At 60.7% G+C, this 56,336-nt stretch carries 53 protein-coding genes, 2 tRNA genes and 1 pseudogene (2 of these 56 only partly in view); 38 read left to right on the forward strand and 18 right to left on the reverse strand.

The genetic code is table 11. From position 1 onward, the window contains the following. On the reverse strand, positions 1-502 hold the 5' portion of the coding sequence (locus tag ACSAMW_RS00965) for a response regulator transcription factor (protein ID WP_168080611.1). The gene continues 182 nt to the left of window position 1, outside the view; 502 of the gene's 684 nt are visible here — the first part of the coding sequence; its start codon is at positions 500-502; the stop codon falls past the left edge of the window. A 189-nt stretch (positions 503-691) separates the two neighbouring features. Here ACSAMW_RS00965 and ACSAMW_RS00970 point away from each other — a divergent pair, with 189 nt between their 5' ends. Continuing rightward, on the forward strand, positions 692-1,147 hold the full coding sequence (locus ACSAMW_RS00970) for a hypothetical protein (RefSeq protein ID WP_500592250.1): 456 nt from the start codon (positions 692-694) through the stop codon (positions 1,145-1,147). A gap of 37 nt (positions 1,148-1,184) precedes the next feature. Here the strand turns inward: ACSAMW_RS00970 and pbpG are convergent, their stop codons facing one another. The 3 genes from pbpG to ACSAMW_RS00985 form a co-directional block, all read right to left on the reverse strand. Beyond that, positions 1,185-2,096 carry a D-alanyl-D-alanine endopeptidase gene (gene pbpG, locus ACSAMW_RS00975; protein ID WP_500592251.1) on the reverse strand — a complete coding sequence of 304 codons (912 nt, stop codon included), beginning with the start codon at positions 2,094-2,096 and terminating at the stop codon, positions 1,185-1,187. Positions 2,097-2,282: 186 nt separating this feature from the next. Beyond that, positions 2,283-2,462 (reverse strand): hypothetical protein, encoded by a 180-nt coding sequence (locus ACSAMW_RS00980; protein WP_500592252.1) that lies wholly within the window; start codon positions 2,460-2,462, stop codon positions 2,283-2,285. Between the two features lie 108 nt (positions 2,463-2,570). Continuing rightward, on the reverse strand, positions 2,571-2,915 hold the full coding sequence (locus ACSAMW_RS00985) for a hypothetical protein (RefSeq protein ID WP_168080619.1): 345 nt from the start codon (positions 2,913-2,915) through the stop codon (positions 2,571-2,573). Between the two features lie 309 nt (positions 2,916-3,224). Here ACSAMW_RS00985 and ACSAMW_RS00990 point away from each other — a divergent pair, with 309 nt between their 5' ends. Then, positions 3,225-4,046, forward strand: a complete 822-nt coding sequence (locus tag ACSAMW_RS00990) for a shikimate 5-dehydrogenase (protein WP_500592253.1) — start codon at positions 3,225-3,227, stop codon at positions 4,044-4,046. Here the strand turns inward: ACSAMW_RS00990 and ACSAMW_RS00995 are convergent. Together ACSAMW_RS00995 and nhaR are read right to left on the reverse strand one after the other, a co-directional pair. Next, on the reverse strand, positions 4,043-4,687 hold the full coding sequence (locus ACSAMW_RS00995) for a YceH family protein (RefSeq protein ID WP_500592254.1): 645 nt from the start codon (positions 4,685-4,687) through the stop codon (positions 4,043-4,045). The two genes, ACSAMW_RS00990 and ACSAMW_RS00995, sit on opposite strands and share 4 nt — an antisense overlap. Before the next feature lie 58 nt (positions 4,688-4,745). Continuing rightward, entirely contained in the window at positions 4,746-5,645 is a 900-nt protein-coding gene (gene nhaR / locus ACSAMW_RS01000) for a transcriptional activator NhaR (protein WP_500592255.1), read from the reverse strand. Positions 5,646-5,751: 106 nt separating this feature from the next. On the opposite strand from nhaR, the gene ACSAMW_RS01005 reads away from it, so the two are divergent. Beyond that, entirely contained in the window at positions 5,752-6,498 is a 747-nt protein-coding gene (locus ACSAMW_RS01005; RefSeq protein ID WP_500592256.1) for a TerC family protein, read from the forward strand. 34 nt (positions 6,499-6,532) lie between these two features. Here the strand turns inward: ACSAMW_RS01005 and ACSAMW_RS01010 are convergent, their stop codons facing one another. Continuing rightward, positions 6,533-6,721 carry a hypothetical protein gene (locus tag ACSAMW_RS01010; RefSeq protein WP_168080629.1) on the reverse strand — a complete coding sequence of 63 codons (189 nt, stop codon included), beginning with the start codon at positions 6,719-6,721 and terminating at the stop codon, positions 6,533-6,535. 199 nt (positions 6,722-6,920) lie between these two features. Between ACSAMW_RS01010 and ACSAMW_RS01015 the strand changes: the two genes are divergently transcribed. Further along, entirely contained in the window at positions 6,921-7,601 is a 681-nt protein-coding gene (locus tag ACSAMW_RS01015; protein ID WP_500592257.1) for a peptidase C39 family protein, read from the forward strand. Here the strand turns inward: ACSAMW_RS01015 and ACSAMW_RS01020 are convergent. Then, positions 7,598-8,881: an NAD(P)/FAD-dependent oxidoreductase gene (locus tag ACSAMW_RS01020; RefSeq protein WP_500592258.1), complete on the reverse strand. Its 1,284-nt coding sequence runs from the start codon at positions 8,879-8,881 to the stop codon at positions 7,598-7,600. The genes ACSAMW_RS01015 and ACSAMW_RS01020 overlap by 4 nt on opposite strands. 184 nt (positions 8,882-9,065) lie before the next feature. Here ACSAMW_RS01020 and ACSAMW_RS01025 point away from each other — a divergent pair. Then, positions 9,066-9,142, forward strand: a tRNA-Val gene (locus ACSAMW_RS01025). A 72-nt stretch (positions 9,143-9,214) separates the two neighbouring features. Here the strand turns inward: ACSAMW_RS01025 and ACSAMW_RS01030 are convergent. Next, positions 9,215-9,505: a DUF6388 family protein gene (locus ACSAMW_RS01030; protein ID WP_168080633.1), complete on the reverse strand. Its 291-nt coding sequence runs from the start codon at positions 9,503-9,505 to the stop codon at positions 9,215-9,217. Between the two features lie 141 nt (positions 9,506-9,646). On the opposite strand from ACSAMW_RS01030, the gene ACSAMW_RS01035 reads away from it, so the two are divergent. Then, positions 9,647-10,210: an SPOR domain-containing protein gene (locus ACSAMW_RS01035; protein ID WP_500592259.1), complete on the forward strand. Its 564-nt coding sequence runs from the start codon at positions 9,647-9,649 to the stop codon at positions 10,208-10,210. Here the strand turns inward: ACSAMW_RS01035 and ACSAMW_RS01040 are convergent, their stop codons facing one another. Together ACSAMW_RS01040 and ACSAMW_RS01045 are read right to left on the reverse strand one after the other, a co-directional pair. After that, complete coding sequence (locus tag ACSAMW_RS01040; protein WP_500592260.1) at positions 10,211-10,912, reverse strand: endonuclease; 702 nt, start codon at positions 10,910-10,912, stop codon at positions 10,211-10,213. It abuts the gene before it with no gap. Next, a complete protein-coding gene (locus tag ACSAMW_RS01045; RefSeq protein WP_500593931.1) occupies positions 10,905-11,105 on the reverse strand; it encodes a DUF1654 domain-containing protein in 201 nt (66 codons plus the stop codon). Before ACSAMW_RS01045 ends, ACSAMW_RS01040 begins: the two co-directional genes overlap by 8 nt. 273 nt (positions 11,106-11,378) lie before the next feature. Here ACSAMW_RS01045 and ACSAMW_RS01050 point away from each other — a divergent pair, with 273 nt between their 5' ends. The 7 genes from ACSAMW_RS01050 to ACSAMW_RS01080 all read left to right on the forward strand — a co-directional run bounded on the left by ACSAMW_RS01050 (position 11,379) and on the right by ACSAMW_RS01080 (position 18,252). Beyond that, a complete protein-coding gene (locus tag ACSAMW_RS01050; protein WP_168080639.1) occupies positions 11,379-12,326 on the forward strand; it encodes a sugar ABC transporter substrate-binding protein in 948 nt (315 codons plus the stop codon). After that, positions 12,323-13,861, forward strand: a complete 1,539-nt coding sequence (locus ACSAMW_RS01055) for a sugar ABC transporter ATP-binding protein (RefSeq protein ID WP_500592261.1) — start codon at positions 12,323-12,325, stop codon at positions 13,859-13,861. The genes ACSAMW_RS01050 and ACSAMW_RS01055 overlap by 4 nt, the downstream gene beginning before the upstream one ends. Then, entirely contained in the window at positions 13,858-14,847 is a 990-nt protein-coding gene (locus ACSAMW_RS01060; RefSeq protein ID WP_500592262.1) for an ABC transporter permease, read from the forward strand. Before ACSAMW_RS01055 ends, ACSAMW_RS01060 begins: the two co-directional genes overlap by 4 nt. Position 14,848: 1 nt before the next feature. Next, positions 14,849-15,880, forward strand: a complete 1,032-nt coding sequence (locus ACSAMW_RS01065; protein ID WP_500592263.1) for a LacI family DNA-binding transcriptional regulator — start codon at positions 14,849-14,851, stop codon at positions 15,878-15,880. Beyond that, positions 15,877-16,818, forward strand: a complete 942-nt coding sequence (gene rbsK, locus ACSAMW_RS01070; RefSeq protein ID WP_500592264.1) for a ribokinase — start codon at positions 15,877-15,879, stop codon at positions 16,816-16,818. Before ACSAMW_RS01065 ends, rbsK begins: the two co-directional genes overlap by 4 nt. A gap of 4 nt (positions 16,819-16,822) precedes the next feature. Beyond that, positions 16,823-17,758: a nucleoside hydrolase gene (locus ACSAMW_RS01075; RefSeq protein ID WP_500592265.1), complete on the forward strand. Its 936-nt coding sequence runs from the start codon at positions 16,823-16,825 to the stop codon at positions 17,756-17,758. A gap of 167 nt (positions 17,759-17,925) precedes the next feature. Continuing rightward, on the forward strand, positions 17,926-18,252 hold the full coding sequence (locus ACSAMW_RS01080) for an I78 family peptidase inhibitor (RefSeq protein ID WP_500592266.1): 327 nt from the start codon (positions 17,926-17,928) through the stop codon (positions 18,250-18,252). A gap of 97 nt (positions 18,253-18,349) precedes the next feature. Here the strand turns inward: ACSAMW_RS01080 and ACSAMW_RS01085 are convergent, their stop codons facing one another. After that, positions 18,350-18,562 (reverse strand): cold-shock protein, encoded by a 213-nt coding sequence (locus ACSAMW_RS01085; RefSeq protein WP_003234260.1) that lies wholly within the window; start codon positions 18,560-18,562, stop codon positions 18,350-18,352. A gap of 187 nt (positions 18,563-18,749) precedes the next feature. Beyond that, positions 18,750-19,049: a hypothetical protein gene (locus ACSAMW_RS01090; RefSeq protein ID WP_500592267.1), complete on the reverse strand. Its 300-nt coding sequence runs from the start codon at positions 19,047-19,049 to the stop codon at positions 18,750-18,752. Between the two features lie 341 nt (positions 19,050-19,390). On the opposite strand from ACSAMW_RS01090, the gene thrS reads away from it, so the two are divergent. From thrS to ACSAMW_RS01135, 9 genes are all read left to right on the forward strand, one after another. Continuing rightward, positions 19,391-21,313, forward strand: coding sequence for a threonine--tRNA ligase (gene thrS, locus ACSAMW_RS01095; protein WP_500592268.1), 1,923 nt, complete (start codon positions 19,391-19,393; stop codon positions 21,311-21,313). After that, the gene (infC, locus tag ACSAMW_RS01100; protein ID WP_500593932.1) at positions 21,313-21,864 is read left to right on the forward strand and encodes a translation initiation factor IF-3; all 552 of its coding nucleotides are present in this window, start codon (positions 21,313-21,315) and stop codon (positions 21,862-21,864) included. The genes thrS and infC overlap by 1 nt, the downstream gene beginning before the upstream one ends. A gap of 59 nt (positions 21,865-21,923) precedes the next feature. Continuing rightward, positions 21,924-22,118 (forward strand): 50S ribosomal protein L35, encoded by a 195-nt coding sequence (gene rpmI, locus ACSAMW_RS01105; protein ID WP_009394045.1) that lies wholly within the window; start codon positions 21,924-21,926, stop codon positions 22,116-22,118. A 33-nt stretch (positions 22,119-22,151) separates the two neighbouring features. Next, positions 22,152-22,508, forward strand: coding sequence for a 50S ribosomal protein L20 (gene rplT / locus ACSAMW_RS01110; RefSeq protein WP_040262863.1), 357 nt, complete (start codon positions 22,152-22,154; stop codon positions 22,506-22,508). Positions 22,509-22,616: 108 nt separating this feature from the next. Further along, the gene (pheS, locus tag ACSAMW_RS01115) at positions 22,617-23,633 is read left to right on the forward strand and encodes a phenylalanine--tRNA ligase subunit alpha (RefSeq protein WP_500592269.1); all 1,017 of its coding nucleotides are present in this window, start codon (positions 22,617-22,619) and stop codon (positions 23,631-23,633) included. A 27-nt stretch (positions 23,634-23,660) separates the two neighbouring features. After that, positions 23,661-26,042, forward strand: coding sequence for a phenylalanine--tRNA ligase subunit beta (gene pheT / locus ACSAMW_RS01120; RefSeq protein WP_500592270.1), 2,382 nt, complete (start codon positions 23,661-23,663; stop codon positions 26,040-26,042). 3 nt (positions 26,043-26,045) lie between these two features. After that, positions 26,046-26,348 carry an integration host factor subunit alpha gene (gene ihfA, locus ACSAMW_RS01125; RefSeq protein ID WP_002553164.1) on the forward strand — a complete coding sequence of 101 codons (303 nt, stop codon included), beginning with the start codon at positions 26,046-26,048 and terminating at the stop codon, positions 26,346-26,348. Next, positions 26,329-26,685, forward strand: coding sequence for a MerR family transcriptional regulator (locus tag ACSAMW_RS01130; protein ID WP_168080663.1), 357 nt, complete (start codon positions 26,329-26,331; stop codon positions 26,683-26,685). The genes ihfA and ACSAMW_RS01130 overlap by 20 nt, the downstream gene beginning before the upstream one ends. Positions 26,686-26,783: 98 nt before the next feature. Continuing rightward, positions 26,784-26,860: transfer RNA gene (locus tag ACSAMW_RS01135), tRNA-Pro, on the forward strand. Positions 26,861-27,029: 169 nt separating this feature from the next. Here the strand turns inward: ACSAMW_RS01135 and ACSAMW_RS01140 are convergent. Both ACSAMW_RS01140 and ACSAMW_RS01145 read right to left on the reverse strand, forming a co-directional pair. Further along, complete coding sequence (locus tag ACSAMW_RS01140; RefSeq protein WP_500592271.1) at positions 27,030-27,179, reverse strand: hypothetical protein; 150 nt, start codon at positions 27,177-27,179, stop codon at positions 27,030-27,032. Positions 27,180-27,632: 453 nt separating this feature from the next. Beyond that, on the reverse strand, positions 27,633-27,761 hold the full coding sequence (locus ACSAMW_RS01145) for a hypothetical protein (RefSeq protein ID WP_500592272.1): 129 nt from the start codon (positions 27,759-27,761) through the stop codon (positions 27,633-27,635). A gap of 399 nt (positions 27,762-28,160) precedes the next feature. On the opposite strand from ACSAMW_RS01145, the pseudogene ACSAMW_RS01150 reads away from it, so the two are divergent. Beyond that, positions 28,161-28,505, forward strand: a pseudogene (locus tag ACSAMW_RS01150) (SGNH/GDSL hydrolase family protein); the annotation flags it as partial. A gap of 118 nt (positions 28,506-28,623) precedes the next feature. Beyond that, positions 28,624-29,016, forward strand: coding sequence for a response regulator (locus tag ACSAMW_RS01155; RefSeq protein WP_500592273.1), 393 nt, complete (start codon positions 28,624-28,626; stop codon positions 29,014-29,016). A 946-nt stretch (positions 29,017-29,962) separates the two neighbouring features. Here the strand turns inward: ACSAMW_RS01155 and ACSAMW_RS01160 are convergent. The 3 genes from ACSAMW_RS01160 to ACSAMW_RS01170 all read right to left on the reverse strand — a co-directional run bounded on the left by ACSAMW_RS01160 (position 29,963) and on the right by ACSAMW_RS01170 (position 31,634). After that, a complete protein-coding gene (locus ACSAMW_RS01160; protein ID WP_500592274.1) occupies positions 29,963-30,175 on the reverse strand; it encodes a hypothetical protein in 213 nt (70 codons plus the stop codon). Between the two features lie 404 nt (positions 30,176-30,579). Continuing rightward, the gene (locus ACSAMW_RS01165; protein ID WP_500592275.1) at positions 30,580-30,834 is read right to left on the reverse strand and encodes a DUF1654 domain-containing protein; all 255 of its coding nucleotides are present in this window, start codon (positions 30,832-30,834) and stop codon (positions 30,580-30,582) included. Positions 30,835-30,977: 143 nt separating this feature from the next. Next, a complete protein-coding gene (locus tag ACSAMW_RS01170) occupies positions 30,978-31,634 on the reverse strand; it encodes a helix-turn-helix domain-containing protein (protein WP_500592276.1) in 657 nt (218 codons plus the stop codon). A gap of 133 nt (positions 31,635-31,767) precedes the next feature. Between ACSAMW_RS01170 and ACSAMW_RS01175 the strand changes: the two genes are divergently transcribed. The 14 genes from ACSAMW_RS01175 to ACSAMW_RS01240 all read left to right on the forward strand — a co-directional run. After that, positions 31,768-31,971, forward strand: coding sequence for a Com family DNA-binding transcriptional regulator (locus ACSAMW_RS01175; RefSeq protein ID WP_500592277.1), 204 nt, complete (start codon positions 31,768-31,770; stop codon positions 31,969-31,971). Beyond that, positions 31,964-33,145, forward strand: coding sequence for a cellulase family glycosylhydrolase (locus ACSAMW_RS01180; RefSeq protein ID WP_500592278.1), 1,182 nt, complete (start codon positions 31,964-31,966; stop codon positions 33,143-33,145). Before ACSAMW_RS01175 ends, ACSAMW_RS01180 begins: the two co-directional genes overlap by 8 nt. Before the next feature lie 112 nt (positions 33,146-33,257). After that, the gene (locus tag ACSAMW_RS01185) at positions 33,258-33,584 is read left to right on the forward strand and encodes an MFS transporter (RefSeq protein WP_500592279.1); all 327 of its coding nucleotides are present in this window, start codon (positions 33,258-33,260) and stop codon (positions 33,582-33,584) included. A 61-nt stretch (positions 33,585-33,645) separates the two neighbouring features. Then, the gene (locus ACSAMW_RS01190; RefSeq protein ID WP_500592280.1) at positions 33,646-34,197 is read left to right on the forward strand and encodes a glycoside hydrolase family 19 protein; all 552 of its coding nucleotides are present in this window, start codon (positions 33,646-33,648) and stop codon (positions 34,195-34,197) included. Positions 34,198-34,365: 168 nt separating this feature from the next. Continuing rightward, complete coding sequence (locus ACSAMW_RS01195) at positions 34,366-35,097, forward strand: GntR family transcriptional regulator (protein WP_500592281.1); 732 nt, start codon at positions 34,366-34,368, stop codon at positions 35,095-35,097. A gap of 54 nt (positions 35,098-35,151) precedes the next feature. Beyond that, on the forward strand, positions 35,152-36,453 hold the full coding sequence (locus tag ACSAMW_RS01200; protein WP_500592282.1) for an MFS transporter: 1,302 nt from the start codon (positions 35,152-35,154) through the stop codon (positions 36,451-36,453). Positions 36,454-36,458: 5 nt separating this feature from the next. After that, entirely contained in the window at positions 36,459-37,289 is an 831-nt protein-coding gene (locus tag ACSAMW_RS01205) for an amidohydrolase family protein (RefSeq protein WP_500592283.1), read from the forward strand. Positions 37,290-37,371: 82 nt separating this feature from the next. After that, a complete protein-coding gene (locus tag ACSAMW_RS01210) occupies positions 37,372-38,757 on the forward strand; it encodes a GntP family permease (RefSeq protein ID WP_500592284.1) in 1,386 nt (461 codons plus the stop codon). A 175-nt stretch (positions 38,758-38,932) separates the two neighbouring features. Further along, positions 38,933-39,223, forward strand: coding sequence for a hypothetical protein (locus ACSAMW_RS01215; protein WP_500592285.1), 291 nt, complete (start codon positions 38,933-38,935; stop codon positions 39,221-39,223). 120 nt (positions 39,224-39,343) lie between these two features. Then, positions 39,344-41,422, forward strand: coding sequence for a M10 family metallopeptidase C-terminal domain-containing protein (locus ACSAMW_RS01220; protein ID WP_500592286.1), 2,079 nt, complete (start codon positions 39,344-39,346; stop codon positions 41,420-41,422). Between the two features lie 284 nt (positions 41,423-41,706). Then, positions 41,707-42,837 carry a hypothetical protein gene (locus tag ACSAMW_RS01225; protein WP_500592287.1) on the forward strand — a complete coding sequence of 377 codons (1,131 nt, stop codon included), beginning with the start codon at positions 41,707-41,709 and terminating at the stop codon, positions 42,835-42,837. A gap of 86 nt (positions 42,838-42,923) precedes the next feature. After that, a complete protein-coding gene (locus ACSAMW_RS01230; RefSeq protein ID WP_500592288.1) occupies positions 42,924-44,057 on the forward strand; it encodes an epoxide hydrolase family protein in 1,134 nt (377 codons plus the stop codon). A 483-nt stretch (positions 44,058-44,540) separates the two neighbouring features. Next, a complete protein-coding gene (locus ACSAMW_RS01235) occupies positions 44,541-54,377 on the forward strand; it encodes a non-ribosomal peptide synthetase (RefSeq protein ID WP_500592289.1) in 9,837 nt (3,278 codons plus the stop codon). Continuing rightward, positions 54,374-56,336, forward strand: the start of a protein-coding gene (locus ACSAMW_RS01240; RefSeq protein WP_500592290.1) for a non-ribosomal peptide synthetase. It continues 2,159 nt past the right edge of the window; only the first 1,963 of its 4,122 coding nucleotides appear in the window; its start codon is at positions 54,374-54,376; the stop codon falls past the right edge of the window. Before ACSAMW_RS01235 ends, ACSAMW_RS01240 begins: the two co-directional genes overlap by 4 nt.

A 56,336-nucleotide genomic window follows, 5' to 3' on the forward strand; every position in this document is an offset into this window, starting at 1 on the left:
CATTGCGCATCAGAAATTCGAGCAGCTTGAACTCGGTGGGCAGCAGGTTCAGCGGTTGATCGCCGCGGCGGGCTTCCCGGGTGATCAGATCCAGTTCCAGGTCCGCTACCTTCAAGGTGTTGTCCTGGGCGGTGCCGGCCAGTTTACGCCGTAGCAGTACCTCTACCCGTGCGGCCATCTCGTCCGAAGCAAAGGGCTTGGTGAGGTAGTCATCACCGCCTGCGCGCAGGCCTCGAACACGTTCATCCACATCCGACAGGGCGCTGATCATCAGCACAGGGGTCGACACCCCAATGGTGCGCAGCGTGGTGACAATCGCAAGCCCGTCTAGCTCAGGCAGCATGCGGTCCAGGGTAATGACGTCGTAGACGCCGCTGACGGCTTTCACAAGCCCCTCGCGGCCATTGTCGACCCAATCGACCTCAAGGCCATGGTTGCTCAGTTCCGCCACGATTTCCCGGGCGGTAACGGCATCGTCTTCGATGGTCAGTACACGTGTCATGGAAGTACCTGCAAGAAGTGAAGCGGACCCTGGCATTGTGCCAAGTTTTGATTGGAGGCTATTTGAAGATTATTTCATGTTCGCACGCCGCGTAAGGGCGGTGATACACGATGCTTACAAAGGTGTTCTAAAGCCTATGTAACAGCGGCCGATGAAGGGTAGGCCAATAAACCGTTCATAGGGTTCCCCATGACCAGCCTTTCCTCGATTGCTTCCAATCTTCATATCCAGACCTACGCCGTCAGCAAGGCTACCACCGCCTCTGTTGATGAAAACGCTACAACAGCTGTGGCAGGGGCTGATACGTCGACTACCACACAGGTCGCCGCCCCAGCCGGCGGTACTGCACCTGCTGGTGGTGGCTCCGGTTCCAGTGACAGCAGCAGTAACAGCTCAGACATCGTCAAGCAGTTGCAGCAGCGGTTGGCCAAGCTTCAGAAGGAGCTGGCCAAAGAGCAGCAGGCCCTTCAGGCGGCTATCAGTGCCAAAGTTAGCCCTGAGGAGAAAGCTACGGCCGTTGCGTCTGCACAGGCCCAAGTGGCCGCTACCAGTGGCGAGTTGCAGACGGTGAGCGCCCAGCTGTTAGAGGCGCTCAGCAAGCAGGGCAGTAGCACCAGCGGCAATAGCATCAGCACCACAGCCTAAGCCCTGGCGGAGCAGGGCGGTAACCGCTAGTAAAGGGTCAGTCCGCCAACTGGCGGTGCTTCTCGGCCTTGTATTGCATGGCCACGGCCGGCGCCTTGGCGCCGCGCCCGGTTTCTACCCAAGTGCGCAGGCGGGTAGCGTCGGCAAAGTGCGTGTACTTGCCAAAGGCATCCAGGATCACCATGGCTACTGGGCGGCCGCCCATGCTGGTCACCAGTACCAGGCAGTGGCCGGCCTTGTCGGTAAAGCCGGTCTTGGTGATCTGGATGTCCCAGTTTTTCTGGTTGAGCAAATGGTCGGTATTATGGAAGCCCAGCGTGTAGTTAGGCTTTTTAAAGCTGACCGTCTTTTCTTTAGTGGTACTGAGTTCCGACAACATGGGATAGCGGCGTGCGGCGGTCAGCAACTTGCTCAGGTCCCGGGCCGTGGACACATTCTGCTCGGACAGGCCGGTGGGTTCCACGTAGCGGGTGTGGCTCATGCCCAGGGCGCGGGCCCTGGCATTCATGGCGGTAATAAAAGCGTTGTAGCCCCCTGGGTAATGGTGGGCCAGGGTGGCGGCGGCACGGTTTTCAGACGACATCAGCGCGATCAGCATCATGTCGTGACGGCTGAGCGTGCTGCCCAGCTTGACGCGAGAAAACACGCCTTTCATTTCTTTCGTCTGGCTGATATCGACGGCAATGTCTTCGCTCATCGACTGTTTGGCGTCCAGTACGACCATCGCCGTCATCAGCTTGGTGACCGAGGCGATAGGCACAATCTGGTCAGGCTTGTTTTCGTAAATGACCTGACCGGTCTGAAGGTCTACCAACAGTGCGCTGTGAGAGGCCAAGTGCAGTTGGGCAGGGTCTCGACTGAAAGTGGCAGCCGCAGCGGTGACGTTCGACGTGAAGCAGGCGCCTGCAAGCACATAGCACAGGCCAAGTATCGAAAGAGGGGTTTTCACGCAGATCACTCGCAAGAAGAGTAGAAGTGTGGCGTCCCTGCCATCAAAGTTGGCCACATTGTAAATTTATGGCCAAGTGCCTGTCGATTGTCCGGGCAGCTAAATGTTTCTTCATTTAAGCCGTTAGGCCGGGCAGCACAGGTTGCCTTGCGAGCAAAAAAAGTTAAGCGGCGAACATCAGGCGCCTCAGGCCGCCAGGCACTGGCTCATGTCGCGGCAATGGCGTTCGGCAGCCGAGCGCGACATCAGCGGCGGGCTTACGACATTGCCGTCGAAGACGACGTACCAACACGCAAGCAACCCTAGGTCACGCAGGTGCTCGGGCACTGCACTACCGACAACGCTCATGATGTGAAATGAAGGCATGACAGGAACCTCGCTGACTCAATGCGCTCAGTGTCAGGGCCGAGCGAGCCGACGACAAATCAACGTGCTCAATAGTCGCTATTGAAACAGGCGTACTTGAGCACACGGTTACCAGCGTGGCGGGCCGTAATAGCCTCGCGGGGCATAGTAGCCATGGGGTGCATAGTACCCCTGCGGCACGTAGTAGCCTGGTGGCGGTGGCGGAGCCACGTAGACCGGCGCGGGCTGGTAGTAGACCGGCGGTGGGGGCGCCTGTACATAGACGGGCTGGGGCGCCACGTAAACCGGACGCTCCACATAGACAGGGCCTGGATTAGCAACCACAGCCCCTACCACAGCAGCACCCAACACCGCGCCAATGACGCCTGGGCCTATGCCGCCGTGTGCGGCCGCAGGCCCGGCCAGGCTGAGTGCGCCGACCAGCAGGGCAACCTTGGGGAGATGACGAATCATGATGGTTCCTCGCGATACGCAGTGCCTGGTGCCCGCCCTCGGGACCTAGGCTATGTACGAAAAGTCCTGACACTCGGTGATGCTGCGTTGAAAACAGCTTCGGAATGCTCATTTACAACCAGTAAACTCCGCCTCCTCAGCTGTTTTCGCCTTGCCTGACCTTCGCGTCAGAACATTTCGTACACAGCCTGGGACTGCCGTACACACTATGACAGCGAAACGGTTAAATGCAGCACCCGCAAATGGTAAATTTTCTGTAAGTTCACCGTATCGGTTTCCTTACAACTTCACAGACCTGTCGGACCTTTCATGGCTATTTTTCCCAGCAAGCACACCCAACTTTGCATGTCTCTGGCCGCGCGCCCAGGCAACTTTGGTACACGCTTCCATAACCACCTGTATCAAGCGCTAAACCTGGACTATTTCTACAAGGCGTTCACCACCTCGGACCTGCCAGCTGCCATCGCCGGCATTCGCGCGCTTGGCATTCGCGGGTGTGCGGTCTCAATGCCATTCAAGGAAGCCTGTATTCCCTTGATCGATGAGCTTGATGCGTCGGCAGCGTCTATTGCGTCTATCAATACTATCGTCAATAACGACGGTTACTTGAAGGCCTACAATACGGACTACCTGGCCATACGTCAGCTCATCCAGACCCATGCCCTCGACTCGGATTGCACCCTAGCCATTCGTGGTAGCGGCGGAATGGCCAAGGCGGTGGCCTGCGCGTTCCGCGATGCTGGGTTCGCCCGCGCTACGGTTATTGCGCGTAACCCTGAAGCCGGCCCGGCGCTGGCCAATCAATGCGGCTATCAATGGCAAGCGGATGTGCAGGGTGTGGAGGCTGACATTGTGGTGAACGTCACCCCCATCGGTATGGCCGGGGGGCCTGAAGCCAGTGCCTTGGCGTTCAGCCAGCAGACGATAGACGTGGCTGACGTCGTATTTGATGTGGTAGCACTGCCTGCTCGCACGCCGTTGGTGATAGCTGGCGAGGCCGCTGGCAAACGGGTGATCTCGGGGCAGGACGTGGTAGCCCTGCAGGCCCTGGAACAGTTCGCGCTGTACACCGGCGTACGGCCCAGTGATGCGCTGGTGGCCGAAGCAACTGCTTTCGCAGCAGCCGGTTAGTCCAGGCCTAGCGCTGTCAGGCGCGCTTCCAGTGCCGCCACTCGCGCTTCGAGTGCCTCCAGGCGAGTGGCCGCTGCTGCTGTATCCACCTCAGCAGGGGCGCTACCCTCCACGGCGCCCTCGGCCACATCAGCCCAGCCATGGGTAAAGCGGACTTCACGCTGGCCCGGTTGCCGAGGGAGTTGCTGCGCGTAGCCCCGTGCAATCAACCGGTCCAACTGATGACGTACCTGGTCGGCATCGTCGAAAGGGTACAGGCGGCTGGACCGCGTCCACAAATCCCCTAGGGTCTGTGACCCTCTGAGAAACAGCAGGCTTAAAAGCGCAACTTGGGCGGGCACCAGTTCCAGTGCCTTGTCGAGCCGGTGTTCATAGCGGTCGGCACGGTTGCCCATCACCAGCTTTGCAAAGCCTGCCTGTTCCAGTACTCGCAATCGTTGGCCTACCTCACCTGGGGCCAGCTGCATCACCGGCTCGCGGCTGGTTTTCTGGTTGCAGGCCAGCACCAGCGCGTTGAGGGTAAGAGGGTAGGTTTCAGGGTTGCTGGCCTGCTTTTCCACCAGGCACCCGAGAATACGAAGGTCAGCGGGGGTAAGGTCAGGCCTTTGCGGCGTGGCAGCGTTGTCAGAGTGGTCGGTCATGAACAGGGCCTTGGCGAAAAGTGGTGGCGAGAACATAACTAGAGTAGGGCCTGCAGGCCTATTGCTGGAAGAGCCCTTCACGCGCCGCCTCCGCGACGGCCACTGTACCGGGATGGTTTACCCGACGCTCCACCGAGATGGCGTAAAACGCTTCGGTGACGGCATCGGTTTCCCCTAATAGTTGAATGTCGCCTTGGCGTGTAAGGTCACCGGCAATCACTCTAGGCGCTACGAACACGCCGCTGCCTGCCAAGCCAAAGGCCTGCATCAGCGCACTGTCGTCGAACTCCCCTACAATTCGAGTATTTACCCGCGCTTCTTCCAGCCAGCGCAGCAGGCGGCTGCGCACCACGCTCTGAGGGCCTGGAATCAGCAAGGGCATGTGCTCAAGGCAGGCAGGAAAAGCGCCTTTGCAACGCTCAGCCAGTTCAGGCGTCGCGAAAAAGCCGATACCGCATTCCCCCAGTTTTAGCGTGCGGCTTTTGATGTCCAATTGAGGGGGGACCGGGCTGTCGGAAATTACCAGGTCAAGCCGCTGAATGGCTAGGTCGGCCAGCAACCGTTCCAGCTTGTCCTCGCGGCAGCTGAGGCGAAGTGGCGGCGTTTCCAGTGCCATGGTAGGCGCCAGCAGGCGGTAGACGATGGATTTGGGTACAACGTCCGCTACGCCTACCCTGAAGGCCAGCGGCTGCTGCCCAGGCTGGGCGCGGAGCATGGCCTCCAACGCCACGCCAGCCTCGAACATGGGCTCGGCATAGGCCAGTACACGCCGACCGGCCTCGGTCAATTCCAGATGGCGGCCCACCTTCTGAAACAGGGCCATCCCTAAATTGTGCTCCAGCAACGACAACTGACCGCTCACCGTAGGCGCGGTCAGGTTCAATTGCTCACAGGCCCGCGCGATGCTGCCGGTACGCGCGACCATCCAGAAATAGTGCAGTTGACGGTAATTGAGCATGCTGGACACTTCGAGATTAGCGAACTATTAAGCTGGAAAATACGAATTTTTCGAAAGTATAGGCTGGTCTAGACTTCAGGTCATTCACCTTGGCCTGGAGCCACCTATGGACTACTTGATGGACCTGCTTGCCAGCCCCGCCGCTTGGGCGGCGCTGGCCACATTGATTGTGATGGAAGTGGTGCTGGGCATCGATAACCTGATTTTCATTTCGATCCTCACCAACAAGCTGCCTGCCGAGCATCAGACCAAGGCACGACGGCTGGGGATTGGCATGGCGCTGGTCCTGCGGCTTGGGCTGCTCAGCACGGTGGCCTTTATCGTTACCCTGACCGCGCCGGTGTTTGAAGTGGCCGGCCATGGGTTCTCATGGAAAGACATGATTCTGATCGCGGGCGGCTTGTTCCTGCTGTGGAAAGCAACCAGCGAGATTCATCACAGTGTCGATCCGGGAGCCCAGGCTGATGCCAAGATCAGTTCGAAAGTCACCCTAGGGCTGGCGTCGGCCATCGGGCAGATTCTAATGTTGGACCTTGTGTTCTCGATCGACAGTATCATCACGGCAGTCGGCATGACTGAACATCTGCCAATCATGGTGATTGCGGTGGTTGTGGCTGTGTTGGTAATGCTACTGGCGGCAGAGCCTCTGGCGAAGTTCATCAACGCCAACCCAACCGTGGTGATGCTGGCCTTGGGCTTTTTGATCATGATTGGCATGACCCTGATCGCCGAAGGCTTCGGTGCCCATGTACCCAAAGGTTATATCTACACCGCCATGGCATTCTCTGCGGCCATCGAGTGCTTGAACCTCTGGGCGCGCCGCAGGAAGTCTTCTACGCCCCCGTCAGTCTGATCGCACGTTACGCCCCCCTCGGCCGGGGGCGTTTTCAATGGGCCAGGTTAAGGCGGTGTAAAGGGCGAGCCTTATCTTGAGCGCTGGCGTCTGTTTTGCGCCGTGCTGGGGCAGGTGTCGCGGCATGATGGCGGCGCGCAATGCGCAGTACGCCCCATAGCATGGCGGCTGCCACCAGTATCCAGGCCCCTATCATCATCAGTATTGCCGCTGTAAGGCTCATAGGTGGTTCTCCTCAGCATCGCCCACGCACGTATCTGTACGTAAGAGCAGTCTAAAGGCCACTATGTTTCCAAGGCGTGACGAGCGGTTGCGACGTGCCGGTACGCAGTTGGGTTCAGTGTACCGTCTGTACCTTCCAAGTTGAGCCGCCTATGATGCGCCTACGCCAGCACTGGCTGGGTCAGAGTCCGGAAACTACCATGCTGTCAGAAATATTAAACCGCTCAGTAAGGCAGGCTGTGGGCCTGGCGGCAGTACTGGGATTGCTGGCCGGTTGCGCCACCCCACCAGCCCCGCGCATTGGCACCCTGCCAGACCGGGTGGAACTGACCGCTGTACCTTTCTACCAAGGCGATGACGATCACGGGGCGCCCACGGCACTGGCTGCGTTGCTACGGGACCGTGGAATGACCGTCACGCCTGGCCTGGTCGAGCCCTACCTGAAGTTGCCCGCCAGCCCCCCTGGCCTGGATCGCAGCGTTGAAGAGGCCGCTCGCCAGTACGGCTTGGTGGTTTACCCGCTACAGCCGGACTTCCAAGCCTTGCTCACCCAGGTTGCCGCAGGCAACCCGGTGCTGTTGCGCTACCGCGATGGCGCGTTGTGGGGAACGGATCGCTATGCGCTGCTGATCGGCTATGACCGGTTCCGCAGCCATGTACTGCTACGCTCCGGGGCGCAGCGTCGGCTGCTGATACCGTTTTCAGATTTTGTGTCGTCCTGGCGTTCCGCCGGCAACTGGGCGGTGCTGGCCCAACGCCCGGCACACTTGCCCGCCGAGGTAGACCCTGCACGCTGGACCGCCGCCGCAAACCGGTTGGGCCAGGCAGGCCAGGAGGCAGCAGCACAGCGGGCCTTGAGTGCCCTGAGCGCCCGCCCTTAAAAACCTAGCTTATCCCTCAGGCTGTAATACCACGCCCCCAGCGCCGACAAAGGCACGCGCAGGGCCTGGCCGCCCGGGAACGGATAATGGGGCAGGGCGGCGAAGGCATCGAAGCGTTCAGCCTGGCCGCGCAGCGCTTCGGCTAATACCTTGCCGGCCAAGTGCGTATAGGTCACGCCATGGCCACTGCAACCTTGTGAGTAGTAGAGGCTTTCACCGATGCGGCCTACCTGGGGCAGGCGTGACAGGGTAAGCAGGAAATTGCCTGTCCAGGCAAAGTCGATTTTCACGTTTTTCAGCTGTGGGAAGGCCTTGACCAAGTTAGGCCTGATCAAGGCTTCGATGTTGGCTGGGTCCCGCGCGCCGTAGACCACGCCACCGCCGAAGATCAACCGTTTGTCTGCGGTAAGCCGGTAGTAGTCCAGCAGGTAGTTGCAATCCTCTACGCAATAGTCCTGTGGCAACAGGCTGTGGGCCAGTTCGTCACTCAACGGTTCAGTCGCCACCACCTGGGTGCCGCACGGCATGGACTTGGCCGCCAGTTCCGGCACCAGGTTACCCAGGTAGGCATTGCCCGCCACGATCACGAATTTCGCTCTTACCTGGCCTTGCGGGGTATGCACCACGGGGTTCGGGCCGCGGTCGATACGGGTAGCGGGCGTTTGTTCGAACACCTTGCCACCCAGCGACTCGACCGCCGCCGCTTCGCCCAGAGCCAGGTTGAGCGGGTGGATATGGCCGCCGCTCATGTCCAGCAGCCCCCCGATGTAGCGTTCACACGCCACTACCTCACGGATGCGGTCCTGGCCCATCAATTCCAGTTGAGTGTGGCCGTAGCGCTCCCATAAACGCTGCTGGGCTTCCAGGTGACCCATTTGCTTGGAAGTGAGCGCGGCGAATACACCACCGTCTTTCAAGTCGCAATCAATGTTGTACCGCGCTACACGGTCGCGAATGATACGGCCGCCTTCGAAGGCCATCGCGCCTAGCAATTGGGCATGATCACGGCTGACGGTGCGCTCGATGACATCGATGTCGCGGCTGTAGCTGTTCACGATCTGGCCGCCATTTCGGCCTGAAGCGCCAAAACCCACCCTGGCCGCTTCTACCACCACGACCTTGAAGCCTTGCTCCAGCAAATGCAGTGCGCTGGACAGGCCGGTATACCCGGCGCCTATCACGCAGACGTCGGTTTCCAAGGTTTCCTGCAAGTGCGGGCGCGCGGGCGCACCATTGGCTGAGGCAGCATAGTAAGACGGCGGGTAGGCAATATGCGCCATGGCAGCAACCTTTGTTTAATATTCTTGACGATGAAGGATGCTAACTCAAATCGCCTAGGGCTGCTAGCGAACCCATGGGCCAACCTGTGTACGGTCGCAATTGGATTTTCAGCGCCTTTTCAGCAGCTTAGAAGAAATTTCCATTGACATCGCTGGTGTCATGCGTAGAATGCGCCCCCACAGCAGGCACATAGCTCAGTTGGTTAGAGCACCACCTTGACATGGTGGGGGTCGTTGGTTCGAGTCCAATTGTGCCTACCAGCTTCGCCGAAAGGCACGTCAAAAAGGGCGATCCGAAAGGGTCGCCCTTTTTGCTGTCCGCCAGCGGTTTCCCTACAGCTCGTTCAGCGACTTGTAGGCCTCCCAAGGCATGCCTAGTGCTTGCGCCACTTCCCGGTGCACCCCTTCACGCAAGCTGGCCAATTCTTCTGGGCTCTCGGCCGTCAGCTCCAGCACATATTCCCAGGGTTCCAGCCCCTGGCTTTGAGCGGCGTCTTCGAAGGCCCACTGTACTTGCTGCTGTTGCTCACGAGCATCGAGCTGCCGAATCTCCTCGGCAAGCTCGGGGTGGGTAGCCAGGTAGCGGTCGTGGGCCAACTGCTGGCGGGCGTCGATAGGGGGCATAACGGCTCTCTGCAAAGGTGAAAACAGGCTGCCATGATGCCACACGTGCCAGGCCTGGCGCTGCCATCAGCGGGCAGTTGGCCTGCCAAGGCGTGCCCCCGGTGGTAGAATCCCTTCCTACATTTCCAAGAGGCGGTCGGCGTGCGTAAATTGACAGGTGTTGCATTGGTATTGGCCTTGGCGGGTTGCGGCAGCGCGTTGGAAGAGGCGCACAAGGCCGTTTCGGCCCAGCTGGAAAACCCCGGCTCGGCCAAGTACACCAATGTGCATTCAACGCCCAACGGCAACATCTGCGGGCAAGTGAAAGGCAAAGACGCCAGCGGTAATTATGGGGGCTATCAAAGCTATGCAGCCATCAAGACCGAAAACGGCTACCAGGCCGTGATCGACCGGGATGGCCGTAATGTAGTGGTGCGCGCTGCCTGTGGTGCACCGGTGGCGGCACCAGAGGACGCTGCGGCAACAGCTGAGCAGGCGGCCCACGGGTGGGATGTGGTGATTGCCGACAATAACCGCGGCGCGGTCACTGACATGATGTCCCGCCTGGTCGAGCATGGGTTCATGGGCAGCGTGGTCACGCGGGATGGCAAGCCCCGTATTTTCCTCGGCCCTTTCGACAGCCGTGACGAGGCGGTTGCGACCCGGGACAAGCTGATGGCCAGCCAGGGCATTGAATCAGGCGTAGAGCCGCATCCCGCCCCGTGATCAGCTACAGGCCTTGAGGTTGACCGGGCCTACGAATTCATTGCCATGCCCCATCACGCAAGCCACCCGCTGGTTGCGTTGGCGCTCCCAAGGTTGTACCGGGTAGGTCTTGTTCCAGGCCTGGTACAGCTTGATGTCCTGGCTAGACAGCCGAAGCTTGTAGCGTTTGCTCATATACAGGTAGGTGCGTGCGATCATCCCTCGGATAGTAGGGCGGGGCATCACTTTGCGGGCTTTGAAGTCCACTTGGGTAAGGCAACTGCCGTATTGCCCACGCTTCTCTGGCAGCCAGCCGAAACTGAAATTGTTACGGTCGCCGTTTACCTCGCCAATGCTCGGCACCAGGTTGTGCAAGTCGGCTTCGGCTTGCTGGTAGGTCTTGTCGTGCTGGGTGCAGTTCTTGCGGCCGCCTGCTTGCCAGCATTGCAACTGATGGCCGATCTGCCAAGCCGGCACAATGTGCTCCCACTCGATACGCGACGCCCGTGCCAGGTTCTTGCGCGGCACATAGCCACAGCTCTTGAGATCTACCTTGTTGCCCGTGTACTTGCAGCCACAGTAGAACTCCGTCGACTGGGGAGCATACAGCCGCCATCCCGCCTTCTTGGCTTCGGAGAACGTACGGGGCGCTTCGGCGAGTGCCGGCGTGATCGCCAGCAGGCACAGGCCAGCCAGCGCACCGAGTGCGCCTTGCTTAATCATCCGTAGGCACCACCCAGAACAGTTGAATGCCGCCGTCATCCCGCCAGGCAAGGGTGACGTTATCGTTCTCGGCAATTTCGTCGAGCAATTGCTGCCAGTCTTCAGGCGCTTCGTGGGGTTGGCGAAACAGTAGCGCCGAACGCGAGCGCTGCGCCGCTGGCCCATTGATGATTTTTTGAACACGCACCGCCATGCGTTCATACGCCGTGGCTGTTGGAGGGGGTGTGGAACCGGTCACAAGAAAGGCCCTTTTGTGGCTGTATGCGCATACAGTAGTGAGCTGAAGCCTCTTTCGCAAGCCGTTGCGCTTGTTTGCCTACAATGTTCAACCCTTTTTCATACAGATGAATTAACTGGGCATAGCCTGTTGAAGCATTTGACAGCGCGCTGAACCCCTCTCATAGTTGTTGTCGCAAACGTTTGCCTCGTGCAACGGGCACAAATAATCATAAGAAGGACGCCCCACATGAACACCTTGCCATTCCTGCGTACCCTTTCTGTTTCTTTGCTCGCAGCTACCTGGTTGGCTGCAGCGCCGGCCCAGGCGGCCGACAAGCCTAAAGTGGCCCTCGTGATGAAGTCCCTGGCCAACGAGTTCTTCCTCACCATGGAAAACGGGGCCAAGGATTACCAGAAGGAACACGCCGCCGACTTTGATCTCATCTCCAATGGCATCAAGGACGAATCCGACACTGCCGCGCAGATCCGTATCGTTGAGCAGATGATCAATGCCAATGTCAATGCACTGGTGATTGCGCCAGCTGATTCCAAGGCGCTGGTCTCTGTCCTTAAGAAGGCCTCGGACGCGGGCATCAAGGTAGTGAACATCGACAACCAACTGGACCCTGACGTACTCAAGGCCAAGCACCTGGAAGTGCCATTCGTAGGCCCAGACAACCGCGCTGGTGCCAAGAAGGTAGGGGACTACCTGGCAACCAAGTTGCAAGCAGGTGACCAGGTCGGGATTATCGAAGGCGTGCCCACCACCACCAACGCCCAGATGCGCAGTGCCGGCTTCAAGGATGCCATGAGCGCGGCCAGCATGAAGGTGGTGTCGGTGCAGTCGGGCAATTGGGAAATCGATAAAGGCAATGCCGTAGCCACAGCCATGCTGAACGAATACCCGGACATCAAGGCGCTGCTGGCCGGTAACGACAGCATGGCGTTGGGTGCCGTGTCGGCCGTGCGCGCCGCAGGCAAGGCGGGCAAGGTGTATGTGGTGGGGTATGACAACATCAAGGCCATCGCCCCCATGCTCAAGGACGGTCGCGTGTTGGCCACGGCTGACCAATACGCTGCCCGCCAAGCGGTATTCGGTATTGAAGAAGCCCTGCGCCGCGTGAAAGGCGAGCAAAGCGATGCCGGCGGCAACGTGCAGACCCCGGTCGACCTGGTTACCCAGGCGGCGCAATGAGCGCGGTAGCCCCTGTATTACGCCTGGAAGGTATCGGCAAAACCTACACCCAGCCTGTGCTGGGTGGGGTAGACCTGGACCTGAACCCTGGGGAAGTGCTGGCCTTGACCGGGGAAAACGGCGCTGGCAAAAGCACCCTGTCGCGGATTATTGCAGGCCTGGAAACGCCCACCACCGGCCATATGCGTTTCATGGGGCAGCCGTGGGCACCGGGTAGCCGCCGGGACGCCGAACGCCAGGGCGTGCGAATGGTATTGCAAGAGCTGAACCTGCTCCCCACCCTGACCATTGCCGAGAACCTGTTCCTGGAACAGTTGCCACGGCGCTTCGGTTGGGTGGATCGCGCACGCTTGCGCGCGGACGCCACCCAAGCCATGGCCCGGGTGGGCCTGGAAGGGCTGGACCCGGACACACCCGTTTCGGAGCTGGGTATCGGCCATCAACAGATGGTGGAAATAGCGCGAAACCTGATTGGCGACTGCCGCCTGCTGATCCTTGACGAGCCCACGGCCATGCTGACTGCGCGGGAAGTGGAGCTGCTGTTCACGCAGGTTGAACGGCTCAAGGCAGCCGGTGTGGCGCTGGTGTACATCTCCCATCGGCTGGAAGAAATCGCCCGGATCGCGCAGCGTGTGGCCGTGCTGCGTGATGGTCGGCTGGTCAAGGTTGCGCGTACCGAAGAGGTCAGCGAAGCCGAAGTGGTCAACCTGATGGTGGGGCGTGAGCTGGGCGAGCGCATCGACCTGGGTAAGCGCCACATCGGCGCACCTTTGCTAAAAGTGGAAGGCCTGGGCCGTGGCCACAAGGTGCGAGACGTCAGCTTCGAGGTGCGCGCCGGCGAAATTTTCGGCATCTCCGGGTTGATTGGCGCCGGGCGTACGGAATTGCTGCGGCTCATCTTTGCAGCAGACCAGGCTGACACCGGCCGTGTCTGCCTGGGGACGCCACCACAGCCTTTGAAACTAGGTTCGCCTGCTGAAGCGGTGCGCCAGGGCATCGCCCTGATCAGTGAAGATCGCAAGGGCGAAGGCCTGTTGCTTCAGCAGCCTATCAGCGCCAACCTGGCCCTGGGCAACATGGACCAGGTGGCCTCTGTTGGCTGGATGAGCAGCGGCCGCGAGCATGCCTTGGCATGTCGGCAGATCGATGCCATGCGCATTCGTAGTGCGGGGCCGAGCCAGCCCGTTGGGGAACTGTCCGGCGGCAATCAGCAAAAGGTGGTCATTGGCCGGTGGCTGGAACGCGATTGTACCGTTTTGCTGTTTGACGAACCCACGCGGGGCATCGATGTGGGCGCCAAGTTCGACATCTACCGGTTGCTGGGCGACCTCACGCGGCAAGGCAAGGCGCTGGTGGTGGTGTCCAGCGACCTGCGCGAACTCATGCTGCTGTGCGACCGTATCGGAGTGATGTGTGAAGGTGCGCTCAATGGCGTCTTCGAGCGCGCTGACTGGACCCAGGAACATTTGCTTGCTGCGGCGCTGCCCGGCAACCGTCACTATCGCGCCCCGGCTGGGGCTAGAGAACCCTTATGAAAACAACCCTTTCTGCCGCGTCTCAACCACGCGGCTTTCGCCATGCGCCTGCGGCATTGCGTACCTACCTTGGCCTGGGCGGTGCGCTGCTGGCCTTGGTGGTATTGTTCTCGTGCCTGAGCAGCCATTTCCTGTCCTACAACACCTTCAGCATGCTGGCCAACCAGATTCCCGACCTGATGGTACTGTCGGTGGGCATGACCTTTATCCTGATCATCGGCGGCATCGACCTCTCCGTGGGGTCGGTACTGGCACTGGCCGCGTCGGCTGTCAGTGTGGCCATGCTGGGGTGGGGGTGGGGGGCAGTGCCATCCGCTGCACTGGGCCTGGCCTGCGCAACCCTGGCCGGCACCGTCACCGGCGCGGTCACCGTGGCATGGCGTATCCCGTCGTTTATCGTGTCGTTGGGCGTGCTGGAAATGGCACGTGGCGCGGCGTACCAACTCACCGATTCCCGCACAGCCTACATTGGCGACGCCTATAGCAGCCTGTCCGAGCCACTGCTGTGGGGTATTTCCCCCTCGTTCCTGATTGCGCTTGCCGTTGTGGCGGCTGCGCAACTGGTGCTCAGCCGCAGCGTGTTTGGCCGCTACCTTGTAGGTATTGGTACGAACGAGGAAGCGGTGCGCCTGGTAGGGGTGGACCCGCGGCCTTACAAGGTACTCGTGTTCTCCCTCATGGGCTTGCTGGCAGGGCTGGCGGCGTTGTTCCAGGTGTCTCGCCTGGAGGCTGCAGACCCTAATGCGGGCGCTGGCCTGGAGCTGCAAGTGATCGCGGCGGTGGTGATCGGTGGCACCAGCCTGATGGGTGGGCGTGGCTCAGTGGTCAGCACGTTGTTCGGAGTCTTGATCATTTCCGTACTGGCTGCCGGCCTGGCCCAGATCGGTGCCAGCGAGCCCACCAAGCGCCTGATCACCGGCGCGGTGATTGTGCTGGCGGTGATTCTGGACACCTACCGAAGCCGTCGCGCTCGGCAACGCGGCTGACATGGCTACGATCAAGGACGTCGCAGCGTTGGCTGGCATTTCCTACACCACTGTGTCCCATGTGGTGAACAATTCACGGCCGGTCAGTGATGCGGTAAGGGCCAAGGTCGAAGCGGCAATTGTGCAGCTGGCCTATGTGCCCAGTGGCGTGGCGCGTTCTCTCAAGGCGCGCACCACGGCCACCATCGGGTTGGTGCTGCCCAACAACAGCAACCCGTACTTTGCGGAGCTGGCCAGGGGGATCGAAGATGCCTGTGAGCGCAATGGCTATTGCGTGATCCTGTGCAATTCGGATGATGACCCGCTAAAGCAGCGAAACTACCTGAGAATGCTCCAGGAAAAACGCATCGATGGCCTGGTTTTGGCCGCTGTGGATGACGCCAGCCCTGGGGGTGAATGGCATAACCTGACAACGCCGCTGGTGGTCGTGGACCGGGAAATCACCGGTGTCGCCGCCGATGTGGTGTGTATTGACCATACGGCTGGGGCGTACATGGCCACTCGGCATTTGATCGAGCTTGGGCATCGTCGGCTGGCCTGCGTGAATGGGCCCGCCAATGCGTCAGTGGCCCGGTTGCGGCAAGCAGGTTTTGACCGCGCCGTGGCCGAAGCGGGCCTTGAGGTACCCGCCCGCTGGCGCATAGAGAGCGATTTTACAGCCGAAGGCGGCTATCAGGCTGGCCTTGCCTTGCTAGAGGAAGTACCGCCCACTGCGGTGTTCGCTGCCAACGATATGCTGGGCATGGGCCTGTTGCGGGCGGCGGCAGAGCAGGGCGTACGTGTACCACAGGCGCTGTCGGTGATCGGTTTCGATGACATACACATGTGCCGGTACGTGTACCCGGCGCTTACCACGGTAGGCCAATCCATCCTGGCATTGGGGGAGTTGGCTGCCGAGCACTTGCTGCATCGCATTCAGGGGCGGGCCACAGGCAGGCCACAGCGCCATGTGGTTGCGCCCCGTATTGTCTTACGCGAATCCACAGCGGCGAGAACGCCGATGGACGCTGAACAGGATGACGTATCGTTATGAGCCTTGATGAATCAACCCCAGCCGTTGCTAGGGTCGTTGTAGTGGGTAGTTTGAATATGGACCTGGTGGTGCGGGCTCAACAGCTCCCGCAGCCCGGCCAAACCTTGGCAGCGTCCCATTTCGCCACGGCATCCGGCGGCAAGGGCGCCAACCAGGCCGTTGCTGCTGCGCGATCGGGTGCGCAGGTGAGCATGATCGGCTGTGTGGGCGATGATGCCAATGGCCGGGCGTTGCGCCAGGCCCTGCTGGATGACGGTATCGACTGCGACGGTGTAATCACAGATGCGCAGGCCCCCACAGGCGTTGCGTTGATCACAGTGGACAGCTCAGGGCAAAACACCATCATGATCGTTGCAGGCGCCAATGGCTGCCTGAGTGCCGAACAGGTGGATGCCATGGAAGCGGTCCTGCAGGCCGCCAGCGTGGTGGTATGCCAGCTGGAAATCCCGGAGGCAGTGGTAGGGCATACCCTGGCCAGGGCGCGTGCCCTGGGAAAAATCGTGATACTCAACCCGGCACCTGCCACAGGCCCGCTGCCCGCGCAGTGGCTACCTTGGATTGACTACCTGGTGCCCAACGAAAGCGAGGCGCAGTTGTTGTCTGGTGTGCCGGTAACAGGCCGACAGGGCGCGGAAGCCGCCGCCAAGGTCTTGTTGCAGCGCGGTGCCGGCAAGGTGCTCTTGACCTTGGGCGCTGCGGGCGCACTGTTGGCCGGGCCTGAAGGGATACAAGACTTTCCTGCCTTCAAGGTCCAGGCGGTAGACGCCACAGCGGCAGGTGATACCTTCACAGGGGCCTTTGCAGCCTCGCTCGCGCAAGGCTGCGCAGAAGTGGAAGCCATCCGCTTCGCCCAGCAGGCTGCAGCGCTGTCCGTCACACAAGAAGGCGCGCAACCCTCCATTCCTCATCGCCAGCACGTGCTGGCCTGGCCTTGGTAACCCTATGCTTGACCTGATTATCGATACCGACCCGGGCGTGGACGACGTCGTGGCGTTGCTCCTCGCCATGGCGAATCCTGAGCGCCTGAATCTGCTGGCCATTACCACCGTGGCAGGCAATGTGCCACTGGCCAAGACCACGCGCAATGCCTGCCTGGCACGGGAATGGGCACGCCGCGGTGACGTGCCTGTCTATGCAGGGGCAGACCGTCCCTTGGTGCGTACGCCCCTGTATGCCGAGCACGTTCACGGAAGCGAAGGCTTGCCCCAGGGCGTTGTGCACACGCCTGCCGAAGGCGCGGCCAGCGAGCATGCGGTGGATTACCTGGTGCGCACCTTGGAGGCTGCTGCGCCTGGGAGCATCACGCTCGCCATGCTAGGGCCACAGACTAACCTTGCCCTGGCCTTGCGACAGTCGCCGGCGGCAGCCCGTGGGCTGAAACAGGTCGTGATCATGGGCGGTGCCTGGTTCAACCCGGGTAATATCACACCTCTGGCTGAATTCAATCTATTCGCCGATCCCCATGCGGCGGCTGAAGTCTTGGCCAGTGGCCTCCCACTGGTCTACATCCCGCTGGACGTGACCCATAAGGTGCTGACCAGCCACGATCGCCTGGCGGAGATTCGCGCGTTGGGTACTCGGGCAGGAGAGCGGGTGGCTGATGTTGTGGCCTCCTACATCAGCCATGACATGCAGCGGTACGGGCTGCCCGGCGGCCCCGTGCATGACGCTAACGTTATTGCATGGCTGCTCAACCCTGCCATTTATCAAGGCCGTGCGGCCAACATGGCCGTGGTGTGCGAAGAGGGAGACGCGTTCGGGCAAACACAGCCCTTGGAGGCAGGCGCCTCAGCCGAGGGGCAAGTGAACTGGATAATCGATGCAGACAGTGAAGGCTTTTTCGCCTTGCTGAAGGCGAGCCTTGTCAGGCTGCCCTGAGTTCAAGCGCTGTATGGAGCACGCCCGCCACTGCGGACCCCTCCTGCGAAATATCCTGTGACCTTTTTCCAGGTCGCCTGCCTCAGCCAACAGGCACACTGCGCGTGCAACCTCTCAGGTTGCCAACGGTCGCAGGTGGGCATTGTTTTAAAAAATGAGGAGGCTTCATGGGTTTGGGTAAAGGTGGGCTGGCGTTTCTGGCCGCAGCGGCATTGAGTGCTTGCGCCACGTCAGAGCATAAGGCACCACAGGCTGATGCCGCAGGCGTAGCTGGGCCATCAGTGGAAATGGGGCGCTGCGACTCGCAAGCCGCGCAGTTTGCCGTCGGCCAGCAGGCTTCCCAGGCATTGCTGGAACAGGCCAGGGTGAAGTCCGGGTCGCTGATGGCACGGGTGCTTGGCCCGCACGATGCAGTAACCATGGACTACCGTTCGGAACGTCTGAACCTTAATGCAGACGAAACGGGCAAGATCGTTCGTGCCACCTGCGGCTGATCGCTAGCCTGTTTCAAGGCAAAGAAAAAGCCCGCCAGGTCGACCGCATCATGCGGCTTCCCAGGCGGGCTCTTTCGGCACTGTAGGCGGCGGAGTCTTACTCGCCACGAACCTGCGCGGCCTGCATCCCTTTCTGGCCTTTCTCAGCCACGAAAGAAACGGTCTGGCCTTCTTTCAGGCTTTTGAAACCATCAGATTCGATCGCTTTGAAGTGAACGAACAGGTCATCGCCACCGCCCTGGGGGGTGATGAAGCCGAAGCCCTTCTCATCGTTGAACCATTTGACGGTGCCGGTTTGGCGATTGGACATGGGGTGTATCTCCAGGAAACATAAGTATCTAGTACGGGTACCGTTCAACCGAACGGGTACGGAGCCATCATAGACACAATCTGAGGTTTGGTAACCCCGTAGACGTTAAAAAAGCTGAGATTTTCCTAAAACCCATCGTTTTTCTGCTTGGGCGGCGACTCTTTGACGCCGGTTGGCCACATGGATATCAGGATTTGGCCTTGCAAACGGCCACTTCCTGCTGCAGGCGGTCACGCAACGCAACCGTGGGCGGTGGGGCCTTGCTCATGAGTTGCTGGATTTCCGCTGTGCTGAATTTTTTGTCGATCACTTGGGCGCCGCACTCGCAGTGAGCCGTCGCTTTTTCCTTGCTCACGGTCTGCGTAGCTGTGGCGACGCAGTCGCTCATGTACTGCTGGCGCGCACCCTCAGGCCATGCAGCCTGCGCCGCTAGCGGCACCAGCATTGCCAGTGGAAGGGTCATGGTCAGTAATGGAAGAACGCGCATGGGGGACTCCTGGATGGGCAGGTGAAACGTTGAACGGGTGAAAAACCGCCAAGCGGTATGCCTTTTCGAGGCGAGCAGCCTGCTCAAGTTCAGCCTGAATGCAGGTCATGAACGGCAGGCCTTCCAGCAGGTGACGAATCTCCCAGGCCTGGTTATCAATCATGCTAGGATAAGCGCCCGCTCAAGAAGGCGGTTTTTGTTCATTTCCAGTCACTCCGGTTCGGTTCCTGGTTGGCCATTGGCTCCTGCCACTGTGAGGCAGGCATACCACCGAATCCTGTACTGGCTCATCCCAACCCACGTGACCTTTGGTAGGGGTCACCACTAGGAGAGGAGGCGCCATGCCCACTATTACTCTTCCTGACGGCAGTCAACGTTCGTTCGATCACCCGGTATCCGTGTCAGACGTGGCCGCATCCATCGGCGCAGGCCTTGCCAAGGCAACGGTCGCTGGCAAGGTGGATGGCACGCTTGTGGATGCCAGTGATGTCATTCGAAACGATGCCAGGCTCCAGATCATCACCCCCAAGGACGAAGAGGGGCTGGAAATCATCCGTCACTCCTGCGCTCACTTGGTGGGTCATGCCGTCAAGCAGCTGTATCCCACTGCAAAGATGGTGATCGGCCCGGTTATCGAAGAAGGGTTTTATTACGATATTGCCTACGAACGACCTTTCACGCCGGATGACATGGCGGCGATCGAAGCGCGCATGCGTGAGTTGATCGACACCGAATATGACGTCATCAAGAAGATGACCCCGCGTGCCGAAGTAATCGAGGTGTTCAAGGCCCGTGGCGAAGACTACAAGCTGCGCCTTGTAGAGGACATGCCGGAAGAAACCGCCATGGGGCTGTACTACCACGAAGAGTACGTGGACATGTGCCGTGGCCCTCACGTGCCCAACACCCGTTTCCTCAAGTCTTTCAAGCTCACCAAGCTGTCCGGGGCCTACTGGCGCGGCGATGCGAAAAACGAGCAACTGCAGCGCGTGTACGGTACCGCCTGGGCCGACAAGAAGCAGCTCGCTGCCTACATCCAGCGTATTGAAGAAGCCGAGAAACGCGACCATCGCCGTATCGGCAAGCAGCTAGACCTCTTCCACCTTCAGGAAGAAGCGCCGGGGATGGTCTTCTGGCACCCCAATGGGTGGACCATCTATCAGGTGCTTGAGCAGTACATGCGCCAGGTTCAACGCGAAAACAACTATGTGGAGGTGAAAACCCCACAGGTGGTGGATCGCGTGCTGTGGGAGCGCTCTGGGCATTGGTCCAACTATGCCGAGAACATGTTCACCACGTCCTCGGAAAATCGCGACTACGCCGTCAAGCCCATGAACTGCCCGTGCCACGTGCAGATCTTCAACCAGGGCTTGAAGTCCTACCGCGACTTGCCATTGCGCATGGCGGAGTTTGGTTCGTGCCACCGCAACGAACCCTCCGGCGCTTTGCACGGCATCATGCGCGTGCGTGGTTTTACCCAAGACGATGCGCACATCTTCTGCACGGAAGAGCAGGTAAAGCGTGAAGCGGCCGATTTCATCAGGCTTACCCTCAAGGTTTACGAGGACTTCGGTTTCTCCGATGTGACCATGAAGCTCTCCACTCGCCCGGCCAAGCGGGTAGGTTCCGAGGAGCTGTGGGACCGCGCTGAAACAGCCCTGGCCGACGCATTGAATGAATCGGGCCTGGAGTGGGAATACCTGCCGGGCGAAGGGGCGTTCTATGGGCCGAAAATCGAGTTTACGCTCAAGGATTGCCTGGGGCGGAGCTGGCAGTGCGGCACCTTGCAGTACGACCCCAACCTGCCGGATCGCCTGGACGCGAACTACATTGCCGAAGACAATGGCCGCAAGCGCCCGGTGATGCTGCACCGTGCCATCCTCGGCTCGTTCGAGCGTTTCATCGGTATGCTGATCGAGCACTACGCCGGTGTATTCCCAGCCTGGCTGGCGCCTACCCAGGCTGTGATCATGAATATCACCGACAACCAGGCCGAATTTGCCCGGGAAGTTGAAGGAATTCTTGTCAATAGCGGGTTCCGTGCCAAGTCGGACTTGAGAAACGAGAAAATTGGCTTTAAAATCCGTGAGCATACTCTGCTCAAGGTACCGTTCATGCTTGTCATCGGGGACCGTGAAGTAGAGACGCGAACTGTCGCCGTGCGCACACGTGAAGGTACCGATCTTGGCTCCATGCCGGTCGAGGACTTCCAGAAGCACCTTGCGCAGGCGGTTTCCCGGCGTGGTCGCCAAGATTTGGAGTAATCATTATTAAGCGTGAAATGAGACAGGATAAACGAACTGCGCCCAAGGCACCGATCAACGAGAATATCACGGCCCGTGAGGTCCGGTTAATCGGTGCTGACGGCGATCAGCTTGGCATCGTCTCGATTGATGAAGCGCTTCGTATCGCTGAAGAAGCGAAGCTGGACCTGGTAGAGATCTCTGCAGACGCGCAACCGCCTGTCTGCAAGGTCATGGACTACGGCAAGCACCTCTTCGAGAAGAAGAAGCAGGCCAACGAAGCCAAGAAGAACCAGAAGCAGATCCAGATCAAAGAAATCAAGTTTCGTCCAGGGACGGAAGAAGGGGATTACCAGGTAAAACTGCGCAACCTGGTACGTTTCCTGAGTGATGGGGACAAGGCCAAAATCTCGTTGAGGTTCCGTGGTCGTGAGATGGCCCACCAGGAGCTGGGCATGGAGCTGTTGAAGCGGGTTGAAGCTGACCTTGCCGAATACGGCGCCGTTGAACAGCAGCCTAAGATGGAGGGACGCCAGCTGTTGATGGTCATCGCCCCCAAACGCAAGAAGTAACCTCCAGGGCACGGCAGGCCTTGTGGTTATGTTAATTCATTGAATGCGGAGTACCGAACATGCCAAAGATGAAAACCAAAAGTGGCGCCGCGAAGCGTTTCCTGAAAACCGCTTCCGGCTTCAAACACAAACACGCTTTCAAGAGCCACATCCTGACCAAGATGTCCACCAAGCGTAAGCGTCAACTGCGTGGTAGCAGCCTGCTGCACCCGTCTGACGTTGCAAAAGTGGAGCGCATGCTGCGCGTTCGTTGATTCCGTTTCGGTCAAAGATAGAGGATATAACTCATGGCTCGTGTTAAGCGTGGCGTCATTGCCCGTAAGCGTCACAAGAAAATTCTGAAACTTGCCAAAGGCTACTACGGTGCACGCTCGCGCGTCTTCCGTGTTGCCAAGCAAGCCGTCATCAAGGCTGGTCAGTACGCCTACCGAGATCGTCGTCAGAAGAAGCGTCAGTTCCGCGCTCTGTGGATTGCCCGTATCAATGCTGGTGCTCGTACCAACGGCCTGTCCTACAGCCGTTTGATCGCTGGCCTGAAAAAGGCTGCCATCGAGATCGACCGTAAGGTACTGGCTGATCTGGCAGTGAACGAGAAAGCAGCGTTTGCTGCCATTGTCGAGAAGGCTAAAGCCTCACTGGCTTGAGTACCCCCGGCAATCACCGCTGCTGGTTACGGCTGGTAGCGGTGTAGAACGTTTTTAAATAGGGGAAGGGCCTGCGCTCTTCCCCTATTTTGTATCTGGAGCCTGTACATGGAAAACCTGGATGCGCTGGTCAGCCAAGCTTTGGAGGCCGTGCACAATGCGCAAGACATCAACGCCCTGGAGCAGATCCGGGTTAATTACCTTGGCAAGAAAGGCGAACTGACCCAGGTGATGAAAACCCTGGGCAACCTGCCGGCCGAGGAACGGCCAAAGGTCGGCGCGCTGGTCAACGAAGCCAAGGAGCGTGTGAGCGATGTGCTCAATGGCCGTATGGCAGCCTTTGAGGCGGCCGCCCTTGATGCGCAATTGGCTGCAGAGCAAATTGACGTCACCTTGCCAGGGCGTGGCCAGGCCAGTGGCGGGCTTCATCCTATCACCCGTACGCTCGAACGCATCGAGCAGTTCTTCACGCACATTGGCTACGGCATCGCCGAAGGGCCTGAAGTCGAAGACGATTATCACAACTTCGAGGCGTTAAACATTCCGGGTCATCACCCGGCCCGTGCCATGCACGACACCTTCTATTTCAATGCCAACATGCTGCTGCGTACCCACACGTCCCCTGTTCAGGTGCGGACTATGGAAGCTACGCAGCCGCCCATTCGCATTGTCTGCCCTGGTCGTGTTTACCGCTGCGACTCGGACCTGACCCATTCCCCGATGTTTCATCAGGTGGAAGGGCTGCTGATCGACCGCGACATCAACTTCGCGGACCTCAAGGGCACCATTGAAGAGTTTCTTCGTGTGTTCTTCGAAAAAGAGCTGGCGGTGCGGTTCCGCCCATCGTTCTTCCCCTTCACCGAACCGTCTGCAGAAGTGGACATCCAGTGTGTGATCTGCAGCGGCCGTGGCTGCCGCGTATGCAAGCAGACCGGCTGGCTGGAAGTGATGGGGTGCGGCATGGTTCACCCGAACGTGCTGCGTATGTCCGGCATCGACCCTGAGGAATTCTCCGGTTTTGCCTTTGGCATGGGTGCCGAGCGCCTGGCCATGCTGCGGTATGGTGTGAATGACCTGCGCTTGTTCTTCGACAATGACTTGCGATTCCTCGCGCAATTTCGCTAGCCATAGCAGCCCTTTCAGGAGAACAGCATGAAATTCAGTGAACAATGGCTGCGTGGCTGGGTGAGCCCGCAGGTATCCCGTGACGACCTGGTGGCGCGCCTGTCTATGGCCGGCTTGGAAGTCGACAGTGTTACACCGGTAGCCGGCACGTTCAGTGGCGTGGTTGTGGGCGAGGTGCTGAGCACCGAGCAACACCCGGACGCAGACAAGCTGCGGGTGTGTCAGGTCAGCAACGGCAGCGAGACGTTCCAGGTCGTGTGTGGCGCGCCCAATGTGCGCCCCGGCCTTAAAATTCCGTTCGCCATGATCGGTGCAGCGCTGCCGGGCGACTTCAAGATCAAGAAGGCCAAGCTGCGCGGTGTCGAATCCAACGGCATGCTGTGCTCTCAAGCCGAGCTACAGGTAGGCGAGGGCAACGATGGCTTGTTCGAGCTGCCGACGGACGCGCCGGTGGGTACAGACATCCGTGAGTACCTTGCCCTCGAAGACGTGATCATCGAGCTGGGGCTTACGCCTAACCGTGGCGACTGCCTGTCCCTGGCCGGCCTGGCCCGTGAAGTGGGGGCACTCTATGCAGCCCCGGTCAGCCGCCCTGCAGTGCCTGTTGTACCGCCTGCTATCGAGGATATACGCCCGGTCGAGGTACTGGCGCCTGCCGCCTGCCCGCGTTACCTGGGCCGCGTGATACGCAACGTGGACCTTGCCCGCCCTACGCCGCTGTGGATGGTTGAGCGCCTGCGCCGTGCTGAGGTACGCAGCATTGATGCCGCAGTGGATATCACGAACTACGTGATGCTTGAACTTGGGCAGCCCATGCATGCGTTCGACCTTGACGAGATCAATGGCGGCATCCGTGTGCGCATGGCCGAAGAGGGCGAGAAGTTGGTGCTGCTCGATGGCCAGGAGGTCACCCTGCGCAGCGATACCCTTGTTATCGCTGACCACCAGCGTGCCTTGGCCATCGCCGGTGTGATGGGCGGCGAACACAGTGGTGTTAGCACCCAGAAAACCCGCGACCTGTTCTTGGAAAGTGCTTTCTTCGAGCCTGTCTCCGTGGCGGGCAAGGCTCGCTCCTATGGGCTGCACACCGACGCTTCGCACCGTTACGAGCGTGGTGTGGATTTCAACCTTGCCCGTGAAGCCATGGAGCGTGCCACAGCATTGCTGCTGGAAATCACCGGCGGCGAAGCAGGCCCGGTGGTAGACGTCAGCAGCGAAGCGCATCTGCCGCATATTGCACCTATTACCCTGCGAGCAGACCGGGTGGAGCAGATGCTAGGGCTGGACATGGGGGAGGCCACTATCGAGGGTCTGCTCAAGGGCCTGGACCTGGGCGTTGTTGCCAACGGGGCAGGGCAGTGGACGGTGACGGTGCCTAGCCACCGCTTCGACCTCAGCCTGGAAGTGGACCTGATCGAAGAGCTAGGTCGGTTGTACGGCTATAACCGCTTGCCGGTCCGTTACCCGCAGGCACGCCTAGCGCCGCAGCTGCGTACGGAAGCTAAGGCTGAATTGCCGGCCCTGCGCCGGTTGCTCGTTGCTCGAGGCTATCAAGAGGCGATCACCTACAGCTTCATTGATCCCAAGCAGTTCGAGCTGTTCAACCCTGGCGTTGTACCATTGACCTTGGCCAATCCTATCTCCTCGGACATGGCCGCTATGCGCGTGTCGCTATGGCCCGGTTTGGTTCAGGCCCTTCAGCACAACCTCAACCGCCAGCAAACCCGTGTGCGCCTGTTCGAAAGTGGCCTAAGGTTCGTGGGCCAGTTGGGCGACCTCAAACAGGAGCCTATGCTGGCCGGTGTGGTATGCGGGAGCCGGCTACCAGAAGGGTGGGCCCAAGGCGATGCCAAGGTCGATTTCTTCGACATCAAGGCGGACGTTGAAGCGGTGTTGGGGCACGCGGGCGCTTTGGCCAGTTTCAACTTTGTACCGGGCAGCCACCCGGCCTTGCATCCTGGCCAGACCGCGCGGATCGAGCGTGATGGCCGAGAGGTAGGTTTCCTGGGCGCACTGCACCCTCAGCTGCAAAAGAAACTAGGGCTGGATCGCACGGTCTATGTGTTCGAGCTGGTATTGGAAGCGGTAGTAGAAGGGCGGTTGCCTGCGTTCAAAGAGCTGTCTCGTTTCCCTGAAGTTCGTCGCGATATCGCCTTGATAGTCGATCAAACGGTCTCCAGCGAAGCGGCGCTGGCTGTGATCCGGGAGTGCGCTGGCGAGTGGATGACAGACCTCAGGCTGTTTGATGTCTACCAAGGTAAAGGTATTGATCCGCATAGAAAAAGCCTTGCCGTTGGCTTGACCTGGCAGCATCCATCGCGCACTCTTAACGACGATGAGGTGAACTCGACCACTTCGCATATCCTCACCTCGCTCGAACAAAGGTTGAACGCCACGTTAAGGAAGTGACGTATGGGGGCTCTGACGAAAGCTGAGATGGCAGAACGTCTTTATGAGGAGTTGGGTTTGAACAAGCGCGAGGCCAAGGAATTGGTCGAGCTCTTTTTCGAGGAAATCCGGCACGCGCTCGAAGACAACGAACAGGTCAAGCTATCCGGCTTCGGAAACTTCGACCTCCGAGACAAGCGCCAGCGGCCGGGCAGAAACCCGAAAACGGGTGAAGAAATTCCGATCACTGCGCGCCGTGTCGTCACCTTTCGTCCAGGGCAGAAGCTGAAGGCCCGAGTGGAAGCCTATGCTGGAACCAAGTCATAACGACGAGCTCCCGCCCATTCCCGGCAAGCGCTACTTCACCATTGGTGAAGTCAGCGACTTGTGTGCGGTAAAACCGCACGTGCTCCGGTACTGGGAACAGGAATTTCCGCAGCTGAACCCTGTGAAACGTCGCGGCAATCGCCGGTATTACCAGCGCCAGGACGTGCTGATGATCCGGCAGATCCGCGCCTTGCTGTACGACCAGGGTTTCACTATCGGAGGCGCGCGACTGCGCCTCTCCGGCGATGAAGCCAAGGATGATACGACCCAGTACAAGCAGCTTATTCGCCAGATGATAAGCGAGCTGGAAGACGTGTTGCACGTGCTCAAGAAGTAAACGAAAAAAAATGGAGAAAAAGCTTTCGTAATTCAAAAGCTTAGGGTATCTTTCTCCTCGTTCCCGCTGCTAACGGGAACAGGTGGTAAACGCCTAGTCGGGGCGTAGCGCAGCCCGGTAGCGCACTTGCATGGGGTGCAAGGGGTCGAGTGTTCGAATCACTCCGTCCCGACCAATATTACTGAGTAAAATCAGACAGTTAAGCCGGTCCTTTGGATCGGCTTTTTTGTGCCTGCGCAAAACCCGCGCAAAACTACAGCGCAATTTCGCTGATATCCAAGTCCGCTTCGACCTCAGACCATACGACATCCGCATGATCCTTCTGGTAGTTGCGTGTCCTGTTCCTAAGGCAGGATTTGCTCTACCACTTTGGCATAGAGCTTGAGCTTCACTTCTACACTGATCTGCCGCCCGTAATCGTGTACGGCAAGAATGTCGAACTCTGCGGCCTCGGGATAGCAAGTCCAACCATTGAGCTTGTTCATTGCATGCATGAAGACATCGCAGAGCATTGCCTCTTTCGTAATGGGCGTTTCATTAAGCATAGGGATACCTCACCTACCGTTCCCCCGGCAGGTTCATGATGGTGATAGATTGCTTGCCACTACCGGCTTCGTGAACCAGCCGACATTGGAAAGGGAGATTCAATGCTTCGACCAGAAGACAACGTAGGCACAACCTTCAGACGAGCTTTTAAGAGGGTTGACGGCGTAGTGATGTACATTGCTTCTGCAATTTTTCTAATGCGAGGGATTTATCAGTGGGGCGTTAATGGCGATATCTGGCCTTTTCTAATTGCAATGCAAATGATCTTCTTAAACGGCTTCCTATTCATAATGATGGGGTGGCGCGGGTATCCGGGGCTCCTTTCTGCACTGATAATCGCCGGGATGAATGTTAAATTCTGGATGATGTAGTTTGCACTAGGGTTTCAACCAGCGTTTTGCTCAGCTGGGCAATGGTCTGGAAGGTAAGGCCTGGTCTGACCTCAGCAGCATCAGAGCCGCATCGATACGCGCCTGGGCCTGTTGGATCTCTTCGAACATCTGGAGGTTGAGGTCGGCCATGGCGGGCATGGTCATCACTCATGCGTATGCCGGCGCCGTCATCGTCACTGGCCCATTCTGCATCGCCGTTAGCAGGGCAGATCAAATGCCCGCTGTAATAGGCGCGCCCGAGCGGCATCTCGCGGATTGGCTTCGCGGGCCGGTTCGATACCCAGTCCACCCTATCGCTAATCTCGTCGAAGTCGTGGAAGATCACGCCCCAGGTCTCACGCACCCACAGTCGATAGCGGCCTGTCACGGGCGGCGGCAACTAACTCAAAGCTGACGGTGGGCATAGGCAGTAGTTGGTAAAAAGCAGGTATTCACACGGAGAGAAGGGGTGTATGGACCAAAAAATTAAACGGTCGGTCTCGCTTACTTTTCGGGGTTTCCTAAAAAGTCCGGAAGAGGTCGAGAGCCTTGTGGGGAACCGCAAGCGTGGCTTTGTCGAACCTGTCTGTTAACGACGTGATCGAGATGGTGTCGGCGCCGGAGATTGTCGGTAACAGCCGTGGCATCCTGGGTTGGGAGGCCGAACTGATCATTGTAAAGCCGGTGGCCGGTACAGCGACGACCCTCTATTACCGGTCCATGGACAAGTACCAGGAACCCTTCACCATGCCAGCGAACTGGAAGGGCTCTCTAGAAACCCAGCGCTATACCTACGACGCGACCGAAACGTCCATCACCTGCCGCATGGGGCTCTACCTGGCCACGGGCATTTCTCAGGATTCGAAGGTCAAGGTCAGTCAGCTAGGGCTTCGGAAGATTTAAGATTTGCTGGGAAAGCTTGTACAATTCTTGCCCAAACTGATTTTTAGGTTAAAAGCTGTACAAAGTCATCCTTTCGTCAGTTCGTATGCTGGATGCCGCTATCCAATGTCAAACAAGGATGAGCCAATTATCTGCATCAAACGATCCGCCCCTCCAGATCATTTTTGTAGTGGAAGACGAAGAGCTTCTACGCGAGCTGTTGTTTGAGGTGCTATCAGGACCAGGGCGCTTAATAAGCACCTTTGATACGGCTGATGCTGGCCTGAAAGCATTTGAGCTCGGTCCAGAGATAGACCTGTTGCTTACTGATGTAAGGACACCTGGCTTGATTAATGGTTGGGACTTAGCTGGATTCGTGTGTAGTTCACATCCCAATATTCCAATCATTATCACAAGCGGTTACTGCTTTGGCACAGGTAACCAGCTCCCGCCCAGCGCGTCGTTTATTTCAAAACCTTGGGGCCTACAGGCTATGTCTGACATGGTAAGTAAGCGCCTAAGTGGCGGGTAATCCAATTTTACCTGTTTTATTAGAGTTCCCTTCTGAGAAAGGTGGCTAGGTCCCGCCAAGGCATTTGCTCTGTCTGGATCGCTGCGGCACATCCCTCCCGGTGCCTGAAAGGGCGCCGTGCGTCTCTCACATCTTGCCGAGCCCCACATGCCCGGCATGCGACCTGCTCATCGATTATTTCCCGGCATGCTTTCCATGCGTCCACCAGGTATTCCATGCGTATGAACATTTGCTTGTAGGATAACCCAGCCAGGATGGCAGGGTGCCGGCGGGAGGTGCCGGGGAGGGGGCGTGACTTTTGCGTGACATTCCCACGCAGCATTGAGCACCTATGAACATTCGATTGCAGCGAACGCTTTGGAAGGTGCAGCAATTACTGGGGTTTGAGGCGTCTTGCGCCCATGGGGTGCAAGGGGTCGAGTGTTCGAATCCCTCCGTCCCCGACCAATATATTCAACGACTTAACCACCTTCGGGTGGTTTTGTTGTTTTTGGCCTAGTGACCTTATGAGTGACATCACAATTTAATTCGGTCCACCGTTTCAATAGGGTCAACACCGGTCCGTAGAACTCTGGGCCTGACCTTGCTGGCCGACTCGATCAGCTTCCCATCTACAGCTATGATTGATCGAAAGTCAGTTCGATAAGGAAACGATGTGGAAAGGGCATTCCGGAATTCGATGTTTCTAGTAGGGCTACCCCTCGCAATCTGCGGCTTCAGCCCCGGCGTGACGGGCTTGATTGCTCATGGGATCTTGGCCGACGTAGCGCCAGGCCTTCTTATTCCAGGCCTGGTATTCACGATCATTGGCTGGATGCAGTCGAGGCACTAAGCACACAGTGTGAGCTTGGAACATCGGGCGTGCGGGCAGATCATTTCAATACTGTACAGCCGCCGAGTGTTGAGTTGGGCAATGTCTCCCAGGCCGGACACTGCCCCTATCCTTTCAACCTGCTTGGCCCTTGGAAGGCTTCCCCACTTCACGCCTCAATATGGAGGCAAGGTCCCGCCACGGCAATTGAGCTGCCGGGATCTTCGCAGTGCAGAAGGGGTAGTGTACGAACGGGCGCCCAGCTTCTATCAGGCCTTGTCGCGCACCACAGGTACGGCAGCACACTTGGTCATCGATGATTTCCCAATAGCTTCTCCAACGGTTCACAGTGACTCCTGGCCGACCAAGCGCGGTTTCCATTCCCCCTTTCCTGAAGGATAATTACTGTATAGATATACATACAGGAAGGACCATGTACTTCGAAGTAATCCGCATGTATACCCACGGTGTCAAGCGGGAACCGAACGATGTACCACTAAGCGAAGCGGTACAAGGCGATCTGAAAATAGGGGTGAAGAGATGTGAGGGCGCGGCCGGCCATGCTCGCCAGGCTGTGCTGGTTGCTCCAGGTACCCAACAGCACCTGCTGCCTCCCTTGGTAAATGTGCGCGTGGACACGATGTCGACACGTGCGTTTACGGTCATAGGGCATGAACAGGAGGGGGGCCAGATGTACCTGCAGACCTGGCGCTGTAGAGTTGTTCAGACGTTATAGGCCCCGCCGAGCGTGTTCAGTGCTCTGTAGGCATACTCCAGACCAGCGTAAGAAAATGATTCCCGCGATGGCGAATAGTGACGTGCTCGTTCTCGCCAATTTCCTCTATGAGCCGATCCCAATCCTGTTCCTGGTCTTCAGGCCGACGTTCCAGCACGGCTGACCTGGAGAGTTGGGAAGCCGACGAGTTGATGACTTTTTGAAGCCGCAGCCCCATCAGCTCGTACGAGGTGGGCGGGGTGTGTGCAGCGCGGGTCTCTGTACGTGCCATGGTAGCCTCCGAATAACTGTATGCATAAACAGTATTCCAAGGCTTCACTGAAAGCAAGCCTAGGCTGTATCGATGTACGGCGAGTTTGAAGGGCACAAAAAAGCCCGCACAAGGCGGGCACATGAAAAGGGGAGCGCTAACCGCTACAGGCGGCCGAGAATCTTGCTGGGCGCAAGAATGTTGCCCACATAGTGAATGGCCTGCACGTCCTGCCAATTCACGAACAAGCGGTCGCCATAAGCAGAATTCACCGACATCAGGCTCACACCATCGTCGTTCTCGAACAGCAGCTCTTTGACCATGCTTTGCCCATCCCGGGTGGTCACCATCACATATTCACCCGGCACCAGCCGGTGGTTCGGTTCGCACACGGCTACCCAGCCGCTGCGTATGGCCGGCGCCATGGAATCCCCTTTCAGGCGCAGGGCGTAAGCGTCCTCATCCCTGGACCAGGTTTCCACATGGCCATCGCCGCCATCGAGCTCGAACCAGAAGCCCTCCGGGCCTAGCTGTGCTGTTCCCACAATCTCAATCCTTCGAGCCACTGACGTAATCGGGGGGCCTGGCTCCACATTTGGCTCTATAGAGGCCGCTGGGGAGTCTCCGCCCACCATGAGCCAGGCCACAGAGACCCCAAGGCAGTTAGCGAGCGCAGCCAGCCGGCTGCCCCGAGGGCTTGACTTGCCTGCTTCCCAACCTTGCACAGCTTGAGGGGACACCCCAAGTGCTCTGGCAAGCTCGGACTGATTCAGGCCTTTCTGTTCGCGTGCCGTACCGATGCGGCTATGGAGTGTGATCATGGCGATCACTATACAATTCAGGGTTGTAGAAATCATTACAAAAAAAGCTTGTAAGTCGCAATCTATACTTGTAACCTGATGTCACTGGATACGAACACAGGCCAGCGGGGATTAACAGCGAGGACCTTTCCACATGTTGAACGACTGCCGCTGTGGCAACTGCAACCGACTGCTCGCTCGAATGGGCGAGTTCACTGAACTCCAGATCAAATGCTCCCGTTGCGGAACATTGAATCATGTGAAGGCCAAGCGCCTCGAGCCAACGCCCTTGAGCGTAGAACAGGCAGCACGACTGCTTTCCCTATCTACTGACCAAGAGGCAACACACCATGGCTAACTCAAGCACCGGTATCAACACACTGACCAACATCCCCCTGTTGGGTATCAACCTGGGCTCCCATGCCAACGCTCGGCAGATCGTGCCCGGCGAGGCGGGCACCCATTACTTCTGGCCTACCCGCGACACCATCACCCTGTGGGTGAAGCAGCGTGGCGTTCGCCTGATTCGCTTCCCTTTCGAAGTGCAGCGGGCGATCAACCTCACCAACGAAGGCTTGCCAGGGCAGGGCGCCAGCCTGGATACCACCTTTGTGAGCAAATGGCAGGAGCTGCTGGGCTGGATTCGCGCAGACTCCAACGGTGAAGCGAAAATCATTCCGGACCCGCACCATTACATGCGCCTGATGCGCTATGAAACGGCCAACGGCAAGATGACCGGGCGCCTGCTGCCGGCCAACCAGGCCGGTAACCAGGGCAACCGTTGGAAGGCCACCGAGCCGGTGCTCATCAACGACAGCAACAGCATCAGTGGGGCGGCCTGGTCGGCCATCCACCTGGCCAACTTCCACCAGAAGCTGGTGCAATCCTGTGACGACCCGATGGTGCTGGGTTGGGGGCTGGGTAACGAGCCCTATGCACAGACTGCTGCCGGTGCCACTGACTACATCACGGCAGACGGGATGAATACGCTGTACATCAACACCATGAACACGGTGCTGAAGTACTTGCGCAACAGCTCCAGGAAACCTGTGTTTATCTGTGGCTTGCAGTATGCGAGCGCTCGCAACTGGGAAAATGCCTCAAAAGACCTTCAAGCAAAGATTGTAGATCCAGCCAATTCGATTGTGTGGGAAGTACACGGCTACGGAGACGTAGATGGCGGCTCCAGTGGCGCCTACAACGGTGACAATACACAGATAAAGCCCGATGTCTTTACCAAAGAGGCACCGGACGGAATCTTCACACCCATGTTTGACTATGCCACCAAGAACAAAATGGCTACCTACATCGGTGAGGTAGGTATCCCCAGCACTGACGCGGCCCGCACGGCATTGAAGAACCTGCTGGATCTGATGGTGACCAAGCAAGTCCCTGGTACGCTGTGGATCACCGGCCCTGGTTCCGACACCGAGAAGATGAGCCTGGAACGCTCAGACCAGGCGGCCACGGTAGCCTTGGTCACGCCGTACTTCGCTAAGCGCATCAGCCACTGGAACTTCTCCGCCAGCTGATTCACCCTCTTGCCCGGCAGCCGCCGGGCATCCCTCCCGCTGCCGGTCTTGCACGCTTTGTTAGTGTGCAGGCCGGTGGCGGCCTGTTCCGCATCACGCCGCGAGGTGACGTATGGACTTCTTTCAGCGGATGTTCACCCGGCTTGACTGGATGATGGCGGGCTTGTTCGGTGCCCTTGTTGCCAGCCGTTGGCACAAGGAAGACCTGAGCGATTGCACGTCATGGCTGATGTTTCTGTTCACGGGCATGGCCTGCGCGCACTACCTTACCGGCATGGTGAGCGCCTACTTCGGCGTTGTTGAACCTCGCAGCGTGGCAGGGGTAGGGTTCCTGCTGGGCGCGTTTGGAGGGTCGCTGGTAGCCGCCATTACCCGTGCCATCAAGGCAGCAGACCTATGGTCAATCATCCGAAGCAAGTTCGGCGGGCCCAAACCATGACCCTCCGCATGCTCCACTTTTGTAACGCCCTGGCCACCATGCCTTTACACCGGGGGCACTTATGCCTCTGACCGACCTTCAACTGCGCCAGATCTTCCCGCTGGCAGAAGCGCGCGCTAGCGCTTACCTGGACTCGATCAACCTGGCCATGGCGCGTTACAGCATCGACACCCCCCTCAGGGTCAGTGCCTTTCTTGCGCAGGTCGGGCAGGAGTCCGGCCAACTTCTGTACCTACGCGAGTTGGGCAGCGATCGCTACCTGGCACGCTACGACACCGGGCCGCTCGCCAAGCGCCTGGGAAATACCCCTTGGGCAGATGGCGATGGCCAAGCCTACCGTGGCAGGGGGCTGCTTCAGGTCACCGGCCGTGACAATTACCTGGCTTGCAGCCTGGCCCTGTTTGGCGACCCGCGGCTGCTGGGTTCGCCCGAGCTGCTTGAACAGCCCAGCTATGCTGCCTTGTCCGCTGGCTGGTACTGGACGATACGCCACCTGAACAGGCTGGCTGATGCGAAAAATACTGAAGCGATTACCCGTGCGATCAACGGCGGGCTTAACGGTTTGGCTGAGCGAAAAGCCTTTTATGAGCGGGCGTTGAAGGTCCTTTCATAAGCCCGGTGCGACCGATTCCACAGCGCAGCACAATACCGCCCGGCCCTGGCTTTCGAACGGTTACTAACCGCGCTGCTCATGCTCTTGGCCTCTTGACACCATCACGCAGGCCGACGAATACTCACCTTAGATTCATATAGATGACTATATAAAAAGGTGAATAAGTCTATGAATTCCCTGCCCAGCGACGCGCGCCTGCCGTTGTATCAGCGCCTGCGTGACCAGTTGGCCCAGCAGATTGCCAACAACCGGTGGCGCCCCGGCGAAGCTATTCCTACTGAAGCCGCACTGTCGGCCGAACACCAGTTGTCCACTGGCACCGTGCGCAAAGCGGTAGACGCGCTGGTTGCCGAAGGCATCCTTGAACGCCAGCAGGGCCGAGGCACCTTCGTTCGGCGCCCTCAATTCCATTCTTCGCTGTTTAGGTTTTTCCGCTTCCAGTCAGCCGCTGGCGAACGCCAGGTGCCGGAAAGCCGAATCCTGTCCATCGAGCCTTTGTCCGCACCGTCTGCGGTTGCCCAAGCGCTGGGCCTGCCTGCTCAAGCCGCCGTGATCCGTATCGTTCGCCTTCGCCTGCTGGAAGATCAGCCGGTGCTGGCGGAGGACATCTGGCTTGCGCGCGCGCGCTTTCAGGGGCTGCTAGACATTGACCTCAGCCAGCAAGGGCCGCTGCTGTACCCCATTTACGAGACGGTATGCGGGCAAGTAGTCGCTTTCGCTGAAGAAACCCTGACAGCCGATGCCGTGGACGAGGTGCACGCGCGCCTGCTGCACGTGCCCTTGGGCAGCCCTGTGGTGGTCATCGAACGGCTGGCGCGGGACTACGCCGGTACGCCACTGGAATGGCGTCGCTCCCGGGGCCACGCTGAACACTTCCGCTACCACGTGGACATCCGCTGACCCCGCCGTCAGCGCTTGTGGGCTGCTTCACGTTCAACCATAAGGATAAGCACTATGTTCGGCTGGTATCGCCAGATTACGCCTCGCGAGCGGAAAACGTTTTGGGCCTGTTTCGGCGGATGGTCGCTGGACGCCTTGGAAGTGCAGATGTTCGGTCTGGCAATCCCGGCGCTGATCGCTGCGTTCGCCCTGAGCAAAGGTGACGCGGGGCTGATCAGTGGCGTGACCCTGATTACCTCGGCCTTGGGGGGCTGGTTGGGCGGCACCCTGTCAGACCGCTATGGCCGAGTGCGCACGCTTCAGTGGATGATCCTGTGGTTTTCCCTGTTCACTTGCTTGTCAGCGTTTGTCACGGGCTTCAACCAGCTGTTGGTGGTAAAAGCGCTGCAGGGGTTCGGCATTGGCGGTGAATGGGCCGCTGGTGCAGTACTGATGGCCGAGACTATCAACCCCCGGTATCGGGGGAAAGTGATGGGCACTGTCCAGAGCGCCTGGGCAGTGGGTTGGGGGATTGCCGTAGGTGTGTTTGCGCTCATCTACACCTTTGTACCCCAGGCCATGGCGTGGCGGGTCATGTTCATAGTGGGCCTGTTGCCCGCGTTGCTTATTCTGTGGGTACGGCGCCACGTGGAGGAACCTGACAGTTTCCAGCGGGTAAAGCAGGCTCAGGCCATCCCGCACAGTTTCGCTCGCTCCATGGCAGGAATTTTCAGGCCTGAACTGCTTCGGGTCACCTTGTTTGGCGGGCTGCTGGGCCTCGGGGCCCATGGGGGCTATCACGCGGTCATGACCTGGCTGCCGACTTTCCTCAAAACCGAACGCAACCTGTCAGTGCTCAATTCCGGCGGCTATCTCGCGGTGATCATCATCGCGTTTTGGTGCGGGTGCGTGGCCAGCGGCTACGCCATCGACCGCATTGGCCGCCGCAAGAACATCGTGCTGTTCGCACTGTGTTGCGTGATAACCGTGCAGTGCTACGTCTTTTTGCCGTTGACCAACACCCAGATGCTGTTCCTGGGGTTCCCCCTCGGCTTCTTCGCCGCAGGTATTCCCGCCAGCCTTGGGGCGCTGTTCAACGAGCTCTACCCAGCCGACGTACGGGGCGCGGGTGTCGGGTTTTGCTACAACTTCGGCCGGGTGCTGTCGGCTGTATTTCCGTTTCTGGTGGGCCACATGAGCGACGCCATGTCCCTGGGTTCTGCTATCGGCATTGATGCAGGGGTTGCCTATGGCGTAGCCGTTATCGCTGCCCTGTGCTTGCCGGAAACCCGGGGTCGCCACCTGGAGGGTACGCCTGCGCCTTCGCCCACCCAGCCCGTGCCCTCGTCACTGACACCTCGTACTACCCACCCATGAATCCTATGCCCAATACCCCTGCTGTCCCCCTGACTGGCATCGACGCTCATGCCCATGTCTTTACCCGCGATCTCGACCTTGCGGCGGAGCGCCGATATGCCCCTGGCTACGATGCCCCCTTGGCCCAGTACCTGGCTCACCTGCACCGCCACGGGTTCAGCCATGGGGTGCTGGTGCAGCCCAGTTTCCTGGGCACTGACAACAGCTACCTGCTTTCAGCCCTGCGCCAGGCCCCGGAGCGGCTACGCGGGGTGGTAGTGCTGGCACCTGATACCAACCCTGTAGTACTGGAGCGCCTGGCGGCCCAAGGCGTGGTCGGCATTCGCCTGAACCTGGTGGGCAAGGCAATGCCGGACCTGCGCGATCCTGCGTGGAAGCGTTTTATCAGCCGTATCGCTGAGTTCGGTTGGCACGTGGAACTGCATCGGCACGTGGACGACCTGCCCGAGTTGGTCAACCAGTTGCTGCCCTCTGGGGCGCGGCTGGTGATCGACCACTTCGGCCGCCCGGACGCAGCTCTGGGCGTGCATCATCCAGGTTTCGCGCAAGTGCTCGCGCTGGGCGCGAACGAACAGGTGTGGCTGAAAGTGTCCGGCCTGTACCGCTTGGGCGGAACCGATGAGCAACAACTGGCCTTTGCTCGTGAGGCCATGGCACTGCTGGAGCAACGGTTCAGTGCCCAGCGTCTGGTATGGGGCAGTGACTGGCCCCACACACAACATGAACACCACATGAGTTTCCCCACTGCTGTGGCACAGCTTGAGGCTTTGGGTTGCTCATCACCTCTGCGACAGGCGTTGCTGATTGACGCGCCCCGCGTGCTGTTCGGGTTTTAACCCTTGTATGCACGTATGACGCTTGAACCCCTATTCAAACGCCGAGTGCTGTTCCACAGCCTCCCAAACCGAGATTTCCTTCATGACCGCTCTTGATATACAGCTGTTACTCACGGCGTTGACCAGCGTGCTGGTGCTGGTTGCATTGATCGTATCGCGCTTGAAGCTGCATCCACTGCTGGCCTTGCTGGTGGTGTCCATCGGGGTAGGCTTTGCCACCCATATGGAGCCGGGCGCCATCGTCACCCATCTGATCACCGGCGCGGGCAAAACCCTGGGCGCGGTAGGGGTGGTGATCGCGCTGGGCGCCATGCTAGGCAAGATCCTGGCTGACGCCGGGGTCACCGAGCAGATCGCCGAAGTCATCCTCAGGCGCACCTCGGACCGCATGATTCCGTGGGCCATGATGATGGTGGCCTTTGTGATTGGCATTCCCATGTTCTTCGAAGTGGGCCTGGTGATCATGCTGCCGCTGATCTTCAGCGTGGCCCGCAAGCTGGAAACCCAGGCACGCTTCAAAGGGTCGGCCTATGTGTATGTAGGTGTGCCGGTGATCTCCGCATTGGCTGCCATGCACGGCATGGTGCCGCCGCATCCAGGCCCCTTGACCGCCATTGCGGCCCTCAAGACCTCGGTCGGCCCCACCATGCTTTACGGTTTTCTGGCAGCGATTCCAGCCATGATCCTGGGCGGGCCGCTGTATGGCGCGTTTATTTCACCACGCATGAACACCAAGCCCGACCAGGCCCTGCTGGACCAATTCACCCTTGCTGAAACCCCCGCTGATCACGCCCGCCCGAGCGTCTGGCTAGGTGTACTGGCCGCCTTGCTACCGGCCATTCTGATGCTGGTGCACGCGGTGGCCGAAATGGTGCTGCCTAAAGGGTCCGCTGCCCTGGAACTGGCCAGCTTCCTGGGCAATCCCTTGATCGCCATGCTGCTGGGCGTGCTGTTTGCCGGCGCGGCCTTGGTGCTGGTTCGCAAGGGTGATGCCGAACAGTTGCGCGATGGGCTGGGCAAAAGCCTCAAGCCTATTGCCTCCATCATCATGATCATCGCCGGGGGTGGCGCCTTCCAGGAACTGCTGACCAGCGCCAAGGTGGGCGATGCCATCGTGCACCTTACCCAGCAATCGGCGTTCCCTCCGCTGATACTGGGTTGGCTGATCGCCATGCTGCTGTCGGTGTCCACCGGCTCGGCGACTGTTGGCATTGTCGGCGCTGCCGGCTTGCTGGCACCCCTGGCTGGCGCAGACCCTACACTCAACCTGCCACTGCTGGCGTTGTCCATCGGCTGCGGTTCGCTCTTCTTCAACTACGCCAATCACGCCGGCTTCTGGATGGTGAAGGAATCCTTCGGCATGACCATGGGCGAAGCCACCAAAACCATCTCGGTGGTGCAATCCATTGTGGCCGTGGTGGGGTTGATTGTGGTGCTGTTAATTAACGCAGTGGTAACCGTGGGCTGATCGATGGCTCTCCAAGCGTTTATAAAACAGCATGGTTGAAGAGGTTGTGCGTCCGTCTACGGGCTTTAAAAACCCGAGCCTATAAAAGGATCCTATTACTGGAAATGTATCAAAGCGTGAACTATAAAACCTGCTAAATGGCCCGGCGCCGTTATTCCTTAAGAAGGTAGAGGCCATGAAGCAGGCAGTCTGGATAGTGGCTATAGCCGTACTGTGTTCCCTGCCGGTAGCACAGGCACGGCAGTCGCCTATCAGTGACGACGCTATCGCCAAGCAGATCATTGAGGCTTCGATTGCCGAGTACCCTGGCAACTGCCCATGCCCTTACAACGCCGCGCGAAACGGCAGTGCTTGCGGGCGGCGTAGTGCCTACAGCAAGCCTGGCGGCTATTCGCCCAAATGCTATCGAAAGGACGTGACGGCAGAAGATATCGCTGAGTACCGTCAGCGGCTTGGGCCTCACTGAACGGCGCCATCAAATATCCGACCGCTGGTTTGCAGGTTGATGGCAACGGCGGCCAAACCCGCTAGGGTGGAAGGGCCGTTACATACCGGCACCTCTCACCGCCCTGCAAAGGAATGATTCATGGCCGTCTACACCCCTGTTTCCACTGCCAGCTACACGACTAGAACCGCCCCCGGTACCGTCATCGTCGATGTGGCCGGCCTTAATGAAGTCAACCAAAGCATTGCCGTTCAGGCAGACGGCAAAGTGCTAGTGGGCGGCTTCAGCTTCTACGGCGGGCCCATCGAAACCTACTATGACTACTCGGTGGTTCGCCTGAACGCTAATGGCACGGTGGACACCAGCTTTGGCGTGAGCGGCCGCGTGGTGATCAGCGCTCAGGTGTCCATCGATGAAGGCTACAGCCTGGTCGTACAGCCTGACGGTGCGATCATTGTGCAATCGCCTGGTTACGTAGAAGGTGAAACGACGGCCCGCCTCACACGCCTAAGCCCTGACGGTACTAAGGACACCGCGTTCAACACCAATGTGCGGAGCAGCATTCCACCGGGTTTCAGCACAGATGAAGGTGACCTGAGGGTCAATGCCGACGGCACGGTGCTGTACAGCAGCGGCCGCGAAAACGGCGCCAGCCTGATACAGCTCAACGCCGATGGCACACGCGACACCCGGTTCGGTGCGGGAGGTATGCTCAACATCGATACTGGGCTGCATCTGTATGGTGACCGGCATGCCATTGCGCTGCCCAATGGGCAGGTGCTTGTGGCCAGCGCGCAAGGCTACGGCGAGGGCTCCCACTACAGCTTGATACGCGCCAACGCCGACGGTTCCCTGGATGACCGCTTCGGCGACCACGGGCAAGTAGGGTTCAGCGCTGATGTACTGGACGACTACCGGAGTGACATTACCTTGCAGGCCGACGGCAAGATCTTGCTGGCAGGCAGCAACAGCAGCTATGGAGGCTTCTCGCTGGTACGGCTCAACGCTGACGGTAGCTACGACAACACCTTCGGAGCAGGCGGGGTATTGGCCCTGGATATCGGCCCTGGCTACGACTCGCCACGCTCGGTCACCGTGCAGGCCGATGGCAAGATACTGATCGCCGCTGATAGCTACCTGGGGGCAGCAGCCGGCGAAGTAGTGGACGGCTATGGGGTGGTTCGGCTGAATGCCGATGGCAGCCTGGACACCACTTTCGGCAGCCAGGACGGCAAGGTTCACCTGGACGGTTCGCCCAATGTGGACCTGCTGGAAGGGTCAGGTGACGCTGAAGTGCTCAATGGCGGCGCAGGGAGCGATGTGCTGCAAGGCGGTGGCGGGCGTGACGTACTGATCGGCGGCCAGGGCGCAGACGTGTTCCGCTTCCCCTCCCTGGAGGACAGTTTCCGAACGTCCACCGGCGCGTTCAGCGACCGTATCCTGGACTTCAATGCTAGCCAGGACCGTATCGACCTCAATGGGCTAGGTTTCACCGGCCTGGGCAATGGCCATAACGGTACGCTGGCAGTGCAGGTGAGTGCCGACCACCGCACGACCTACCTCAAAAGCTACGACGCGGACGCCAACGGCCATCGCTTCGAAGTGGCCATTGATGGCGACGTGGCCGCCAGCCTGAACACCAGCAACCTCCTGTTCTCCACGGTGGTGGTCACCGGTACGGACGGCAACGATACCCTGACCGGCACCCCCTTGAACGAAGTGCTACGAGGGTTGGCCGGGGACGACCGCCTAAATGGCGGGCGGGGCGATGACGTGCTGCTCGGCGGCGCCGGCCGGGATACTCTGGACGGGGGTGAGGGCAAGGACACGTTCGTGTTTACGGCCCTCACTGACAGCTTCCGCAACGCGACCACCAGCTTTGCCGATGTGATCAAAGGGTTTGAGCACTACAAGGATGTGCTAGACGTATCGGCCCTGGGGTTTACGGGGTTGGGCGATGGCCATAACGGCACCTTGCAGGTCAGTTACAGCGGCACGCTGGACCGTACTTACGTTAAGTCGCTGGAGCCGGATCAGGCGGGCAATCGCTTTGAAGTGTCTCTCGACGGGTCTTACGACGATGAACTGCGGGCCAGAAATTTCAATTTTGCCCCCACCACACTGGCCAAAGAGACTGCAGGCACGTCTCACACCGCTGAGGTGCCACAGATTGTCATGCTGGGGGTAGAACACCCTGCAGAGCACGCTGTCGTGGCGTAATGGCAGAGAGGGGCGCTTTTCCTTAAAAGCCCCCTCTACCCGACAAGCGTTACCCCGATCTCTTCGGCAGCGCTTCCGCGGCTTCAGCTCTGCGCGCCTCGGGAGAGCGAAAGCACGGGAAGTAGGTACTCGGCCTCGCCATCACCTGGGCAACGCGGCCGAACAACGGCGCGGCTTGAGGCGCAGCTTTATCCAGCGATAAAAGCCGCTTGCTGTTGAGGGAACCACGGCCCCTCTTTCACCACACAGGCAGTCTCCATCCGATCTCGCGCAAAGGTACCGGTATGTCGACGCTAGTGCAGGGGCCAGCGGCCCAAACGTTTGGGCTGGATGTTTCGCCCTACCAGCCACCCTCCAGCTTTCAGCCGGGGCCAGGCAACCCTTCCGGCGGCGGTGGTAGCGGCGGCGCCGTGGACTTCGGCAGCTCGGCCAACCTGGGCCTGCAAAACAATCAGATCCATTTTGGCGGGCAGGCCCAACAACCCAGCGTCGGCAAAACGCCTGCTGCCGGACAAACCGGCCAGGACGATGACGTGATGTCACGGGTACGTGACTTGGTGCAGCAGATTCTGCAATTGCTCGCACAGTTTACCCAGCAGAACCAGAACGGTAACGCCGGCTCAGCCCAGAACAATGCAGGCGGCAATTCGTCTGGGGGCGGCAGCGGGCGAGGGGCCAGTGCACCGGCAGGCGGCATGCCAGCGCCCGAGCAGGCGACAGCACAATCGACCACCAGCCCAGCGCCGGTGCAGAAGGCCGAGACTCCCGCGCCCACCAGCCCAACCGCTCAGGGCGAGCCTGCCAACGCTACAGGTACGGGTGAAGCGCAAGCCACCGCAAAACCCGCTACCGTTGCCACAGAGAGTGGCCAGACATCAGGCACCGGACCTTACTCACTTAATATCACCAATAGCGATGACCAAGAGCGGTCGTACGGCGCCTTCGACAAGAATGAAAAGCTGATCGGCGAAATCACGCTCAAGCCGGGGGAGAAGGGCACCCTCAAGTACGAAGCTGATACCACCATGCTGTTCAAGCAGAGGGGCGATGACGGCAAGTACCACGCTGATGCCGCTCGGCTAGAAGCCTATAACAAGTTTGTGAATACCAGCGACATCGATGGTCGCGATGCCTCTATCTACGCTACGGACGGTAAAGGCTTTGAAATTGGCGACAAAAAGAGCATTGCCGCCGAGGCTCTCAAACAGGGCGTGATCAAGAACCTGGATGACACTATCCCTGGCTGGTACGACGGCTCCACGGCTGAAATGCAGAAGGGCGGCGCCTTCCTGGAACAGCAATTGGGCACAGGCGATACATATATCCACCCTAATGACGACCAGCTTGGGCAAGGCAAGAACCCCATGCGCAGCTCCAACTCCATGAGCCTGGATGTGACGTTCGGCAAAGCATGACCTTCAGGGGCCACGTTGCGTGAGTACTGGGCATAAGGGGCTGGCATGGGGTTCTGTACTGGAGCAAACCGTAACAGGAGACACCCATGATCACCCCTTACCGTATTCACATCCCCGAAGAGCGCCTGGCGGTGATCGCTGACAAGGTCACCGCCTTCGACTGGGGCCAGATGCCGGACGCTGGTGGATGGACGGCGGGCGTCGGCCTAGCGGACCTTCGGCGCCTTGTAGACTACTGGCGTACCGCGTTCGACTGGCGAGCGGTAGAGGCGCGCCTGAACCAGTTGCCCCATTTCACCACCGTGATTGATGGCGAAACCCTCCACTTCATCCATGTAAAAGGGGACGGCAGTAAACCGCCCCTGCTGTTACTTCATGGTTGGCCTGGGTCGTTCATTGAGTTCGAAGCGCTGCTTGAACCGCTGACAGCCGATGGCCATGACGTGATTGTACCGTCCCTGCCGGGGTATGCCTTTTCCACGCCCATTACCGGTGTGCTGGGGCCTCGGCGCACCGCAACGCTTATGCACGAACTGATGGCCCGTGTGTGTGGCCATCAGCGCTTCGTTGTACAGGGCGGGGACTGGGGATCGTTTATCGCCGGCTGGATGGCCTACGACCGACCCGAGCGGCTGCTAGGGCTGCACCTCAACATGGCCAACCTGGCGGCCGAAGGCACCCAGGCCAGCACGCCCGAGGAGCAGGCGTTTTTCAAGGCTCAGGCCCTGATGAGGGAAGAGGAAACAGGTTACAGCCACCTGCAGCGGACTCGCCCGCAAACCCTTGGCGTGGCCTTGGCGGACAGCCCGGTGGGTGCAGCGGGCTGGATATTAGAGAAATGCGGCAAGTGGTCGGACCTGCCCAAGAACGCCCAAGGTGACCCAGACCTGTGGAGCGGGTTCACCGAAGAACAATTGCTCACCAACATCATGCTGTACGTGGCGCCCTCGACCATGGTCACCGCCACCTGGCTCTACCACGGGCGGCAACTGGAAGGCTCCGGCGTGTTTCCCCCTGGCACGCGCATCACCGTGCCCATGGCCTTTGCGGCCTTTCCGGACCCGGTGTTTGCGCCGCCGCCCCGCACGTATGTGGAAAAAACCTTCAATGTGGTGCAGTGGAACGACATGCCCGCGGGGGGCCATTTCGCAGCGTGGGAACAGCCTGCGTTAATGCTGGCCGACGTACGCCGATTTATCGCAACCCTGACAGTCAGGTAGGGAAGGCGATGTAGCGTGTAGGAATAACCTTATAACTTTTGTAAGTAAAATTTCATAATTCGTTTGCTCGGATCACAAAAAACATGGTTATTTAGTTGTACGACGTGTACCGGGCCACAAGCCGGGTGCCGATCGATCGCCAGGCATGCCTTCATGCCGCGATCACAGCCGAACGGGTCCACCCTGGCGCTGATACCCGCGCGGGCCGTACCCGGTCGTTGACCCTCCAACGAAAGGGAAAGTCTTGCATGATCATGTGGTATGCAATGGTTGCTGTCATGAACGTTGGGGCAATGTTCCCCGCGCACTTCAACGATCCCCAGGCCCACGCACGTCCCCAACCACCTTCCTACCCCCGCGCAGGTCTTGTACCGGCCGCATCGTCGCCTTGACACCCCTTTGCCGCTTGCCAAGCGGCACCCCCTGAAGCACTGCCCCGATACGCCTAACAACAAACAACAATTGTTCTAGACGGGATACGCCATGCTCGACCGTTTTTCCTCGCGTGGGACATTGCTGTCCCGCACAGACACGCTCGCCCCTGAATCCACTGACCACGCCTCGACAGGCACACTGACCACCTGGCGTGAACGGCTTGCACGGGCGCCGGTGGTGCTGAGCCTGCCCACGGATCACCCTCGGCCTGCTCAGCAAACCCGCAAGCGTGCAACCCTGGCGTTTACCGTGGAAGCGGCGCTGTGCTTGGGGCTGGAACAGCTTAGTCAGCGGCAGGGCGTCACACTGGGGGTTACCTTGCTGGCGGCCTGGGGCGCATTGCTGGCGCGCTTGGCGGGGCAAACCGAGGTAGTGATAGCCACTGAGCCCAACGGTGAAAACCATACCCTTGCAGTGCCGCTGTCAGTGGCGGGCGATCCGCAGGGGCCTGCGGTGGCTCAAATGCTGGCCCAGACGCGCGAGGCCGTTGCCCAGGCCGATCAACACCAGCGCCTACCCTTCGATCAATGGGTCGGTGCGCTGGGCATCGCCCTTAGCCCAGCGTATGCCCCCCTAGCCCAGGCCGGTTTCCAATGGCGTGAGTCGGGCGGCACAGGTGTGGAGGAAGCGCTGGGGGGCCTGGACCTGAACCTGGCGGTGTCAGACGTTCACGCGGGCCTTGATTGCCAGTTGCGGTACAACCCAGCGCTGTTCACGCCGGCTACGGTAGAGCGCTTCGCGGGCTATTGGCGCACGCTATTGGCGGGCATGGTTGCCGAGCCGGACCGTTCAGTGATGGCGCTGACGCTACTCGACAACGCCGAGTATCAACAACGGGTGTATGCCGCCAATGCCCGGCAGTTGCCCTTTGACGCGCACCTGTGCCTCCATGGGTTATTCGAAGCCCAGGCGGCGCGCCAGCCCGACGCGGTGGCCGCGCGCTTCGGCGAGCAGGTGTTGAGCTACGGGGTGCTCAATGCGCAGGCCAACCGGCTGGCCCATTACCTGCGCAGCCTGGGTGTAGGGCCAGACACCCGTGTGGGGCTGTGCCTGGAGCGGTCCCTGGACATGCTGGTAGGGCTGTTGGCCGTGCTCAAGGCAGGGGGCGCCTATGTACCCTTGGACCCCACCTACCCACAAGCGCGGCTGGCCCACATGCTGGCCGACAGTGCCGCGCCCGTGGTGCTGACCCAGCGCGCTGTCCGCCGCCCTCTAGAGAGCGCCTTGACGGTCGCCGAACTGGCGCCCTCAGTGCTTGAGCTGGGCGACACGCACCTGTGGGCAGGCCAGGCCACCACCAATCCCGACCCCCAGGCCGTGGGGCTGACGTCGCGCCATTTGGCCTATCTGATCTACACCTCCGGCTCCACCGGCACTCCCAAAGGGGTAATGGTGGAGCATCAGGGCCTGGTGGCAGTCAGCGCGGCCTGGGCCGAGCTATACCCCTTGGCCCAGCCGCTTAACCACCTGCAGATGGCAGGCTTTTCCTTCGATGTGTTCAGTGCCGACGTGATCCGTTCACTGTGCTTTGGCGGCACCTTGGTCATGTGCCCGGCCGCGACGCTGCTGGACCCAGCCGCCTTGTACCAGCTGCTGGTGACCCAGCGCATCGGCTTTGCGGACTTCGTGCCTGCCGTGCTTAACCCCTTGCTGGCCTGGCTGGAAGACAGCGGCCATGACCTGGCCTTCATGCGCACCCTGGTGTGCGGTTCGGATGTCTGGACGGCCCATAGCGCTGCCCGCCTGCGCCGGCTGTGCAGCCCCCAGGCGCAGATCGTGCAGGCCTATGGCGTAACCGAAGCCAGCATTGACAGTGCCTGCTACGAGGTGGGCCCCGCGGGGAGTGACGAGGGCGTGCTGCCCATCGGCCAGGCACTGCCCAATACCCGGCTCTATGTTCTGGATGCCCTGGGGGCCCCTGTACCCACCGGGGTCACGGGCGAGCTGTACATCGGTGGCGTGGGTGTGGCACGGGGTTACCTCAACCTCCCGGCTCTCACGGCCGAGCGCTTTGTCGACAACCCCTTTGTGCCTGGTGAGCGCCTCTACCGCAGCGGTGACCTGACCCGCTACCGTACCGATGGCAACCTGGAGTTTCTGGGCCGAAATGACTTTCAGGCCAAGCTGCGGGGGCTTCGCCTGGAGCTGGGCGACATTGAGGCTCAGCTGGCCCAGTTGCCCGGCATCGCCCAATGCCTGGTGCTGCTGCGCGAGGACATACCGGGTGAGCAGCGCCTGGTGGCCTACTACCGTGAGCGCGTAGGTGCTAGCTTGACCCCAGGCAGCCTGCGCCAGCAGCTGGCGGCTCAGTTGCCGGGTTACATGGTGCCAGCAGCCTATGTTGGCCTGGCGGCCATGCCTTTGACGGCCAACGGCAAGCTGGATCGCACGGCCTTGCCTGTGCCGAATGCAGAGGCGTTCGAACAACGGGCGTATGCCGCGCCTGAAGGCGAGCTGGAAACGGCCTTGGCGGCCATCTGGGCTGAGGTGCTAGGCACGGATCGCGTAGGCCGGGACGACCATTTCTTCGACCTGGGCGGCCACTCGCTGCTGGTGATGCGCGTGCTGGCCCATGTGCGGCAGCACCTGCACGCGCAGGTGTCCCCAGCGGCCTTGTTCACCGCACCCACCTTGCAGGCGTTCGCCCAGCACGTGGCTGAGGGGCTGAACGCTGTGCAGGCGGATACCTCCACCACGGCTGCGATCCCCCGTATCGACGCCCAAGGCCCCCAACCCTTGTCCTCTGCCCAGGAGCGGCTGTGGTTCCTGGCTCAGTTGCAGGGTGGGAATGCGGCGTACCACATGCCGCTGAACTTGCGGTTACGAGGCACCCTGCACCAATCAGCCTTGGAGGCGGCGTTCGGGCAGTTAATCGCCCGCCATGAGGCCCTGCGCACACGCTTTATCGCGATCGAAGGGGAAGGGCGCCAGTGTGTCGAGCCGGCAGCCGGGTTCACGTTACCGCTGCTCGACCTGAGCGAACAGGCCGACGCCCCGGCGCAGTTGCAGGCGCACATGGCCGAGCACACGGATGCGCCGTTCGACCTGGCCCAGGGGCCGTTGCTTCGTGCCTGCCTGGTACGGCTGGCGGCTGACGAACACGTGCTGTTGCTGACCCAGCATCACATCATCTCCGATGGCTGGTCGGTGGGTGTGCTCACACGGGAGCTGGGCCTGCTCTACGAAGCCGCCCTGCAGGGGCGTGAGGCTGGCTTGCCACCGCTGCCCCTGCGGTATGTGGATTACGCCGCCTGGCAACGGCATTGGCTCACCGGCAGCGAGCTTGAGCGACAGGTGGCGTACTGGCGCCAGGCGTTGGCCGGCGCACCGGTGCTGCTGGACCTGCCCACCGACCATAAGCGCCCCCCGGCCCAGAATTTCCAGGGCGGCTTCGTGCCGTTGGTTTTGGACCGGGCGCTGACCGCGCAGCTCAAGGCCCTGTGCAAGGCTCAGGGCGTCACCTTGTTCATGGCGCTGCTGGCAGGGTGGTCGCTGGTGCTGGCGCGGCTGTCTGGCCAGGCCGACGTGGTGATCGGTGTGCCCTCGGCCAACCGCACGCAACCTGAGCTAGAGGGGCTGCTGGGGTTCTTTGTGAACACCCTGGGCCTGCGCATGACGCATGAGGGCACACCCTCTGTCCGTGAATGGCTGCACCAGGCGCGGCGGGTGGCGCTGGAAGCCCAGGCCCATCAGGCGCTGCCCTTCGAGCAGGTGGTGGAAGCGCTCAACCCACCGCGCAGCCTGGCCCATAGCCCTGTGTTCCAGGTGCTGTTCGCCTGGGAGCAGGATCAAGGCCCAGACCTGGCCCTGACGGGGCTGGAGGTCACCCCGGTGGCCACAGAACACCGGGTGGCCAAGTTCGACCTGCAGCTAGCGCTGAGCGAACGCGATGGGCAGATTACCGGGGGCCTTGAGTACGCCTCCAGCCTGTTCGAGCCCGCTACCGTTGTGCGCTTTGGCGACTGCCTCACCCGCGTGCTGGCACAGATGGTCGAGGACGCCCAGCGACCTGTGTCTGCTCTGGACCTGCTCGGTGCCGAGCAGCGGCGCCAGGTGCTGTACGGGTGGAACGCTACCGAGGCGAAACTTGGTCACAGCTGCCTGGCCACCTTTGAGGCCGTGGCCGAGCAGGCCCCCGATGCAGTGGCGTTGATCGCAGGCCAGGCGCAGTGGCGCTATGGGGAGCTGGACCGTGCCGCCAACCGCCTGGCTCATCAGTTGGTGACCTTAGGCGTCGGCCCTGAACAGTGCGTGGGCATCAGCCTGGAGCGCTCGCCGGCCATGGTGATCGGGGTGCTGGCCATTCTCAAGGCGGGTGGCGCCTACGTGCCGTTCGACCCTGCTTACCCCCGTGACCGCCTGGCTTTCATGTTCAGCGACGCGGCACCCAAGGTGGTGCTGACCCAGGCCAGCCTGTGCGACCTGTTGCCCATCGATAACGTCAGCGCCTCGGTTCAGGTGCTGTGCCTGGACCGTGATGCGAGTGCCTGGGCCCATCAGCCCGCCAGCCGCCCTGAGGTGACCGTTGGGCCAGCCCACCTGGGGTATGTGCTCTACACCTCCGGCTCCACCGGCCAACCCAAAGGCGTGGCCCACACCCGTGCCGCGCTGGATAACCTCATTGCCTGGCAACTGAGCCAGGCGCCTACGCTACCGCCCCGGCGCGTCTTGCAGTTTGCGTCGCTGAACTTCGACGTGTCCTTCCAGGAAATTTTCAGCACCTTGTGCCAGGGCAGCACCTTGGTGCTGATGACTGAAGCCAGCCGCAAGGACCTGGCCGCACTGCCCGCCACCTTGGTCAGCGAAGGCGTGGAACGGGCCTTTTTGCCGTTCGCCGTGCTGCAACAACTGGCCGCGCTGGGCGACACCTTCGCGCCGGCAGCAGGGTGCGAGGTCATCACTGCAGGCGAAGCCCTTCAGGTCAACGAAGGGTTGCGCGCCTTTGTGCGTGGCTTGGGCGGCCGCTTCCTGCATAACCAATACGGGCCTACTGAAACCCACGTGGTGAGCCAGTTCAGCCTGGCGTGCGAAGCGGCTGACAGCTGGCCCGAGTCACCCCCCATTGGCCGGCCCATCGCCAATGCGCGCTTGTACGTGCTTGATACTCGACTGGAGCCGGTGCCCGTCGGGGTGGCCGGTGAGCTGTACATCGGCGGTGCCTGCCTGGCGCGGGGCTACCTTAACCGGCCTGAGCTGACGGCCGAGCGTTTCCTGCCCGATCCGTTCAGCCACACCCCCGGCGCCCGGATGTACCGCAGTGGCGACCTGGCACGGTGGCGGGCCGACGGCAACGTGCAGTACCTGGGCCGCGTAGACCATCAAGTGAAGGTACGGGGCTTTCGTGTGGAGCTGGGCGAGATCGAAAGCCTGCTGCAACGCCAGCCAGGGGTGCGTGAAGCAGCCGTACTGCTGCGTGAAGATGTACCCGGCGACCCGCGCCTGGTGGCCTACGTGGTGGGAGACGTGGAAGGGCACACCTTGCGTGCCGCACTGGCGCAGCACCTGCCTGAGCCCATGCTGCCCAGCGCCTGGGTGTTCCTGGCGCAGTTGCCACTGACTGGCAACGGCAAGGTGGATCGCCATGCGCTTCAAGCGCCGGAGCGTGCGGCCGGGGCCGACTATGTGGCCCCCATCAATGAGTGCGAACAGCAGATGGCGCAGATCTGGGCCGACGTGCTCAAGCGCGAGCGGGTAGGCCGGGAAGACCATTTCTTCGAGCTGGGCGGGCACTCGTTGCTGGCCACGCGCATGGTCTACGCCATCAACCAGCGCCTGGGCGGGCAGGTGGCCCTGAGCGACCTGTTCGAAGCCCCGGTCCTCAAGGACCTGGCCGCCCGCGTGGCCGCGCGCCCCGCGGGTGACGCCCACCTGGAGGCGACGTTCGAGCTGGTGCCGGACCCCCACAACCGCCATGCGCCATTCCCCCTGACCGATATCCAGCAGGCCTACTGGTTCGGGCGCGAAGCCAGCGTGGGCCTAGGTGGGGTAAGCGCCCATGGTTATGAAGAACTGCGCATGCCCGGCCTTGACCTGGACCGGTTCGAACGCGCGTTGAACCGGATGATCCAGCGCCACGACATGCTGCGTGTGGTGTTTCGCAGCGACGGCACCCAACAGGTGCTGGCCGACGTGCCTGAGTACCGCCTGCCACGCCATGACCTGCGCGGGCTGCCCACCGAGGTGGCGCATCAGGCCCTGGAGGCCACGCGCCAGCGCCAGTCGCACCAAGTGCTGGACGCCAGCTGCTGGCCCCTGTTCGAGTTTGCCGTCACGCTGCTCGATGACGGCATCACCCACCTGCACATCAGCCTGGACGCGCTGATTGTGGACGCCGCCAGCACCCAGATTCTGGCCCGTGAACTGATAGCATTCTATGCCGATCCGTCCTGCGCGCTGGTGCCGCCGGGCTTGACCTTCCGCGACTACGTGCTGGCCGAGCAGCACCTGCGCCAAGGCCCTCGCTACGAGCGCGCCCTGGCGTACTGGCGGGAGCGTGCTGCCACCCTGGCGCCCGCGCCTGAGCTGCCCCAGGTACGGCAGCCCGAAAGCTTGACGAACCCGCATTTCACGCGGCGCGACCGTGAGCTATCGGCGGCCCAGTGGTCGCAGCTCAAAGCGGTGGCCAAGCAGTTCGCGGTCACCCCGTCGGTGATGCTGCTCACGGCGTTCAGCCAGGTGCTGGCGCTGTGGAGCCGGCAGCCGCGCTTTACCCTCAGCCTGCCCTTGTTCAACCGCCTGCCGCTGCACGCGGACGTGGACGCGATCATCGGCGACTTCACGTCCGTGGCCTTGCTGGAAGTCGCCATCGACGGCACGGCCAGCTTCAGCGACAACGCCCGGAGTGTTCAGGCGCGGTTGTGGCAAGCCATGGACCATGCGGTGGTGAGCGGGGTAAAGGTGCTGCGCGAGCTGTCCCAGGCCCGTGGTGTGCAACAAAGCGCATTGCCGGTGGTGTTTAACAGCACCTTGTCCGAGGCCGCTCCGGAACTGGCCGAATTCAACCTGGCAGACGCCCTGAACGCGACCCCCGTCCACAGCATCACCCAAACCCCCCAGGTGTGGTTGGACCATACCTTGCTGGAACTGGAAGGGCGCTTGCTGTTCAACTGGGACAGCATCGACGAACTCTTCCCACACGGCCTGATGGACGCGATGTTCGGCGCCTACAACCAGGTGCTCGATCAACTGGCCGATCCGACCAACTGGTTGGCCAGCACGCCCCATCTGTTGCCGGTGGCACGGCTGCCAGAGCCTGAAGCACTACCAGCTGCCGGCCCGTTGATGCATGACCTGTTCGAGCAACAGGCTCTGCGCACGCCTGAAGCGCTGGCAGTGGCAGACCCTCTGCGGTCATTGACCTATGGCCAGTTGCGCCAGGAGGCCCGGCACCTGGGGGCCCGCTTGCAGGCTGCAGGTGTGGCACCAGGTGAGCGGGTGGCCGTGACCATGGTACGGGGGTGGGAACAGGTCGCAGGCACACTGGGAATTCTCTATGCCGGTGCCGCCTACCTGCCGCTGGACCCTACGTTGCCGGCCCAACGCAAGCACCAGATCTGCGAGCGGGCTGGCGTACGGTGGGTGGTGACGCAACCGTGGTTACTCGACGAGCGGGACGGGTTGGAGGCGGTGTCATTCATGGCCGTCACGCCGCTGAGTGGGGGCCATGACGACGTTCAAGGGCCGGCCTTGCAGCCGGTCTGCCTGCCGCCGGAGGCCTTGGCCTATGTGATCTACACCTCGGGCTCCACTGGCCAGCCCAAAGGCGTGGCCATCGACCACCGGGGCGCAGTCAATACCCTGCTGGACATCAACCGGCGGTTTGCCGTGGGGCCTACGGACCGTGTGCTGGCCATTTCCTCTCTCAGCTTTGACCTGTCGGTGTATGACTTTTTCGGCACCCTGGCAACCGGTGCGGCCGTGGTGGTGCTAGACCCTCAACTGGCGCTGGACCCCGCCCATTGGCAGGCGTTGATTCAGCAGCACGGGGTGACACTGTGGAACTCGGTGCCCGCCCTGTTCGGCATGTGGCTGGAGTACCTGGAAAGCCAGGGCGCTACGCCGCCGCCCAGCCTGCGCCTAGTGATGATGTCCGGTGACTGGATTCCCCTGACCTTGCCACCGCGCGCCTGGGCCCTGAACCCTCAATGGCAGCTGATCAGCCTAGGTGGCGCCACTGAGGCGTCGATCTGGTCCATCTATTACCCCATCCAGCGCATGGACCCCACTTGGCGCAGCATCCCCTATGGCAAGGCCTTGGACCATCAGCGCTTCTACGTGCTGGACGATGCCCTACAGGCCCGGCCAGCCTGGGTGCCGGGGCAGCTGTATATCGGGGGTGTCGGCCTGGCACAAGGGTACTGGCAAGACGAGGCGCTCAGCGCGGCCAGTTTCTTCCCCCACCCATTGACCGGGGAGCGCCTGTACCGCACTGGTGACCTGGGGCGCCTGCTGCCCGATGGCAACATCGAGTTCCTGGGCCGCGAGGACAACCAGGTGAAGGTGCAGGGGTACCGCATTGAATTGGGCGAGATCGAAGCCGTGCTCAACCGCCACCCTGGTGTGGACAGCGCGGTAATAAGGGTGCTGGGCCAGGCCCTGGAAGAAAAACGCCTGGCCGGTTATGTGCTCAGGGCCGACCCGTTGTTGCAGGCTGCGGACCTGACCCAGTACCTGCGGGCCACACTGGCCCCCTACATGGTGCCGCGCGTGTTCACATTCGTGGAGGCCTGGCCCCTGTCGGCCAACGGCAAGGTAGACAAGAAGTGCCTGCCTGAACCGGCCGCGGCGGCGTTCGAGGCTGAGCTGGGCGGTACTGTGCTGGTCGTGGAGGGCGAGGACGAGCAGCAACTGGTGGCTATTGTGCAGTCGGTGCTCAAGCAAGCCGCTATTGCAGCGGATGCCAACCTGCTCAGCCTGGGCGCCACCTCCATCGACATCGTGCGCATCAGCAACGCCCTGTCCAGCGCGTTGGGGTTCCGGCCTCACGTGGCCCAACTGCTGGCCCAACCCACCCTGCACCACCTGCTGGCGCTGTACCGGTCACGTCCCCAACAGGAGGTTGCCGGTGGGGCTACGCCGCCAGCCTTGCCCATCGTCGACACCGTGATCGAAGACCCTCAACAGCGTGCCGCCTTCAAGGCAGAGCAGTGCGGCCGACGCCGGTTCGAGGGTGGCCTGGAGGGAATAGCCTTGGGGTTGCCCGCCACGGCGGACTTCGCTCAGCGTTACAGCCACTACCGGTCCGTGCGCCAGTACGCACAACAGCCCGTAGCCCCCCAGGCGTTGGCCGGGCTGCTGGCGCCGCTGGCCCAAGGCCGCCTGAACGAGGCAGTGAAGTACCAGTTCCCGTCTGCCGGTGGGCTGTACCCCTTACAGACGTACCTGTACTTCAAGCCGGGGCAGGTGGAAGGCTTCGAAGGCGGTGCGTACTACTACGACCCGTGCGGCCATCGCCTGGTGGCCTTGAACCCCAGCACCCTGGACCCCGACGTGTACGACTATTTCGTCAACCGCCCGGTGTACGACGGTGCGGCCTTTGCCCTGTTCCTAATCGCTGACATGGCCGCGATCAGCCCGCTGTATGGCGCACGCAGCCGTGACTTCTGCCATATCGAGGCAGGGGCCATGACCCAGTTGCTCATCATGGCCGCGGCCGACCAGGGCTTGGGGCTGTGCGGTATCGGTAGCCTGGAGGAGGGCAGCTTGGCGCCGCTGTTCGCCCTAAGCCCCAGCCACCAGTTGATCTACTCGATGGTGGGGGGCGTGCGCGGCACCGAGGCGCCAACGTCAACCCAGATAGAAACCTTCATGTCATCCACCCCAACCACAACGCCGGCCCCGACCCTGCCCAGCGACGACAGCGAGATGGAGGAGATCGAGCTATGAACCCCACGCAATTGCTGGAACGTTTTGCCCAACACGGCGCTACCTTGCAGGTGGACGGTGACACCTTGCGCTGCAAGGCCCCCAAAGGCTTTCTGGACGATGCCACCCGCGCCTTGCTCAAAACCCACAAGGCTGCCCTGATGGCGTTGCTCACCGCTCAGCATGAGCACGTGATTACGCCCCGTGAAGGGCCAGGGCCTTACCCGCTGTCATTCTCACAACGGCAGTTATGGTTTCTGGACAGGCTGGAGCCGGGCAACCCGTTCTATAACGTGCCCACCGCTGTGAAGCTCGAAGGCGCACTGGACGCGCCGTTGCTGGCCCGTGCCCTCAACACCTTGGTGAGCCGGCACGAAAGCCTGCGCACCACGTTCCAGGCGGTGGGCGGGGAACCCTGCCAAGTGGTGCACGCGCATTTGCCATTGGCCATGCCCGTGATCGACCTGCGCGCGCTGCCCCCGGCCGAACGAGAGCAGGCGGTGGCACGCCGGGTCAGCCAGGCAGCCAAGGCGCCGTTTGACCTGGCCACCGGGCCGCTGTTACGCGCCTCACTGCTGTGGCTGGCGGACGCTCAGTACCTGTGGCTGTACACGGTTCACCACATCATTGCCGATGGCTGGTCCATGGGCCTGCTGTTGCAGGAAACCGCTCAGGTGTACAGCGCCCTGGCCGCGGGCACCGCACCTCAGCTGCCACCCTTGCCGGTGCAGTACGCCGACTATGCCACCTGGCAGCAGCAACGGCTGTGTGGCCCAATGCTGGAACAGCACCTGGCGTACTGGCGCCAGGCCCTGGCCGACGCGCCCGCGCTGTCCACGGTGCCCAGTGACCGCCCGCGGCCACAAGTGCAGGGGTACGCTGGCGCCACCTTCAGCAGCCGCCTGAGCCCCAGCTTGCTGCGCGACCTCAATGCCCTGGCCTTTAACACCCAAGGCACCCTGTTCACCGTGTTGATGGGGGCATTGGCGGTGCTGCTGTGGCGGTACAGCGGCCAGGCCGACCTGTGCATCGGCACGCCTTTTGCCAACCGTGGCCGTGCCGAACTGGAGCCGCTGATCGGGCATTTCGTCAATACCCTGGTGATTCGCCAGCGCCTGACGCCGGAGCAAGCCTTTACCGAGGCGCTGCGTGCCTTGCGCCAGCAGATGCTGGAGGTGCACAGCCACCAGGAAGTGCCCTTGGAACGGGTGGTGGAAGCGGTCAACCCACCGCGGGACCCAGGCTACTCGCCGCTGTTCCAAGTGATGATGGTGCTGCAGAACACCCCAGGTGGGGACGTGACGTTGCCGGGGGTGCACATGGCACCTCACCTCACCGGTAGCGCCACGGCCAAATTTGATTTGGCCTTCGAGTGGTCCCTGCGTGACGGCGGCCTCAACCTGCTGGTGGAGTACAACACCGACCTGTACGACGCCACCACGGTCGAGCGGTTGGCTGGGCACTATGGCCAGTTGTTGGCCGACATCGTGGCCGACCCCAAAAGGCCCATAGGGGCGCTCTCGGTGCTATCGCCCGCCGAACGCGAGCAGATCCTGGTGGGCTGGAACCACACCACGCCTTTGTCGCAGCCCGCCGGTTTGGTGCACCGCCTGGTCGAAACCCAGGCCGCCCGAGTGCCTGCGGCCATCGCGGTGCAGTATGACGGCCAGGCCCTCAGCTATGAGGCACTGAATACACAAGCCAACCGACTGGCCCGTTACCTCACAACATTAGGCGTTGGCCCAGACGTGCGCGTGGCCGTGTGCATCGAACGGTCACTGGCCTTGCCCGTGGCGTTGCTGGCGGTACTCAAGGCGGGCGGGGCCTATGTGCCTCTGGACCCGGACTACCCGGCGGCCCGCCTGCGCCACATGCTCACGGACAGTGCTCCAGCGGTGGTGTTGACCCTGGGCAGCGCCGAGCCGGTGCTGAACGCGGCCCTGGAGGGAGCAGGCGTTACCGCGCCGGTACTGCACCTGG

The sequence above is a fragment of the Pseudomonas sp. AB39(2026) genome, assembly GCF_059831485.1.

Bases quoted from the DNA above. Each gene is read 5' to 3' on its own strand.
- ACSAMW_RS00995 (WP_500592254.1), bottom strand. From the start codon at position 4,687: ATGACCGACCACTCTGACAACGCTGCCACGCCGCAAAGGCCTGACCTT.
- ACSAMW_RS01175 (WP_500592277.1), top strand. From the start codon at position 31,768: ATGTTGAACGACTGCCGCTGTGGCAACTGCAACCGACTGCTCGCTCGA.
- ACSAMW_RS01170 (WP_500592276.1), bottom strand. From the start codon at position 31,634: ATGATCACACTCCATAGCCGCATCGGTACGGCACGCGAACAGAAAGGC.
- ACSAMW_RS01090 (WP_500592267.1), bottom strand. From the start codon at position 19,049: ATGCGCGTTCTTCCATTACTGACCATGACCCTTCCACTGGCAATGCTG.
- thrS (WP_500592268.1), top strand. From the start codon at position 19,391: ATGCCCACTATTACTCTTCCTGACGGCAGTCAACGTTCGTTCGATCAC.
- ACSAMW_RS01155 (WP_500592273.1), top strand. From the start codon at position 28,624: ATGAGCCAATTATCTGCATCAAACGATCCGCCCCTCCAGATCATTTTT.
- ACSAMW_RS01235 (WP_500592289.1), top strand. From the start codon at position 44,541: ATGCTCGACCGTTTTTCCTCGCGTGGGACATTGCTGTCCCGCACAGAC.
- ACSAMW_RS01165 (WP_500592275.1), bottom strand. From the start codon at position 30,834: ATGGCACGTACAGAGACCCGCGCTGCACACACCCCGCCCACCTCGTAC.
- ACSAMW_RS01210 (WP_500592284.1), top strand. From the start codon at position 37,372: ATGACCGCTCTTGATATACAGCTGTTACTCACGGCGTTGACCAGCGTG.
- ACSAMW_RS01190 (WP_500592280.1), top strand. From the start codon at position 33,646: ATGCCTCTGACCGACCTTCAACTGCGCCAGATCTTCCCGCTGGCAGAA.
- ACSAMW_RS01075 (WP_500592265.1), top strand. From the start codon at position 16,823: ATGCTTGACCTGATTATCGATACCGACCCGGGCGTGGACGACGTCGTG.
- ACSAMW_RS01060 (WP_500592262.1), top strand. From the start codon at position 13,858: ATGAAAACAACCCTTTCTGCCGCGTCTCAACCACGCGGCTTTCGCCAT.
- ACSAMW_RS01015 (WP_500592257.1), top strand. From the start codon at position 6,921: ATGCTGTCAGAAATATTAAACCGCTCAGTAAGGCAGGCTGTGGGCCTG.
- ACSAMW_RS01230 (WP_500592288.1), top strand. From the start codon at position 42,924: ATGATCACCCCTTACCGTATTCACATCCCCGAAGAGCGCCTGGCGGTG.
- ACSAMW_RS01130 (WP_168080663.1), top strand. From the start codon at position 26,329: ATGCTGGAACCAAGTCATAACGACGAGCTCCCGCCCATTCCCGGCAAG.
- rpmI (WP_009394045.1), top strand. From the start codon at position 21,924: ATGCCAAAGATGAAAACCAAAAGTGGCGCCGCGAAGCGTTTCCTGAAA.
- ACSAMW_RS00985 (WP_168080619.1), bottom strand. From the start codon at position 2,915: ATGATTCGTCATCTCCCCAAGGTTGCCCTGCTGGTCGGCGCACTCAGC.
- ACSAMW_RS01080 (WP_500592266.1), top strand. From the start codon at position 17,926: ATGGGTTTGGGTAAAGGTGGGCTGGCGTTTCTGGCCGCAGCGGCATTG.
- ACSAMW_RS01195 (WP_500592281.1), top strand. From the start codon at position 34,366: ATGAATTCCCTGCCCAGCGACGCGCGCCTGCCGTTGTATCAGCGCCTG.
- ACSAMW_RS01005 (WP_500592256.1), top strand. From the start codon at position 5,752: ATGGACTACTTGATGGACCTGCTTGCCAGCCCCGCCGCTTGGGCGGCG.
- ACSAMW_RS01020 (WP_500592258.1), bottom strand. From the start codon at position 8,881: ATGGCGCATATTGCCTACCCGCCGTCTTACTATGCTGCCTCAGCCAAT.
- ACSAMW_RS01055 (WP_500592261.1), top strand. From the start codon at position 12,323: ATGAGCGCGGTAGCCCCTGTATTACGCCTGGAAGGTATCGGCAAAACC.
- ACSAMW_RS01050 (WP_168080639.1), top strand. From the start codon at position 11,379: ATGAACACCTTGCCATTCCTGCGTACCCTTTCTGTTTCTTTGCTCGCA.
- ACSAMW_RS01200 (WP_500592282.1), top strand. From the start codon at position 35,152: ATGTTCGGCTGGTATCGCCAGATTACGCCTCGCGAGCGGAAAACGTTT.
- ACSAMW_RS01045 (WP_500593931.1), bottom strand. From the start codon at position 11,105: ATGGCGGTGCGTGTTCAAAAAATCATCAATGGGCCAGCGGCGCAGCGC.
- ACSAMW_RS01225 (WP_500592287.1), top strand. From the start codon at position 41,707: ATGTCGACGCTAGTGCAGGGGCCAGCGGCCCAAACGTTTGGGCTGGAT.
- ACSAMW_RS01030 (WP_168080633.1), bottom strand. From the start codon at position 9,505: ATGCCCCCTATCGACGCCCGCCAGCAGTTGGCCCACGACCGCTACCTG.
- rplT (WP_040262863.1), top strand. From the start codon at position 22,152: ATGGCTCGTGTTAAGCGTGGCGTCATTGCCCGTAAGCGTCACAAGAAA.
- pheS (WP_500592269.1), top strand. From the start codon at position 22,617: ATGGAAAACCTGGATGCGCTGGTCAGCCAAGCTTTGGAGGCCGTGCAC.
- ACSAMW_RS01185 (WP_500592279.1), top strand. From the start codon at position 33,258: ATGGACTTCTTTCAGCGGATGTTCACCCGGCTTGACTGGATGATGGCG.
- ACSAMW_RS00980 (WP_500592252.1), bottom strand. From the start codon at position 2,462: ATGCCTTCATTTCACATCATGAGCGTTGTCGGTAGTGCAGTGCCCGAG.
- ACSAMW_RS01140 (WP_500592271.1), bottom strand. From the start codon at position 27,179: ATGCATGCAATGAACAAGCTCAATGGTTGGACTTGCTATCCCGAGGCC.
- rbsK (WP_500592264.1), top strand. From the start codon at position 15,877: ATGAGCCTTGATGAATCAACCCCAGCCGTTGCTAGGGTCGTTGTAGTG.
- ACSAMW_RS01205 (WP_500592283.1), top strand. From the start codon at position 36,459: ATGCCCAATACCCCTGCTGTCCCCCTGACTGGCATCGACGCTCATGCC.
- ACSAMW_RS01220 (WP_500592286.1), top strand. From the start codon at position 39,344: ATGGCCGTCTACACCCCTGTTTCCACTGCCAGCTACACGACTAGAACC.
- ACSAMW_RS01215 (WP_500592285.1), top strand. From the start codon at position 38,933: ATGAAGCAGGCAGTCTGGATAGTGGCTATAGCCGTACTGTGTTCCCTG.
- ACSAMW_RS01085 (WP_003234260.1), bottom strand. From the start codon at position 18,562: ATGTCCAATCGCCAAACCGGCACCGTCAAATGGTTCAACGATGAGAAG.
- ACSAMW_RS01010 (WP_168080629.1), bottom strand. From the start codon at position 6,721: ATGAGCCTTACAGCGGCAATACTGATGATGATAGGGGCCTGGATACTG.
- ACSAMW_RS01040 (WP_500592260.1), bottom strand. From the start codon at position 10,912: ATGATTAAGCAAGGCGCACTCGGTGCGCTGGCTGGCCTGTGCCTGCTG.
- ACSAMW_RS00970 (WP_500592250.1), top strand. From the start codon at position 692: ATGACCAGCCTTTCCTCGATTGCTTCCAATCTTCATATCCAGACCTAC.
- ACSAMW_RS01180 (WP_500592278.1), top strand. From the start codon at position 31,964: ATGGCTAACTCAAGCACCGGTATCAACACACTGACCAACATCCCCCTG.
- ihfA (WP_002553164.1), top strand. From the start codon at position 26,046: ATGGGGGCTCTGACGAAAGCTGAGATGGCAGAACGTCTTTATGAGGAG.
- nhaR (WP_500592255.1), bottom strand. From the start codon at position 5,645: ATGCTCAATTACCGTCAACTGCACTATTTCTGGATGGTCGCGCGTACC.
- ACSAMW_RS01145 (WP_500592272.1), bottom strand. From the start codon at position 27,761: ATGCCCGCCATGGCCGACCTCAACCTCCAGATGTTCGAAGAGATCCAA.
- ACSAMW_RS01065 (WP_500592263.1), top strand. From the start codon at position 14,849: ATGGCTACGATCAAGGACGTCGCAGCGTTGGCTGGCATTTCCTACACC.
- ACSAMW_RS00990 (WP_500592253.1), top strand. From the start codon at position 3,225: ATGGCTATTTTTCCCAGCAAGCACACCCAACTTTGCATGTCTCTGGCC.
- pheT (WP_500592270.1), top strand. From the start codon at position 23,661: ATGAAATTCAGTGAACAATGGCTGCGTGGCTGGGTGAGCCCGCAGGTA.